The 57671-nt window shown below is 43.1% G+C and carries 58 protein-coding genes and 1 other RNA gene (2 of these 59 running past the window's edge); 10 read left to right on the forward strand and 49 right to left on the reverse strand.

Annotated elements, in window-relative coordinates; genetic code table 11:
• Together G589_RS0101810 and G589_RS0101815 are read right to left on the reverse strand one after the other, a co-directional pair.
• Window positions 1-527, reverse strand: the 5' portion of a protein-coding gene (locus G589_RS0101810) for an alpha/beta hydrolase (RefSeq protein WP_035775076.1). 475 nt of this gene lie to the left of the window's left edge; the window shows 527 of its 1002 coding nt (coding positions 1-527); it begins with the start codon at window positions 525-527; the stop codon falls past the left edge of the window.
• A 20-nt stretch (window positions 528-547) separates the two neighbouring features.
• On the reverse strand, window positions 548-763 hold the full coding sequence (locus tag G589_RS0101815; RefSeq protein ID WP_026512686.1) for a hypothetical protein: 216 nt from the start codon (window positions 761-763) through the stop codon (window positions 548-550).
• Window positions 764-887: 124 nt separating this feature from the next.
• On the opposite strand from G589_RS0101815, the gene G589_RS0101820 reads away from it, so the two are divergent.
• Entirely contained in the window at window positions 888-1766 is an 879-nt protein-coding gene (locus G589_RS0101820) for a LysR family transcriptional regulator (protein WP_026520873.1), read from the forward strand.
• A 10-nt stretch (window positions 1767-1776) separates the two neighbouring features.
• Here the strand turns inward: G589_RS0101820 and G589_RS0101825 are convergent, their stop codons facing one another.
• Together G589_RS0101825 and G589_RS0101830 are read right to left on the reverse strand one after the other, a co-directional pair.
• The gene (locus tag G589_RS0101825) at window positions 1777-2619 is read right to left on the reverse strand and encodes an aldo/keto reductase (RefSeq protein ID WP_026520874.1); all 843 of its coding nucleotides are present in this window, start codon (window positions 2617-2619) and stop codon (window positions 1777-1779) included.
• 88 nt (window positions 2620-2707) lie between these two features.
• A complete protein-coding gene (locus G589_RS0101830; protein ID WP_026520875.1) occupies window positions 2708-3229 on the reverse strand; it encodes a flavodoxin in 522 nt (173 codons plus the stop codon).
• Window positions 3230-3382: 153 nt separating this feature from the next.
• On the opposite strand from G589_RS0101830, the gene G589_RS0101835 reads away from it, so the two are divergent.
• Window positions 3383-4270, forward strand: coding sequence for a LysR family transcriptional regulator (locus tag G589_RS0101835; protein ID WP_026520876.1), 888 nt, complete (start codon window positions 3383-3385; stop codon window positions 4268-4270).
• Here G589_RS0101835 and G589_RS0101840 read toward each other — a convergent pair.
• The 14 genes from G589_RS0101840 to G589_RS0101905 all read right to left on the reverse strand — a co-directional run bounded on the left by G589_RS0101840 (window position 4265) and on the right by G589_RS0101905 (window position 12010).
• On the reverse strand, window positions 4265-4909 hold the full coding sequence (locus G589_RS0101840) for a hypothetical protein (protein ID WP_026520877.1): 645 nt from the start codon (window positions 4907-4909) through the stop codon (window positions 4265-4267). The two genes, G589_RS0101835 and G589_RS0101840, sit on opposite strands and share 6 nt — an antisense overlap.
• Window positions 4910-4918: 9 nt before the next feature.
• Window positions 4919-5431 carry a GNAT family N-acetyltransferase gene (locus G589_RS0101845; protein ID WP_026520878.1) on the reverse strand — a complete coding sequence of 171 codons (513 nt, stop codon included), beginning with the start codon at window positions 5429-5431 and terminating at the stop codon, window positions 4919-4921.
• An 11-nt stretch (window positions 5432-5442) separates the two neighbouring features.
• On the reverse strand, window positions 5443-6276 hold the full coding sequence (locus G589_RS18555; protein ID WP_051192118.1) for an alpha/beta hydrolase: 834 nt from the start codon (window positions 6274-6276) through the stop codon (window positions 5443-5445).
• Window positions 6269-6409 carry a hypothetical protein gene (locus tag G589_RS21810; protein WP_155832484.1) on the reverse strand — a complete coding sequence of 47 codons (141 nt, stop codon included), beginning with the start codon at window positions 6407-6409 and terminating at the stop codon, window positions 6269-6271. The genes G589_RS18555 and G589_RS21810 overlap by 8 nt, the downstream gene beginning before the upstream one ends.
• A gap of 95 nt (window positions 6410-6504) precedes the next feature.
• Window positions 6505-6738: a hypothetical protein gene (locus tag G589_RS0101860; RefSeq protein ID WP_026520879.1), complete on the reverse strand. Its 234-nt coding sequence runs from the start codon at window positions 6736-6738 to the stop codon at window positions 6505-6507.
• A 10-nt stretch (window positions 6739-6748) separates the two neighbouring features.
• A complete protein-coding gene (locus G589_RS0101865) occupies window positions 6749-7657 on the reverse strand; it encodes a fructosamine kinase family protein (protein ID WP_035775078.1) in 909 nt (302 codons plus the stop codon).
• Between the two features lie 54 nt (window positions 7658-7711).
• Window positions 7712-8182, reverse strand: coding sequence for a GNAT family N-acetyltransferase (locus G589_RS0101870; protein ID WP_026520881.1), 471 nt, complete (start codon window positions 8180-8182; stop codon window positions 7712-7714).
• Between the two features lie 49 nt (window positions 8183-8231).
• On the reverse strand, window positions 8232-8552 hold the full coding sequence (locus G589_RS18560) for a kinase (protein WP_051192119.1): 321 nt from the start codon (window positions 8550-8552) through the stop codon (window positions 8232-8234).
• Between the two features lie 144 nt (window positions 8553-8696).
• Window positions 8697-9059: a hypothetical protein gene (locus G589_RS0101880; RefSeq protein ID WP_026520882.1), complete on the reverse strand. Its 363-nt coding sequence runs from the start codon at window positions 9057-9059 to the stop codon at window positions 8697-8699.
• Between the two features lie 22 nt (window positions 9060-9081).
• Complete coding sequence (locus G589_RS0101885) at window positions 9082-9447, reverse strand: ACT domain-containing protein (protein WP_026520883.1); 366 nt, start codon at window positions 9445-9447, stop codon at window positions 9082-9084.
• A 4-nt stretch (window positions 9448-9451) separates the two neighbouring features.
• A complete protein-coding gene (locus G589_RS0101890) occupies window positions 9452-10480 on the reverse strand; it encodes an NAD-dependent epimerase/dehydratase family protein (RefSeq protein WP_026520884.1) in 1029 nt (342 codons plus the stop codon).
• A gap of 24 nt (window positions 10481-10504) precedes the next feature.
• Window positions 10505-10834 carry a branched-chain amino acid transporter permease gene (locus tag G589_RS0101895; protein ID WP_026520885.1) on the reverse strand — a complete coding sequence of 110 codons (330 nt, stop codon included), beginning with the start codon at window positions 10832-10834 and terminating at the stop codon, window positions 10505-10507.
• Complete coding sequence (locus tag G589_RS0101900; protein ID WP_035775080.1) at window positions 10827-11543, reverse strand: AzlC family ABC transporter permease; 717 nt, start codon at window positions 11541-11543, stop codon at window positions 10827-10829. The genes G589_RS0101895 and G589_RS0101900 overlap by 8 nt, the downstream gene beginning before the upstream one ends.
• An 8-nt stretch (window positions 11544-11551) precedes the next feature.
• Window positions 11552-12010: a C-GCAxxG-C-C family protein gene (locus G589_RS0101905; protein WP_026520887.1), complete on the reverse strand. Its 459-nt coding sequence runs from the start codon at window positions 12008-12010 to the stop codon at window positions 11552-11554.
• A 135-nt stretch (window positions 12011-12145) separates the two neighbouring features.
• Between G589_RS0101905 and G589_RS0101910 the strand changes: the two genes are divergently transcribed.
• Together G589_RS0101910 and G589_RS0101915 are read left to right on the forward strand one after the other, a co-directional pair.
• On the forward strand, window positions 12146-13531 hold the full coding sequence (locus G589_RS0101910; protein WP_026520888.1) for a TrkH family potassium uptake protein: 1386 nt from the start codon (window positions 12146-12148) through the stop codon (window positions 13529-13531).
• A gap of 11 nt (window positions 13532-13542) precedes the next feature.
• Entirely contained in the window at window positions 13543-14184 is a 642-nt protein-coding gene (locus G589_RS0101915; protein ID WP_026520889.1) for a potassium channel family protein, read from the forward strand.
• A 23-nt stretch (window positions 14185-14207) separates the two neighbouring features.
• Here the strand turns inward: G589_RS0101915 and G589_RS0101920 are convergent, their stop codons facing one another.
• The 7 genes from G589_RS0101920 to G589_RS0101950 form a co-directional block, all read right to left on the reverse strand.
• Window positions 14208-14645 (reverse strand): hypothetical protein, encoded by a 438-nt coding sequence (locus G589_RS0101920; RefSeq protein WP_026518783.1) that lies wholly within the window; start codon window positions 14643-14645, stop codon window positions 14208-14210.
• Between the two features lie 2 nt (window positions 14646-14647).
• The gene (locus tag G589_RS0101925) at window positions 14648-15082 is read right to left on the reverse strand and encodes a LytTR family DNA-binding domain-containing protein (RefSeq protein ID WP_022767327.1); all 435 of its coding nucleotides are present in this window, start codon (window positions 15080-15082) and stop codon (window positions 14648-14650) included.
• A 12-nt stretch (window positions 15083-15094) separates the two neighbouring features.
• Window positions 15095-16015, reverse strand: coding sequence for an ABC transporter permease (locus tag G589_RS0101930; RefSeq protein WP_026520890.1), 921 nt, complete (start codon window positions 16013-16015; stop codon window positions 15095-15097).
• A complete protein-coding gene (locus tag G589_RS0101935) occupies window positions 16008-16928 on the reverse strand; it encodes an ABC transporter ATP-binding protein (protein WP_026520891.1) in 921 nt (306 codons plus the stop codon). Before G589_RS0101935 ends, G589_RS0101930 begins: the two co-directional genes overlap by 8 nt.
• 119 nt (window positions 16929-17047) lie before the next feature.
• On the reverse strand, window positions 17048-19597 hold the full coding sequence (locus G589_RS18565; protein ID WP_051192120.1) for an alpha-L-rhamnosidase: 2550 nt from the start codon (window positions 19595-19597) through the stop codon (window positions 17048-17050).
• A 9-nt stretch (window positions 19598-19606) separates the two neighbouring features.
• Complete coding sequence (locus G589_RS0101945) at window positions 19607-22042, reverse strand: glycoside hydrolase family 3 protein (RefSeq protein ID WP_026520892.1); 2436 nt, start codon at window positions 22040-22042, stop codon at window positions 19607-19609.
• Between the two features lie 47 nt (window positions 22043-22089).
• Window positions 22090-23481 carry an MFS transporter gene (locus G589_RS0101950; RefSeq protein WP_026520893.1) on the reverse strand — a complete coding sequence of 464 codons (1392 nt, stop codon included), beginning with the start codon at window positions 23479-23481 and terminating at the stop codon, window positions 22090-22092.
• 127 nt (window positions 23482-23608) lie between these two features.
• On the opposite strand from G589_RS0101950, the gene G589_RS18570 reads away from it, so the two are divergent.
• Complete coding sequence (locus G589_RS18570; protein ID WP_051192121.1) at window positions 23609-24808, forward strand: helix-turn-helix domain-containing protein; 1200 nt, start codon at window positions 23609-23611, stop codon at window positions 24806-24808.
• Between the two features lie 14 nt (window positions 24809-24822).
• Here the strand turns inward: G589_RS18570 and G589_RS0101960 are convergent, their stop codons facing one another.
• The 3 genes from G589_RS0101960 to G589_RS0101970 are packed head-to-tail and all read right to left on the reverse strand — an operon-like array spanning window position 24823 to window position 28167.
• Window positions 24823-25740, reverse strand: a complete 918-nt coding sequence (locus tag G589_RS0101960; RefSeq protein ID WP_026520894.1) for a DUF7916 family protein — start codon at window positions 25738-25740, stop codon at window positions 24823-24825.
• A 22-nt stretch (window positions 25741-25762) separates the two neighbouring features.
• Window positions 25763-27103, reverse strand: coding sequence for an MATE family efflux transporter (locus tag G589_RS0101965; RefSeq protein WP_026520895.1), 1341 nt, complete (start codon window positions 27101-27103; stop codon window positions 25763-25765).
• 17 nt (window positions 27104-27120) lie between these two features.
• Window positions 27121-28167, reverse strand: coding sequence for a M42 family metallopeptidase (locus tag G589_RS0101970; protein ID WP_026520896.1), 1047 nt, complete (start codon window positions 28165-28167; stop codon window positions 27121-27123).
• 118 nt (window positions 28168-28285) lie between these two features.
• Here G589_RS0101970 and G589_RS0101975 point away from each other — a divergent pair, with 118 nt between their 5' ends.
• Window positions 28286-29311: a DUF2804 domain-containing protein gene (locus tag G589_RS0101975; RefSeq protein WP_026520897.1), complete on the forward strand. Its 1026-nt coding sequence runs from the start codon at window positions 28286-28288 to the stop codon at window positions 29309-29311.
• A 5-nt stretch (window positions 29312-29316) separates the two neighbouring features.
• Here the strand turns inward: G589_RS0101975 and rsmH are convergent, their stop codons facing one another.
• The 7 genes from rsmH to pheS all read right to left on the reverse strand — a co-directional run bounded on the left by rsmH (window position 29317) and on the right by pheS (window position 38157).
• Window positions 29317-30357: a 16S rRNA (cytosine(1402)-N(4))-methyltransferase RsmH gene (rsmH, locus tag G589_RS0101980; RefSeq protein WP_026520898.1), complete on the reverse strand. Its 1041-nt coding sequence runs from the start codon at window positions 30355-30357 to the stop codon at window positions 29317-29319.
• A 56-nt stretch (window positions 30358-30413) separates the two neighbouring features.
• Window positions 30414-31598, reverse strand: coding sequence for a nucleotide sugar dehydrogenase (locus G589_RS0101985; protein WP_026520899.1), 1185 nt, complete (start codon window positions 31596-31598; stop codon window positions 30414-30416).
• Entirely contained in the window at window positions 31595-31951 is a 357-nt protein-coding gene (locus G589_RS0101990; RefSeq protein WP_026520900.1) for a PilZ domain-containing protein, read from the reverse strand. Before G589_RS0101990 ends, G589_RS0101985 begins: the two co-directional genes overlap by 4 nt.
• A gap of 67 nt (window positions 31952-32018) precedes the next feature.
• Entirely contained in the window at window positions 32019-33080 is a 1062-nt protein-coding gene (gene queA / locus G589_RS0101995) for a tRNA preQ1(34) S-adenosylmethionine ribosyltransferase-isomerase QueA (RefSeq protein WP_196811832.1), read from the reverse strand.
• A gap of 11 nt (window positions 33081-33091) precedes the next feature.
• Window positions 33092-34591, reverse strand: coding sequence for an aminopeptidase (locus tag G589_RS0102000; RefSeq protein ID WP_022767341.1), 1500 nt, complete (start codon window positions 34589-34591; stop codon window positions 33092-33094).
• A gap of 80 nt (window positions 34592-34671) precedes the next feature.
• Complete coding sequence (pheT, locus tag G589_RS0102005) at window positions 34672-37092, reverse strand: phenylalanine--tRNA ligase subunit beta (protein WP_026520902.1); 2421 nt, start codon at window positions 37090-37092, stop codon at window positions 34672-34674.
• 18 nt (window positions 37093-37110) lie between these two features.
• Window positions 37111-38157 carry a phenylalanine--tRNA ligase subunit alpha gene (pheS, locus tag G589_RS0102010; protein WP_026518769.1) on the reverse strand — a complete coding sequence of 349 codons (1047 nt, stop codon included), beginning with the start codon at window positions 38155-38157 and terminating at the stop codon, window positions 37111-37113.
• A 388-nt stretch (window positions 38158-38545) separates the two neighbouring features.
• Here pheS and G589_RS0102015 point away from each other — a divergent pair, with 388 nt between their 5' ends.
• Window positions 38546-39430, forward strand: coding sequence for a DegV family protein (locus G589_RS0102015; protein WP_022767344.1), 885 nt, complete (start codon window positions 38546-38548; stop codon window positions 39428-39430).
• Between the two features lie 49 nt (window positions 39431-39479).
• On the opposite strand, the gene G589_RS0102020 is transcribed toward G589_RS0102015, so the two are convergent.
• The 9 genes from G589_RS0102020 to G589_RS0102055 all read right to left on the reverse strand — a co-directional run bounded on the left by G589_RS0102020 (window position 39480) and on the right by G589_RS0102055 (window position 48640).
• Window positions 39480-41141, reverse strand: coding sequence for a putative bifunctional diguanylate cyclase/phosphodiesterase (locus tag G589_RS0102020; protein ID WP_026520903.1), 1662 nt, complete (start codon window positions 41139-41141; stop codon window positions 39480-39482).
• Window positions 41142-41234: 93 nt separating this feature from the next.
• Window positions 41235-41513: an HU family DNA-binding protein gene (locus tag G589_RS0102025; protein WP_013280467.1), complete on the reverse strand. Its 279-nt coding sequence runs from the start codon at window positions 41511-41513 to the stop codon at window positions 41235-41237.
• A 111-nt stretch (window positions 41514-41624) separates the two neighbouring features.
• Window positions 41625-42884, reverse strand: a complete 1260-nt coding sequence (locus G589_RS0102030; protein ID WP_026520904.1) for a 6-phosphofructokinase — start codon at window positions 42882-42884, stop codon at window positions 41625-41627.
• 84 nt (window positions 42885-42968) lie between these two features.
• Window positions 42969-44051 carry an endonuclease/exonuclease/phosphatase family protein gene (locus G589_RS0102035; protein WP_035775082.1) on the reverse strand — a complete coding sequence of 361 codons (1083 nt, stop codon included), beginning with the start codon at window positions 44049-44051 and terminating at the stop codon, window positions 42969-42971.
• A 62-nt stretch (window positions 44052-44113) separates the two neighbouring features.
• The gene (locus G589_RS0102040) at window positions 44114-44332 is read right to left on the reverse strand and encodes a hypothetical protein (protein ID WP_026520906.1); all 219 of its coding nucleotides are present in this window, start codon (window positions 44330-44332) and stop codon (window positions 44114-44116) included.
• A gap of 50 nt (window positions 44333-44382) precedes the next feature.
• Window positions 44383-45525: an AI-2E family transporter gene (locus G589_RS0102045; RefSeq protein WP_026520907.1), complete on the reverse strand. Its 1143-nt coding sequence runs from the start codon at window positions 45523-45525 to the stop codon at window positions 44383-44385.
• 14 nt (window positions 45526-45539) lie between these two features.
• Complete coding sequence (locus G589_RS0102050) at window positions 45540-46457, reverse strand: YihY/virulence factor BrkB family protein (protein WP_242826401.1); 918 nt, start codon at window positions 46455-46457, stop codon at window positions 45540-45542.
• A gap of 68 nt (window positions 46458-46525) precedes the next feature.
• A non-coding RNA gene (ssrS, locus tag G589_RS21570) (6S RNA) lies at window positions 46526-46734 on the reverse strand.
• Between the two features lie 82 nt (window positions 46735-46816).
• Window positions 46817-48640, reverse strand: coding sequence for an aminopeptidase P family protein (locus tag G589_RS0102055; protein ID WP_035775085.1), 1824 nt, complete (start codon window positions 48638-48640; stop codon window positions 46817-46819).
• A 104-nt stretch (window positions 48641-48744) separates the two neighbouring features.
• Here G589_RS0102055 and deoC point away from each other — a divergent pair, with 104 nt between their 5' ends.
• Window positions 48745-49404: a deoxyribose-phosphate aldolase gene (gene deoC, locus G589_RS0102060; protein WP_026520910.1), complete on the forward strand. Its 660-nt coding sequence runs from the start codon at window positions 48745-48747 to the stop codon at window positions 49402-49404.
• 65 nt (window positions 49405-49469) lie between these two features.
• Here deoC and G589_RS0102065 read toward each other — a convergent pair whose 3' ends face one another.
• Window positions 49470-50840, reverse strand: a complete 1371-nt coding sequence (locus G589_RS0102065; RefSeq protein ID WP_026520911.1) for a citrate/2-methylcitrate synthase — start codon at window positions 50838-50840, stop codon at window positions 49470-49472.
• Between the two features lie 23 nt (window positions 50841-50863).
• Window positions 50864-52357, reverse strand: coding sequence for a threonine synthase (gene thrC / locus G589_RS0102070; protein ID WP_026520912.1), 1494 nt, complete (start codon window positions 52355-52357; stop codon window positions 50864-50866).
• A 107-nt stretch (window positions 52358-52464) separates the two neighbouring features.
• Between thrC and G589_RS0102075 the strand changes: the two genes are divergently transcribed.
• Both G589_RS0102075 and G589_RS0102080 read left to right on the forward strand, forming a co-directional pair.
• Complete coding sequence (locus G589_RS0102075; RefSeq protein WP_026520913.1) at window positions 52465-53262, forward strand: hypothetical protein; 798 nt, start codon at window positions 52465-52467, stop codon at window positions 53260-53262.
• 50 nt (window positions 53263-53312) lie between these two features.
• Complete coding sequence (locus G589_RS0102080) at window positions 53313-54173, forward strand: YitT family protein (protein WP_026512328.1); 861 nt, start codon at window positions 53313-53315, stop codon at window positions 54171-54173.
• A gap of 46 nt (window positions 54174-54219) precedes the next feature.
• Here G589_RS0102080 and G589_RS0102085 read toward each other — a convergent pair whose 3' ends face one another.
• The 3 genes from G589_RS0102085 to G589_RS18575 form a co-directional block, all read right to left on the reverse strand.
• On the reverse strand, window positions 54220-56973 hold the full coding sequence (locus G589_RS0102085; protein WP_026520914.1) for a hypothetical protein: 2754 nt from the start codon (window positions 56971-56973) through the stop codon (window positions 54220-54222).
• Window positions 56974-57001: 28 nt separating this feature from the next.
• Window positions 57002-57328 (reverse strand): hypothetical protein, encoded by a 327-nt coding sequence (locus G589_RS0102090; protein WP_026520915.1) that lies wholly within the window; start codon window positions 57326-57328, stop codon window positions 57002-57004.
• A gap of 87 nt (window positions 57329-57415) precedes the next feature.
• Window positions 57416-57671: the end of a glycoside hydrolase family 3 N-terminal domain-containing protein gene (locus tag G589_RS18575; RefSeq protein ID WP_051192122.1), read on the reverse strand. It continues 1031 nt past the right edge of the window; only the last 256 of its 1287 coding nucleotides appear in the window; its start codon lies beyond the right edge, outside the window; the stop codon is at window positions 57416-57418.

Genomic DNA, 57671 nt, shown 5'->3' on the forward strand with positions numbered 1-57671 from the left:
CTGTCCTCGGAATCGAAATATCCCTTGGCATTTACTCTTGTCATGTCATACATAGTCATAGCTGCCGTAGCTTTGATCCTTGTATCAAGAGCTGCAGTATTAAGCGCCATTCCGCCCCATCCGCAGATGCCTATTATTCCGATTCTCTCAGGGTCAACCTTTTCATTTAATGAGAGGAAATCAACCGCAGCCATGAAATCTTCAGTATTGATATCCGGTGATGCCATGTATCTCACATTGCCTCCGGACTCTCCTGTAAATGAGGGATCGAATGCTATTGTCAAAAAACCTCTCTCCGCCATTGTCTGTGCATAAAGACCTGAACACTGCTCTTTTACCGCGCCAAAAGGTCCTGATACAGCGATGGCAGGAAGCTTTCCTTCAGCATTCTTTGGAATATACATGTCAGCTGCAAGCGTAATACCATATCTGTTTACAAATGTAACTTTGCTGTGGTCTACCTTCTCACTCTTTTTAAAGGTCTTATCCCATACTGTTGCAAGGTTGAGTTCTTCTTTTCTGATCATTTGGTTTTCCTCCTGAAATATCATTTTTCTTTCTGAATCTGTCTTATCAAAAAATCCATATTGTCTACTTTTTTCTGGCTATCATGAAGCTCATCCATCAAATGACATCGGCATTGTCTCAGATTGCGTAGTAAGGTCTCTTTGTCACCTTCTTCATACAGTTTTTTCATAGATGATGTCTGTCTCTCATCACAGCCCATATCTGAAAGGTTTTCAAGAATATTTATTGTTTCCATCTTTAGTGCTCCTTCCAATTTCAATACTAAGGCCTTGACCTGAATTTCGCTAATGAATAAAATAAATATCATGATATTCGTTTTTGGAATATCATTGCATCTTTCTCAATAGAAAGGAGTTTCCATGGAAATAAGAAATCTCAAGTATTTTCTTGCAGTCGCAAGAGAAGAAAACATGTCAAAGGCCGCTGAGCAGCTCCACGTTTCCCAGCCCACTCTTTCAAAGACACTCAAAGCCTTAGAAGAAGAACTGGGAAAAAAGCTTTTCACAAGGCACAGCTTTAGCATCTCCCTCACAGATGAAGGAATGCTACTGCGTGACCGCGCTCAGGATCTTGTCGCTATGTCAGATAAGATAGAGCAGGAATTTAATACTCTGGATGACATAACCGGTGGCGATATTTATTTTGGTCTGGCTGAGAGCTATCAGATCAGATATCTTGCGAGAGAGATCCATAAGTTAAAAGACAAATACCCTAATTTCACGTATCACATAACCAGCGGAGATACTGAGCAGGTAACAGAAAAGCTCGACAAGGGCATTCTTGATTTTGCCGTGCTGTGCGAAACACCTGACAGCAATAAATATGAGTTTGTAAAATTCCCGCAGGCCGATGTATGGGGCGCAATAATATCTGCCTCGCATCCGCTGTCCAAAAAGAAAACCATCAGAGTTTCCGATCTTGTGGGGCAACCTCTTTTTGTATCTGAACAGAGTTGGAATAACGAGATCAAAGCCTGGGCAAAAGACAGATTCTCTGAGCTTAAACTCGAAGGCTCTTTTAGGCTTTCATACAATGCCAGTGTATTTGCCAAAGAGAACCTCGGCATACTTCTAACCTTTAAAGATCTGATCAACACAGAAAAAAGCGACCTGGTATTCAGGCCGCTTTCTCCAAAGCTCTCTTCCGATCTTTATCTTATATGGAACAAGTATCAGACTTTTACTCCTATTGCCGAAAAGTTCCTGGATCAGATCAAGAAAGCATTTGATCAGCATTAAAAGCTCTTACTTAGTTCTTTTCAAATTCAGGCTTCCAGCCTGCAAACTGTACAAGCTGTGCATCCGTTCTGTGATAGTAGCGCTCATTTTTATCAAGCTTTGCAATTTCTGCCATCTCATCGTCTGTCAGCTTAAAATCTAGGATGTTCAGGTTGTCCTTGATATGATCCACATTCTTGCTTCCGGGTATTACAACGAATCCCATCTGTGTATGCCAGCGAAGAATGACCTGTGCCGGACTCTTTCCGTATTTCTTTCCAAGCTCGGCAAATAATGGCTCATTTATAAGAGACTTGTCACCGTGGCCAAGAGGATACCAGCTCATCAGCTTGATATCGTATTTATCCAGTGTTTTTCTGAGTTCCTTCTGGGTAAAGTACGGATGAGCCTCTACCTGTATGAACTGTGGAACAATCTCCCACTTGGTCTGAAGTTCTTCTATATACTTGCCTTCAAAGTTTGAGATGCCTATAGATTTAGCCTTGCCTTCTTTATATGCCTTTTCAAGCTGTCTGTATCCTGCAAGCCAGTTGCCAGCAGGCTGATGGATATAGAGAAGATCCACATAATCTACTCCGAGACGCTCAAGTGTCTCATCTACTGCATTTTCATTCTCATACTCACTGGGCCACAGCTTTGTTGAAAGGAAAATCTCTTTTCTCTCAACGCCGCTGTCTTTCATGCCTCTGCCGACAGCTCTCTCGTTTACATATGCATTGGCTGTATCAATAAGTCTATAGCCCATCTTTAACGCTTCTCTCACACTATTCTCCGCATCTGCAGGTGAAAGCATAAATGTTCCTATTCCAACTACAGGACACTCTAGTTTGTTATTTAAGATTACATTTTCCATTATGAATTTCTCCCTTCTATGATTCATTCCTTCTGTCAAATTGTCTGAAAATGAGCCACTGACTCCGTCCCTAGGGCTCATTTTGGTTTTAGATGAGTCCGTTTGCTGAAAACCACTTCTTTACTGCTTCTTTGGAATCGGCAGCACGGCTTCCGGTGATTGCAAGTCCGCTCTTAACAACCGCTCCCTTGGCTGCTTTCTTAATGTCGCTTTCGCTTGATCCAAGTCCGCTTCCTTCGTTGGTGCAAAGAGGAAGGATTGTCTTGCCTGTGAAATCATATTTTTCAAGGAAGGTGGCAACTGCCATAGGATAAGTTCCCCAGTAGTTTGGATAGCCAAGAACTATAGTGTCGTAATCATCGATGCTATCCAAATAGTTTACAAGTTCAGGTCTCGCATTATTCTGCTTATCCTTCTTGGCTTCCTCGATACAAGTCATATAAACCGGAGAATAAGGATCCTTCATCTCAATCTTGAAGCTGTCTGCATCTATCAGTTCATTCATAATGCCGGCTACAATCTCGGTATTACCGACTTTCACATATCTCATTGCTCCGCCGAAATAGTTTTCATCTGCTCTTGAAAAATAAGCTATAAGTGTCCTGCCCATATTCGTTCCTCCATCTTCATATCAAATGTTTTATTTTCGTTTTCTTGTCTCTTGTTGTTTACATTTTCGCATATGGTGTTATAAAATGTCCAATAGAAATAATTGATATTCTATTTAATTTTTAAATATCCAAAGAGTAGGAGGACTGCCACCATGACAACAAAACAGATTGATTACTGCATAGAACTTGCCCGTACCCAGAGTTTTTCCAGAGGTTCTGAGAATATGTTTGTCAGTCAGCCAACTTTCTCCTATCAGATAAAGCTTCTTGAAGATGAAGTAGGCTTTGCCATATTTGAAAGAAACGGAAAGGGAGCTACGCTAACCCCCGCAGGGACACAGTTCGTGACATACCTGACCAATATGCGTGAAGACTTAAAGCGCGCTATTGAACAGGGGCAAAATTTCAGCGTCAAATACAAAGACAACATCACGGTTAGCCTTATGGTGCGCCAGGCATTGTACTTTTTGCCGGAAGCAATCCGGATCTTTGAAAAAGAGTGCCCCGGTATTCAGATCACTCCTTTGTTTCAATATGCTAATGGTTTAGATTCTTTTCTTAAGAATGAGTCAGACGTATTCTTCGCTCTTAAAGAACAAACAAAACAGCTCGCAGGAGTTACTGTCCACGAGCTGTTTGATAGTCATATTTATTTGATCACAGACAAAGATGATCCGCTTGCCCAAAAGAACCTTATAACCGATGAAGATATCTACGGGCGTACCCTTATGGTTGGAGGCGGATCTCCCACTCTTCTTCGAAGCGTTCAGTCGAAGCTGATATCCTCAGGTAAGATTGAATATTTCAACAGCCCCGATCACGACACTACTCTCACAAACGTAGCCTCAGGTAAGGGGATATGCCTTGCTCCCGGTTTTCTTAACGATCACAGCGGCCAGTTTGCCTGGGTTCCATACGCTTGTAAGGATACCTTCCACTGCGTCCTTGTCACACACAGACAGGATACAAGAGAAAGCCTTGGCGATTTTGTTAAGACGCTTCAGAAGCTCTACAAAGATGCTGTAGCCTTCCCGTTATGATATAGTCTTATTCTTCTTCAAAAATGCAACAATCATCAGTATGTAACAGATTGTCTTTGGAAGCATGAGCATTCCGAGCATAGGAACAAGCCCCGCAAACACTGCTACCGGGATATAGAACAGGAATGACAACAGAATATACAGCCACATCAGGCGAAAGATTCTTTCTTCTGATTTCTTAACAAAGTACAGATAACAAATTACAGCTCCCAGAATCACAAAAGGAATATTCCTGATGATGCCCCAAGTCATGCTGCTTTCGTTTTGGAACCATCCGTTTTGCGGGAACAGACACAGGATTATCCTGACTACAGAAAGCGTCCATATTGCTATGGTCAGTTTTCTGTTCTCATCAATTCCATATACACGTATCCACAGGTAATAAACCAGCACATAAAAGACTGTCATGGTAATTGAAGTTACAAGTTTACCAACGCCAAGAGCCACAGTAAAATCGCTGTTCACAAAGTAATTCAGCACTCTTGGGACAAGGTGAAATGCATCACCACAGCCCAGTATCAGCGCAGCATATCCCATGAGCTTTCCTGTGGCATCTTTAGATCTTTTCAGAATAATGAAGCCACTTATTATCGCGAACAACAGGTAGCAAATATCAAATAATGATTCTCCGTATTTCATCTTTCCTCCTTAATTGGCACTTTGATCCATTTTCTCAAATGCCATCCTTGGGTTATCGTCTTCATCTACATGAATGGTTCCGCGGTGAACGAAACCGTTCTTCTTTAGCATATTCTGCATAACCTTGTTATCTCCGTGGGTATCAATCCGTAGATTTTTGCATTTATCAAATGCCCATTTCAAGCAAAAAGAACCTACGCCTTTTTCAAAACCGTCGGATGCAATCCTGTGCACAACTCCGTATGTACTGCTGCCAGTCCAGTTGCCATCTTCAATATCAATGTAATTTGGCTCAATCTCTTTTCCCTGGTTAAAAAAAAAAGTTCCGATCACGCTGCCGTTATCGTTCTCGCACACGTAACTGCAGCCCTTTTCTATATCTTCCTTAATTAGCCATTCCGGCGGCCAGTTTGTAGGCCCCCACTGATTTGGATTCCCGTGTTCAGCCATGAACTTTCTGGCATAGGCATATATTTCCATTATTCTTGTTAAATCATTGTTAGTCGAATTTCTTATCTTCATTGCCTTTTGAGTTATCTTTCCTCCACCCAGTTAAAGAACTTATCAACACTCTTATTTTCTTCCCGTCTCTTGGCAAATACTCCTGCAGTATACCAGGAATGTGTGTTGAGTTCATCAGTCACTTCATAGAGTTCGCACTGCATGCCAAGCCCCAGCGCCTTATCGCGGAAGTCTTCCGCAAACGAGAAATCCACAAGTCCGTCATGCCTGCTCTGTATCAGCAACATAGGGATATGGTTATTTGTCAAAAGAGCTATCGGCTCAGCCTTCTTTCTGTCATACCCCTTTGGGAACAGCTGATTTTCAAGAATTTTGAGTACAAGCGAAGATTTATCATTGAAACAATAGGGTCCGCCCCAACCGACATAGCCTATAACTCCGGATATATCCACTTTATACTTTTCCTGATTGGCTTTGCTGAAAGTCAGTATTGAAGAAAGATGCGCTCCTGCACTGGGTCCGCAAATAATGATCTTGGACGTATCAATAGCCTTTTGATTCAAGTACTCAATTGCATGATTGTAACCGGCACATACATCCTCAATCTGCGCCGGGTATTTCTTTTGCGTAGAAAGTCTGTAGCCCATCGATATGAAGCGATAGCCTTCATCAGCAAAACGCTGACCCATGTAATCAAAATCCTCGGGTGTACCGGCATTCCAGCCGCCTCCATGGATCCAGACTATGACCTTATCCGACTTCACCTTATCCGGCTCATAATAGTAGTAATACTGATTTTTATCTGAGCCGTAAGAGATTTTCTCGGGAGTCATTATTTTTGGGACTTTCCCTATCTCTTTATAAATCGCTGAATAGCTGAAGCTTTCTCTCAAAAAATCATTCATAGCTAAGATAGTCCTCTTTGGTAATCTCTAAATGAACAATCCCGTCACCCTTAAACGCACGATCCAGAAGCAGGCAAAGGCCCTGTTTTCCATAACCTTTCCCTCTCTCAGGTGCGTAGATTACGATTCCCATATCACACCAATCCTGATTCGGACATCATTTTCACATAGAACCATCCGTCTTCAGGACGGGGTATAAATAACTGTAGATCACTCATTTTGAATTTCTTAGTATTCCTTTTTTATCTCTTCTATTTTGTATGTTTCCTTAAACTTGTCCAAATCCTTAGCATCTCTGATCAGCATTACCTCGGTGAAATGGCCGTCTTCCTTACTCTTAAAGCCTGCCACTTGCTCTCCGGTACAGATACTGCACTTAATTACAGCTATCTGTTTGTCGGAGTCAAAAGGAATGTCTTTGCTAATAGATTTCTGTTTCTTACCAAAATGAATGAGCCCCATTTTCAAATCCTCACTGATATTTTTCTATTGTCCTTACAACAGCTGACAAGTACGTACTTCCGAAAAGGTTAAGATGGTTAGTAAGATGATACAGGTTGTACAAGTCTCTTCTGTCGCTATATCCCGGCACCTGATCGATCACACTGAAATATGACTCGTAAAACCGTCTGTCGAAACCGCCAAAAAGCTCAGTCATGGCGATGTCGGCTTCATTACATCCTACATAAACCGCCGGATCAATCAGCAATGGATCACCTTTTTCATCAGTCATGAAATTTCCCGACCACAGATCCCCATGTAAAAGAGATGGCTTTTCAGGTTCGAACAAGTATCTGTCCAGATTATCAAGAAGCTTGTTTGCAAGCTTTATGGTGTCATTATCAAAATATTTACTTGCCAGCTCAAACTGAGGCCGAAGCCTGCATTCAGAAAAGAACTCTATCCAACCTGATTTTGGAGTGTTCTTCTGCGCTCCTGCTCCGATGTAATTATCTCTTTGAAAGCCATACTTTCCTTCAGGCACAAAGGCGGACGCATCTGCCATGTGCATGTTTGCGAGACAGATTCCAAAGTTTTCCCAAAAGTCAGGCGCATAATAGGCTCTTTCTATATACTCCATCAGAAGAAATGAGTACCCATCATCTGTTCCGACTGCATAGATATCAGGTACACGAACAGCCTTGGTTGACTTTATCGCAGCAATTCCTTCCGCTTCAGCTCTGAAAAAGTCAGCATTTGAAATGCTGTTGGCTTTCAGAAAAAGAGATCCTCCATCCGAAAGTATCAGCCTATATGCTTCATTTGCATCTCCACCATGGACTACCTGCCTGTCCACCACAGTGACGTCTTTTCCCCTGGCTAAATGTACAGCTTCTTTTAATGAACTGAGCACCGGCGTTTTAGAAGTAACTCCCCACATGATTTCCTCTTTACATTATTCGTACACAATGCCTTTTATTCACTATAACACTGATCAAAAATTGTACTGCATGAAATTTCCGTTGTGCTTAAACCCATATGATTCGTATAACTTTACACCCATATTCGATGCTGTAATATAGATTGTTCCGCAGCCATAGTCTTTTGCTTCTTTTACTACTCTGTCCAGTAACTCTGTAGCGATTCCCATCCGCCTATAGCTTGGATCGGTATACATGCTGGACAAGATGCCCAATTTTCCTGAAGGGCATGTGAAATATGGCGGCTTTTCTGCGAAGGACATACCACTTGTTCCGACTATCTTATCACCATCAAATGCAAGCCAGGAAACATAGGTTCCGGCTTCCATGTTCCTTTTATAAAAATCCATCAGAGCCTCTTCAAGATTTACATCATTCGGTACAGTTTTTCCCTCTGATGTGTATTCCTCTGTCAGCTGATCTATTCTCATTTTTATGATCTTGCTCAATTCGTTCTCTGATAATCTTTTATAAACAATGTCCATAAACTTATCCGTCCATTCTGTCATGAATTCTTTTTAAACCGGGAATATGTCATCCTTTACATACTCTGAAATATATTTCGTTTACAATCTCATCCTTGCTCTTGTCTTCAGTGATGTTAGTTTCTTTTATAAGGTCCAGATAATCCTTTTCTTTCCACCACTTGCGCATCTCATCCGCACCAAACTCAGCTGCTTTGGATCTGGTATTATGCCGTCTAACGGTTTCTTCAAAAGAGATATCGAAATAATACGCATATATGTCAGAACCATACAGTTCGATTGCAGCTTCAAACAGCTCTTGATACCAGTCTGCAATAAATATCCCTTCCAATATGACCACTTCGCAGTTTTCACTTCCGTACTCAAGCATCTGCTTTATAAATAACGTACGAGAAAACCCCTTCCGATGAAGTCGGTTGTGGGATGAATCGCCTTTACACAAACATATGTTTGTGCTAGAATAAAAAACATATCGGAACATTGAAAACTGTATATAGAGGGTTGCGCCACGAATCTAACAAATCAAGAACCTGTGGCACGTAAAATATACAAGGTGTTTGTTCCCGGCGCCACAACGCGCATCTAACAACATTTGCAAGTATGCCGAAGGGTTTTTCCCGACGGAGTAGTGGCACTGTGAACGTGCCTTACTATACTGCTTTGGTATTGTAGAAACCATTTCCGATGTTGTCGGTGATGGTAGTTCATCTTCAGCTACAAAAAGCACATCCTCTCCATTTGTCCAATATCGATCCAAATAGCCGTACTCGTAGCCCTCCACATCTTCTGTATGATAAATTGTCTGTAGCATCTCTATAAACAATTCACGAATTCTCTGTTCATCATCCGAAATTGCTTTTCTGATCCTATACCCCATTTCCCCTCCTGCAATCCTTATTTCATATGATAGTATATCCTTCAGCCCCCAATATACTTAAAGCCCTGTCAAAGTTTTCTTCTTTTACCAGAATATAATCGGTGTTGTAAGTTGATACAGCAAAAATGCTAATCTTATGGTCTGCAAGGATCCCGGATATTTTTGCCAGTATACCAACCAGTGAAAAATCCAGTGTTCCCTGAATGCGAAATCCTCTCCATCCATCGTCGCGTTCTATCGTATCTGACGGAGTATTTTCTGTAATGCACACCAGCGACAGTTCTTCATCTGTTTTTCCGATGAAATAAATCTCTGCACCCATATCTATGTCAGAGATCTCTTTCACTTTGCAAACTGTTAATCTATGCGGTATTTTCTTGAGTTCCATTTATTCATCCCTTCACTTCTTTTTTAGCCCTTTCCATGGCCTCTATCACCTTGTCGCAAAAGAGGTCGAATTCAGGGTCTTCCTCATATTCATCAGGATGTGCAAGAACATAGTCAAGAGCCATACGAACGCCCTTGTGGAAAGGAATATTCGTTGTCATCTGAGGTACGAGCCTCTTTAGCTTAGTATTGTCAAAGACAACGGAGACTGCCTTATCACCAAGGAGTCCTCCTCTGAAATCATATCCGTATTTCTCTCCCACATCGCTCAAAAACTCTGAAGACACATGATATGGTTTAAGCTCTACGCCCAGAGCATCAGCAATTGTCTTGTATATCTGATCCCATGTCAGTATCTCATCTCCTGTGATCTGGAATGCTTCACCGATGGCATGTCTGTTACCCATAAGGCCTGTAAAGCCGATGGCAAAGTCGCTATTAAAGGTAAGCGCCCAAAGAGATGATCCGTCGCCCTGAATAATGACAGGTTTTCCTTCCTGCATTCGTCTTATCACCTGATAGAAACCCTTGTTGCCATGCACTCCAAGCGGAATGTGTCTCTCATCATAGGTATGGCTGGGCCTTACTATGGTTACAGGAAAACCTTCTTCTCGATATTTCTTTAAAAGAAATTCCTCACAGGCGATCTTGTTTCTCGAATACTCCCAATATGGATTAGCAAGGGTAGTCCCTTCTGTGATCACATAAGAAGCCGCCGGTTTATTGTATGCGGAGGCTGAACTTATAAAGATATACTGATCTGTCTTTTTATTAAAGAGTCTGTAATCACGCTCCACTGCTGCCACATCAAATGCAATAAAGTCGCTCACAACATCAAATGTCATGCCTTCAAGTTTATTCCTAACATCTTCTTCATCATTTATGTCTGCAGTTATCTGCTTAACCGACGCAGGAACTTCGCTCTTCCTGTTTCCTCTGTTTAAAAGATATACCTCCCACTGAGGATCCTGGGCCAGTCTCTTTACTATTCCCATGCTTATTGTGCCTGTTCCGCCGATAAAAAGAGCTCTCATATTATTCCCTCCGTTTGCTTTCTGCTAAAACACAACCTGAACCAAAAACATGTATAACACTGTTCCGACAACTACACTTAAAATAGAATTTCTTTTCCACAAATACGAACCGATGACAACCGCCATGGCAATGATCTCCGGAATCGCATGTGGCGCTGAGGTAAAAGAAATATCCCTAAGGCAATACACAATAAGAAGCCCCATGGCAGTGTACGGAACAGTCCTTCCAAGATACATGATGTAATCAGGAACCTTCTCACCTCTTCCGAATATAAGCACAGGAACTATCCTTGTAGCCAGGGTAACAAGACCCATGATCACGATAATTATAAAAGCATGTCTGTAATCAATCATTGTGCACCTCCTTTGGCTCAATCTTCCCCCTTGCCAGTGTCAGTGTTCCAATGATTATGATCATCGCCGGAATCAGGAAAATATCTGTTCCAAATATTATCCGGCAAAGAAGTGTAGCCCCAAGTCCCAGTATTGCCGGAATGTGGTTCTTGGCATCAAGCCACTGCTGAACAAATACTGTTGTGAAAAGAGCTGTCATCGAAAAATCAATTCCCGTCGAATCAAAGTTTAAATATGTTCCCATCACTCCGCCAAGGAAAGAACCAATAACCCATGATGACTGATCAAAAAGTGTAACAAGAAGTCTGTGTCCGCTTCTGTTAACGCCTTCAGGACATGCATCGCTGCTAAGCATCGCATAAGTCTCATCGCAGAGCGCATAGTATAAATACCATTTTCTTTTTCCCTCCCTACGGTATCTTCCAATCATAGATATGCTGAAAAAGGCATGTCTTGCGGATACCATAAAAGCTGTTAACGCAGCCATGATAAAAGAGCCTGCGCCAAGCATTGATACGCTTACAAACTGAACGGTTCCACTGAATATAACAATTCCCGACAGCACAGACCACAGAGGTCCGAAGCCGTGCTTTTCCATGAGTATCCCATATCCGCTTCCCAGCACCAGGAAGGTTACCATTATGGGAAAAGAGGTCTTAAGTGCTGCCTTAACTTCCTTCCCCGTTATTCTAAATTCCTCAGTTTCCATGTGATCATTCACTCTCCGATTTCATTCTCTTTTATAAACTGATCAAGGATTTCAGCAGCATCCCCTATTATCTCCGGGCACGGACGTTTCTTGTAATACTCAGCTGTCCTTGCTTCCGGGACTGGTACGTCGTGTCGCACATTAAGCCCCAAAAGTTCTCTGCACACAATCGATCCGTGCTGCTCTTCAAACCTATGAGCGAGCTCCTGTATCCTAGCGTAATGATCTGCCTTCACCTGTCCTGTCTCCGGTCCATCGTACCCATATAAAAGTCCTGCCACCATGAACATTCCGCTGACAGATCCGCAAACCTCTCTCAGTCTTCCCATTCCGCCACCAAAGGATGATGACATTTTTAAAAGACTTTTCTCATCAATATCAAGCATATCTGCAAAAGCCAGAACAATTGACTGCGAGCAGTTATATCCCTTCATGAAATTAGCCATTGCTGCTTCTCTTCTTGTCATACCAAAACCTCCTGAATACCCCTGTATTTACTGCTTTCCATAAAAAAACAGCTTACTTCATTATACACAATCTAAATTGACATTGTACCGCCTATTTGGTACAACAAAGCAATAGGGTATATACAGGAGAAAAGTATGAAAAAACGAAGCGCCAGCTTAAGACGCATACTAATAACCCCGGAACGTTTCATTCCGGTGAGTTTTCTTATAACTATCATCATAGGAACACTTCTTCTCATGCTTCCTATATCAAGTGCTTCCGGCGAAGAGACAGGTGTTTTGACTGCACTGTTTACCGCGACAACATCCGTTTGTGTCACGGGACTTGTAGTTGTTGACACTTACGCGCATTGGAGTTTCTTCGGCCAGCTTGTAATTCTTTTACTTGTTCAGATCGGAGGCCTTGGAGTAGTATCTGTAGGCTCCATGCTTCTTCTTGTAAGTAAAAAGAAATTCTCCCTGGGAGACAGGGTTCTTTTGGGCGATGCTCTCAATGTAGATCTGAATCATGGTCTTTTAGGCTTCCTTATCCGAATATTCAAAGGAGTCTTTACCGTAGAAGGTATCGCTGCAGTTCTTTACGCGATCATGTTCATTCCCAGATACGGTTTTGGAAAAGGTCTCTGGTCCGCAATATTCCAGTCAGTCTCAGCCTTCTGTAACGCAGGTATGGATGTTATCGGTCCAAACAGCATGATAGAATTCAGAGACTCCTACTTCCTTATGAGTCTTACCATGCTGATGATCATACTTGGCGGACTTGGCTTCGTTGTATGGTTTGATGTTATCGACGGCATCAGAAAAGGAATCAAAAATCATCTCGGTCCTATTGTGACCCTAAGACATCTGCCCGAGCACACAAAACTGGTGCTGTGGGCGACCATAATCCTTATACTCACAGGAACTGGCGTCGTTCTTGCAGCTGAGTATAACAATCCGGAAACCATAGGGAACATGAACCTGTCTTACAAGATTTTGAACAGTATGTTCCAGTCGGTCACCTTCAGAACCGCAGGCTTTGCATCCGTGCCACAGGAGAGCCTGACAGAAATCTCCTGCTCCATCGGCTACATCCTCATGTTCATAGGTGGATCACCTGTCGGAACAGCCGGCGGTGTTAAAACTGTTACAGCTTTCCTGGTACTTATGAATGCCTTCTCTTACATAGGCGGTAAAAAGGAAACCATCGTATTCCACAGAAAGGTTTCAACAGAGCTTATGAGAAAGGCTGCTGCCATCGTGACTGTCAGCTTATCCTTTGTAATCCTTATGACGCTGCTGCTCCTTGCAGGCGAAGACATTCCGCTGACTGATGCTCTGTACGAGATCACAAGCGCCCTTGGAACAGTTGGACTTACAAGAGGCTTAACGCCGCGCCTTTGCTCATACTCAAGGATAATCGTTATCATTTCAATGTATCTTGGAAGGATCGGTCCTATCTCAATGGCATTTTTCTTTGCCAGAGAGGCAGGGATCAAAAACAGGATCAGTCATTCCGAAGGAATGTTTTACGTAGGTTAGGAGGAATAATCATGGGAAAATCAGTTGCAGTACTTGGACTTGGAAAATACGGAAAGAGCCTTGCAGAAAATCTTTATATGATGGGCGCCGATGTGCTTGCCGTTGATAAAGATAAAGAGCTTATCAATGAATTTGCAGGAAAATGCACTTCCGCAGTGTGTGCAAACCTTGAGAACGAAGACGAGGTGGAAGCCCTTGGCCTTAAGAACATGGATATTGTAGTTTGTGCCACAGGTAACCTTGCTGCTGCCATCATGAGCGTTGCAGTTGCAAAAGAAAAAGGCGTTCCCCTTATAGTTGCAAAAACCTCCTCAGACAGAATGTCATCTATTCTACTGAAGATCGGTGTAGATAAGATTCTTGATCCCGAGGGAGAAGGTGGTATGCGCTCTGCTCGTATCCTGCTTTCAAAGTCCTTTAAGGATTTCCTTGAAATCGACAGCAACATGTATATTGTTGAGATGTATGTAAAAGATGAGTGGGTTGGTAAAAACCTGATTGAACTGGGACTTCGCCAAAAGCACAGGATGAATGTCATTGCTGTTCGCAAAAAGGACCAGAAATGGGGCTTCAGCTCACCCAACGAACCACTTGAAAGAGATATGGTTCTCCTTATCGCCATGGAGAAAAAGGATGTAAATAAGTGGCACTGATCATATCAGTTGCCACTTTTTTCTTACTCTTCATCCCTGATCTTATCAAGTGCATCGCCTATAATCTTATCGTCATGTAAAAAAACAAGCCTTGTTCCCACCCATGTACCGGCATAGATAATGACATAGATCACAGAAGTTAAGATAAATCCGAAGGTTCCGCGATACCAGTAAAAGAGATATCCAAATCCCATAATAAGCGCATATAGCAAGATGAAATGCGCTATGAGCTTAATATAGTATTTAACCGGTGACTCATCTTTGTCATCACCTGCATCAGACAAAAGAAATACTGTTACCAGGCTGCAAAAGAAGCTCGCAAGCACGATAGATCCCGGAATGTACCATGGAAATCCCGTATCTGTACCTCTGAAGGCCAAAAGCCCCAGAACACTTATATAACACAGGACCATGAAGCTGACCATCATTGTCTGTTCAAAAATAAGCTTTAGTTTATTCATACTTATAACCCCAATTTCTTCTTAAGCTCTTTTACATAACTCCTTGAGATGACCACCACTTCTCCGTTTAAGAGCTCGGCTCGCATCCTGGCGTTACTCTCCGTCTTAACGCTTCTTATCTTACGAAGATTGCAGATCATTGACTTGGAGCACCGAAAGAACCTGAAGTCAAGATTCTGCTCGATCTCATAGAGTCTGCACCTCATATCAAGGCACGCATCCTTGGTATAGGCAAAGCACTTATCATCAACGCTTTCAAAATAATAGATCTGGGATAATCTGCAAGGAACTTTCTCACCATCCCGGTAGCCTACTAATATCTGTTCCCCGTTTTCCAGAAGTCCTATTGCAGTGTCGATGGAAGATGTGCGCTCGTATGCATTTATTACTGCACCTTCGCTCTCCTCCTGCGAAATCTTATTGAATGTGACCCTCAAAACTTTTCCCCTTTACTTTCTGCCGAAAACAGCAGGATATACCACTCTCAAAACTCCGATAAATATGACTGTACTAATTATCACGTAAATCCAGGTCAGATTCAATGTCCAAATTTCACCACCTACTACAGTGTTATAAGAAAATACATCAAGCATTGCTTTCATGAAAGCGCCGTTATCAAGACCACCGATGCACTCGTCCATGTGACGAAGGATTCCACCTGTAAGGTAGTTTCTGATAAGTACTGTGATTCCTGTTGCAGGAACAAGATTGCATACATTCTGAATTTCCTTGTTAAACTGTGAAAGAGGCATGTAAGCTCCGATCACAAAACCTGATACTGCTGATAAGATTCCCATGAAAGCACCGCAGGTACCCATGCTCTTAAAGAACATCATAACTACCATGAATACAGATGTTGATGATACTGTTCCAAGGAATACTGCGCCTACGAGCTTAACAATATCAAGTGCTGTCAGATACATATCTCCGCTCATGTTAAGGATTCCGATCCCAACTGCCAAAACTACCATTGCCTGCATGAAAGCTGAAATAACTGCTGCAAAGAAGTAAGAAAGAATGATCTCAAATCTCTTAACAGGTGTTGAAAGCATATCCAGATCAACTCTGTCTTCTCTGTCCCTGACTATGATCTCAAGCGCGTTGTAAGGAATAGTTATAAGCGCTGAACTGATGATACCTGTAAGAAGGAGCCCGTTTACAAACTGAGCCATGTCTTTTGCTGCTACCAGGTTCTCAAGCCCTGTTGCTGCATCCTGCAGAGATGACAGAAGGCTGTTCTTCAGGAAAAGAATGTAGAGAAGAAGTATGATCATTGGTGTGAGCATTGAGAAAAAGAGTGTACCTTTATCTGTAAAAAATACCAGCATATTTCTTTTTGTAAGTCCGATAAATCCTCTGAGTTTAGCCATTTACGTTCACCATTTCCTTTCCTGTAAGTGTTAAGAACACGTCGTCCATTGTACCTTTTATAATTTCAAAATCCTTGATAATTCCTTTGTTCTTCCAGATAAATTCTGTAATGCCTTCATTCATGGAGATGTTGTAGTGATCAACTTCATATCTGAACTTTGAGCTTCCTGCATGCTGTATCAGCTTACTGCTTTCTTCACTCTCATCGGTGTACCAGATAAGCTTTTTGCTTGTGTATCTGCTCTTAAGCTCTGCCGGTGTTCCTTCAGCTATTATGTTTCCTTTGTCCATGATCACCACATTTTCTGCTTCCGCTGTCTCCTCCATGTAATGTGTTGTGAGGAAGATTGTGAGGTTATCATGTTTTCTCAGGTAATTGATGTAGTCCCAAACCATCTTGCGTGACATCGGATCCAGTCCGGTAGTGGGCTCATCCAGAAACAGAATGCTCGGTTTGTGTAAAAGAGCTCTCGCAATATCTATTCGTCTCTTCTGACCACCTGAGAGCTTCTCGTATTTTCTGTTCCAGATATCTCCAAGACTGAACTCTTCCCAAAGACCTTCAAGCCTTTTCATGATCTCTTTCTTGTCGTATCCGTAATATGCTCCTCTGGTCATGAGATTCTGTTTAACTGTGAGCTTTCCGTCGAGTACCGAGTTCTGAAATACGATTCCGATCTCTTTCCTTATATTGTCATCATCCTTACCAAGTTCATGTCCCATCACGTATGCGTTTCCGCTTGTCTTTGGAAGGATGGTGCTCAGCATATTTATTGTTGTTGACTTTCCTGCTCCGTTTTCTCCCAGGAATGCGAAGAGCTCGCCCTGATTAACTGAGAATGATATATTATTTACTGCTGTGAATTCTCCGTATTTCTTTTGGAGGTTATTTACTTCGATTGCCTTTTTCATTTCGTTCCCCTTTTCTTTATTTGTTGTTTCCTTGCTTCTGAACTGATAATACATGATTTTTCGCACAAAAAAAGCGCAACTGCGGTGAGTTGCACTTTTCGTTCGGTGAAATGCAAAAACTATTCAATTTTTATATCAGCCGTAGTATTTGGTGGAACGACTATGTCATATTTGTACTTGCCATCTTCCTGAAGGCTCCATGCGCATGACACAGTTCCATATATGCTGTCATAGCTAAAGGACGCTCGTGTGAAATGTCCTCCGGGCTTAGGCGCGATGATAAAATGATTTTCTCCATCCACCTTAATGCCACACATCTCAGAGAATATCCATTCACAGACAGCTCCCTTTGAATAATGGTTGAGGGAGGCTATTCCGCCGCCAAGTCCATTGTCAGATGTGGGTCCGTTCCAGTCTTCCCAGATAGTGGTTGCTCCGATCTTCGGCATATATAGCCATCCCGGTTTTTCTTCATTTTCCAGAAGCTTATATGCGAGGCTTAAATCAATCTTCTGAAGGACATACAGAATAAGGGGCGTTGATAAAAAGCCTGTTCCGACTCTCCAACCGTATTCATCAAGGGCCTTTATGAGTCTTCTCTCTGCATACCCTTTCTGGGTCTCATTCAAAAGATCAAAGTACAGCGGGCGAACAAGGCGAGCCTGTCTGTTTGTATCAAGAGAAAACTCACTGTTTTCAATCAGCTCCTGATAAGCTCTCTTGCAGCCTTCAGAATACTCCTGATATTCCTTTGCATCCTGCTCTTTTCCAAGAGCCTTTGCAATCTCGCTCATAAGCCCTAAAACATAGCTTGTATATGCTGTAGCTTCTTCAGGTTTGGATTTTGAAAAGTCTTTAAAAGACGATTTGTGAACATCGGAAGGCTCTGCCCATTCGCCGTAATGTTGTCCTACATTGTAGAGATATTTACTGTTTTCCTTTGATATCTTGACTTTCTCAGACATAAGAGCTGAGCGCTTACCAAGGCGTCCGATAGCGAATGATGCGTACTTTTTCATGTTGTCATAGTACTTTTCAATAAAAGAAATATCGCCGTATTTCTTCCACAGTCTATAAGGGATCATGATTCCTGCATCAGCCCACCCTACAGAACCGTCCATGGATTTCATGTAAAAGTCAGTCCCACCCTCAGGTGCTATCTGTGTAAAAGCGCCATTCTTACGCTGAAGGTCACAAAGATCTTTTTCATACTTATCAGCAAAAGGTGCATAGTTCACCATATAGCTTGCTGTATTTACAAATATCTGTGCATCTCCGGACCATCCATGACGTTCCCTTGTCGGGCAGTCTGTAGGAAGATCGGCAGAGTTGTTCTTAAGAGACCAAAGTGTATTCTCAACGAACTTATTAAGAAGTTCATTTGAACTGTCAAAAGAGAATGTGGTCTCAAAATCGGAATAAACAGCAATAGCTGTAATGTCCTCCGGATGTATTTCCACATCACTTTCAACAAGGACATATTGGAATCCGAAAATCGCAAATCTGGTCTTGTAATAGTTATCTCCATCTTTACAGAAATACTCTATCTGCTGAAGCGGAGTTGCAAAATCCTTTTTTACGCACTGGATATTAGCCTGTGTAAACTCTCCGTTCTCATCGAGCTTTTCTCCAAATCTCATAAAGATTCTCTGACCGGCTTTTGCTCTTACCTTAAACTCGATATATCCTGCTATATTCTGTCCGAAGCCAAAGACCTTTTTACCGCCGGGAGTAATGATCAGTTTTGGATCTGTTAATCTTTCATGTTCTGTAAGCGCGAAGTTATCTGATGCAGTAGGGATCACGTTATGCTTTGTAGCCTTTGCTTTTTTCCACATCGCTTTCGAAAAGTCTTCTCTTGTGGCATCGAAAATCTCACCGTCTTTGTTGTCGGCAAATCTGATGGAGCCCTCATTTGTCCATTCAAATTTATCGTTAGAACAGAGTCTCTTTTTGCTTCCATCAGAAAAATAGACCTCAATCTGTACAAGAAGTTTTGTCTCATTGCCATAGAAGTTTTTAAGTCCCCAAGCTCCGACACTTCCTCTGTACCATCCATCAGCCAGCATAAAAAACAGATCATTGATGCCGGTCCTTATCATAGAGGTAATATCAACTGTCTGGTACTGAACTCTTTTTCTGTAATCCGTGTGTCCCGGTGCAAGGCAGAAGTTTCCGATCTTTTTACCATTTAACTGACCTTCATACAGGCCACAGGCAGACATATACGCTCTGGCCTTTTTTACCTCTTTTCCGGATTCCACATTAAAGCTCATTCTGAAGCAGTCTACAGGGTATCTCATCTTTCTTTTTACTGAATAATTACCTGTAATCCATGTAGCCTTCCAGTCGCTTTCATCTATAAGCCCAAGCTCAAAAGTAGCTTCTTCGCTTGGCTCTCCCTTATTGCCTTCTTCATCCCAAAGCTCAACGCTCCAGTTTATTCTCTGTCTGCTCTTTAAGTCTTCTCCACCCCAGGGAATCAGGTGCATTTTGGAGGAATTAGTCTTCTCTGAGTCCCATACAACATTTCCGTTATCATCTTTGGCTATGATCTGATAGGCAGTCTGTGTTTTGCCACCTTCACAGACCCAGCTGAGTCTTGGCTTTGTGTAATCTATTCCGATAGGGTTTGTTAAGTACTCTGTTTTTAGTCTGATTGCTTTCATATCTTACCTTCACTCTGCATTGTAAAATTCGTCAATAGCTCTAATCAGCCGGCTTACATTGACTTCAAGCTGCTTTCTTGAAAGTGTACCATCCTTAAGTGCCGCAAGAACTCTCTCATAATCTTTCTTTGTTCCCGGCATGAACAGTTCTCCACCAGCCTTAGCTACTTCATTAGAAAGAGCGTTGCGATAAACAGACCTTTTACTTGTCATAACCTCCATTACCCAGTCTGTCATCACTATTCCCTTAAATTCAAATTCAGTTCTCAGAATATCCTCAATAAGACCTCTGTGCTCGGAAGTATGCGTACCATTGAGCAAGTTGTAGCTGGTCATGACTGCCTTAGGCTGGGATTTCTTCACGCAGATATCAAAGCCTCTAAGGTAAATCTCTCTCATTGCTCTTTCGCTTACCTGAGAGTTATTGCAATAGCGGTTGGTTTCCGCATTATTGGCAGCGTAGTGCTTAATCGTAGTTCCGCAACCCCTATGCTTTTGCACGCCTCTTGTGATGGCTGCTGCCACTTCTCCTGACACAAGCGGATCTTCTGAATAGTATTCAAAGTTTCTTCCGCAGAGGATACTTCTGTGGATGTTAAGAGCAGGTGCAAGCCAGAGATGTACTCCAAACCTCTCCATCTCCTCTCCGACAATATCTCCAAGTGCCTCTGCCAGTTCTGTATTAAAGCTCTGAGCGATAGCTGTACCGATAGGGATCATGGTTGCCGAATGCTCTTTAATAACGGCATTCTTTGGAACTTTCTTTCCGCCCACGATCAGCTTAGCTATAAAAGCTGTTACCGGCCCCATCATCTCAAGCATGCTCTCAGGCATCAAACCGTTATTTCCGACAGAATACTGATTTCCGCCATCTTCGTAATACTTTAGTGAAATCCTGATTCCCGCAGGGCCATCAGCCATGATAAGAGGTCTGATACCTTTATTTACAAGCTGTGAAGTTGTTTCTCCCGCAGCGCCTGCAAGATGTGTCGCAGCATTGCCGATAATACTGAGTCCTTTTACATTCGGATCAAAGTTTCCAATCTGCATGTAAGAAAGCTCTTCATCCGTCAGGTTCTTTATCCTTGGGTCTACAGGTGCCTCGTTGTCAAAAGAGACTTCTCTTTTCTCAAAGTCATCGGCAGTAAGTGTGATGGCTGTGATACCTTCAGGAATTGATTCCGGCTTAAAATGCTCAGACTTTATGTCTGTAAAGTCAGGCTTTCCAAGACAATTCCTGGTCTTTAGAGTTGTAACCGTTTCTTCCAAAGTAGCAACTGCAGCAATTTTTGTATCCACTGAGCTGTTGCCTACCCTGATCACATATCTGCCCTTCTCAAGAACATAGCTTTCAGATTCCTCATCATAGGAAGCAAAATCAGAAAGCCTGAATGATATCTCAAGCTTACATTCTGATCCGCTATCAAGAAGCGAAGTCTTAGCATAGCCTACTAGCTGCTGATATGGCTGATCAAGCTTATCCTCAGGGACTGAGAGATAAAGCTGCACAACCTCTTTTCCGGCACAGCTTCCTGTATTCTTGACAAGCACCTCACATGTAAAGGTATCCTTCTTAGCCTTTACGCCCAATACCTTAGTCTCAAATGTTGTATAAGACAGCCCAAATCCAAACGGGAACAGAGATGTCTTTTTAAAGGTATCAAAGTAGCGATAGCCCACATAAATACCCTCTTTGTAGCGATTATCATTCCAGTCGCCAAAGGTTCCCTCCGCCGAATACTCTTTAAATTCCGCCCAGGTTGTTGTGAGCTTACCTGAAGGATTCTGTTTTCCCAGAAGAATATCTGCCAGTATAGCCCCGCAGTCGGTTCCAAGCTGTGATAAAAGGAGAATGTCTTTTACCTCCATCACAGGTGAAAGATCAACTACGCCTCCGACATTTAAGACCAGCATGAATCTGTCGTACATTTTATTGAGAAGAAGGATGTCGCGAATCTCAGACTTTGCAAGCTTTACATCGCCCTCTATGACCTCTCTGTCACTACCCTCTCCGGAATTTCTGCTAATAACATAAATAGCTGTATCGCAGACCTTAGTGATCTCAAGATTGTGGTCAGGCTCCTTCATGGTCTTACCCATGGAATACATGATCGCATTCTCATGCTTTGCCTTTGCCTGTGCCTTAAGTTCATTAAAGAACTGCTTTTTTGCCTGCTTTCTTACCTCATCATAGGCATCAAGCCAGCTCTTTGAAGCGATAATGAATCCTGCCCGTTCAAGTCCCTGCTCTATTGTGAAAGTTTCTTTTGAATTAACCTCTCCCGAACCTGTACCGCCCTTTATCGTATAGCGAAGTCCACTGCCGTAAGCTGCAACCTTGTCAGCCTTTTTTAGCGGAAACTGTCCGCTCTTTTTAAGAAGAACTGTGCACTCAGCTGCATTGCTAAGTACAAATGATAAATTATCCGCGTCTTTTCTTTCCATATTGATCTCCTTAGAAATAAGGGGAACAGAATCTGCTCCCCTCAACATTACTTTCTTGCAGCAATCTGTTTATGAATTTCAGGAAGTCTCTTTTCAAGATCAAATCGCAAAGCAAAAACAAACAATACGATGAACAGAATAAGAGGAATATAGATGCTGAATGTGTAAATTGCCTGAATAACAGCAGGTGATACAGTTGTTGCCAGTCCGTCATAAGCTGCAAGGCCAAGGCACCATCCGATTATCGAAGCTCCGATACCGGATCCGACCTTATTGCCAAAGCTACATGCGCTCTGAGCTGTAGCAACCATTCTTCTGCCATACTTATATTCATTATAATCAATCGCCATAGCAGACATAACCCCCATGAGACACATCATAGGAATGTTTGCGAAAGTAGCAAAACATGAAAGAGTGGTGTTGTAAACAAAGTGTGTCGGATTAAAGAGTCTTAAAGCTGTGCCGATGGCTCCGATCATGAATGAAACTCTGAGTGTCTTTGTAACTCCAAGCTTTTTAGACATCGGTCCAACTGCTATAAATCCAAGAAGTGTAGGTATCATACCGATTGCGCCCTGAATGGCAACAAGGTTGTCATCTCCATATATCCACTTGCAGTAATATGTTCCTGATGCGCCACTGATTCCATAAGAGATATTAGCGCAGAAATTCATGATCAGGATCATTACCCAGTACTTGTTACCAAACAAAGACTTAAGTGCTTCTCCAAAGGGAACAGGCTCTTCATCGTCAGCTGCATCTTGTGACTGAACACCTTCTCCTGTTGCAGTCTCCTTTGCCTTTAAATAACAGATAAACAATGCAAGAGCAATAAGCAGTCCAAATATAGCTCCCATCTTGATCCATGCACTCTGGTTACCGCCAAGTGCATTGGTGATCGGAATAACAGCTACTGCTATGATCATACCTGATACATATCCGGCTGCTGCTCTCCAAATACCCATGTTTCCTCGCTCTTCCTGGCTGTCAGTTCTCACAACCTGAATAGAAGCATAAGGAATACATATTGCTGTATAAATAACTGCAGATAACAAAACATTAGTTATAAGCAGATATCCAATCTGCATTGTCTCTCCCCAGCCCTTGGGAACTGTGAACAGAGATACAATTACTATAGCTGCAGGTATCGCCATTCTAAGCAGCCATGGTCTGTACTTCTCTTTTCCGGGAGCTGTATGATCAACTATATGTCCCATGAATATGTCTGTGAAAGCATCAATTATCTTACAGATAAGAAGCATTGTTGCTATTGCTGCAGCAGCTATTCCTACTTTATCTGTGTAAAAGTAAGTTAACTGTCCAACTAGACCCGAAATTACATTAAGTGAAAACTGACCCAATGAATCTGCGAAATAATCGCCTGTTCGCATAACTTTTTGGACTCCATCTTTGTCCAGCCCTAATGGTTTCTTTGACATAACTTTTCCTCCGTTAAACATTAATAGCTTTTATGTTGACATTATATGTTGGACGCGGATAGAATTATTGTAATTATGTGAATATTATTGTAATTATGTTGCTATTTTATTTCATGGGGAATAACATATGAAAGATTATACAAAAGAACTTATAAGCACCTTACAGATCATCTATAACTCCACATTCATGCCTATTCACTTATTTGATAACAATAAGTGTATATGCTCAATACCAAATAATGAATTGCCTGAAGATTTTATAATCGCATATAGAAACAATATTGTTTTCAAAGATGCTTCGCTTAACTATTTTTCTACAAAAGAATTTTTGCATGTGGGTATTATAAAGAGCAATACAAAAGATATGGACATCATAATAGGACCCGTATCCACAACAACTCTTTCAGAAGCAGATATAGACTCACTGATTGCCAGCTATTCTCTGCCAATAGAATACAAAGAGCAGATATGGGACTTTTACGACAAAACTCCCAGTTTTACCGTCTCTCAGCTGCTAAACATAATGGCTCTTTTAAATAAAGAATTAAATGGGGATATTGTAGATATATTTGAATACTTCGGCTTTACAGATAAGACAAAAGAACAACGCGTTGGAAAACATCATGCAGACGCTCTGGTCGAAAACAAAGAACAGTCGCAGTTCCACGACACCTATTTTTTTGAGCAGCAATACTATGGCTACATAGAAAGAGGAGACCTTGACGGTCTTCAGCATTTCATTCAGCAAGTACCCTCTTTTACAGAAGGACGTACCTCAAACGATTCACTGCGTCAGGCAAAAAACATTTTCATTTCGACCACTGCAATAATAACCCGTCGGGCAATAGCCGGCGGCCTTGATATCGAAACAGCTTATCAGCTCTCCGATTCCTATATCCAGGAGGCTGAAAAAATGTCCGATCAGGCTTCAATCCTGGCTCTAAACGCAACTGCTGCAATTGACTTTACAAGCCGCGTGGCAGAAGCCAGGATACCAAAAGGCATGCCCGAGGACATCTATCTCGCAATCCAGTTTATTGCAAACCACGTTAATCAAAATATTCAAGTTGAAGACATTGCTAAGCATTTAAACATGGACAGAACCACCCTGTCCAAGAAGTTTAAGAGAGCACTCGGTTTTAATATCAGCTCTTACATTATGCGTCGCAAACTTGAAGAAGCAAAGAGTCTTCTCACCTACACCGACAAGACCATCAGTGAGATCAGTGAGTACCTTTGCTTCTCAACTCAGAGTTACTTCCAGAACGTTTTTAAAGCCAAATACGGAATGACACCAAAGGAATACAGGAAGAATCAGAAGAAGTGATCCCCCATAGCAACTTATCTCCTTGCGCTGGCAGCCATACGGTGATAGGTATGACGTATGCCACGGATACTGATGCTGTAGGCCATGATGTTCTTAGGCGCAGCAATACCGGGATGACCGCTGTCTCCAATGTGGTGAATATCGGTTCCTGTTTGTTTGCACATAAGAGCAATCTGTTTGATGGTCTCCTCGTCAGTGCCCTCCTGGCTGGTTCCGATGGCAGTCATGGAGAGTCTCCCCTTTTTGTGGATGTAGCTTACTCTCTCCCTTGCCCATTCCACAGTGATTCCCGGAACAGTCCCCGGCGCAGGAAGAAGAATGATATCCGCACCTGCCTCTGCAAAGGCATCGATGTCTTCCATAGTCAGGATTGCATCGGCACCCTCTGTGATGATGCCTGCTGCATGCATCTTACCAGAGGCGATGATCATATCATCTCCGACAGCTTCTTTTATCTCTCTGATTGCATTAAGAATACCTTCGTTGGTTACACCGATACCCGGATTTCCGGTTATGAGGATCATGTTGACTCCCATGTCTCTGGCGCGAACAGCATTCTCAGCGTTTGCTATGCGTCCCTTTGTAAGAGCCCAGGGATTATCTGAGCCCTCAACAATCTTGCCCGGTTCAAGATTTATAGCCAGTGGCAGTCCCGTTAGCTTTCTGATCAGACGAGCAGTATCCTCTGCCTTATGCTCAGGAAGTCCCTTAACATCAGGATTCCATACGTCAAATATATTACAGAGAATAAAGTCTGAACCAAATGCTGCACATAGCTCGGCATTGGATACGTCCTCGCACTGAGGTGTAAACATACCGATACACTCGGTCATAAGAGTCCTTCCCTCGCTCTCAGCTATAGCGCTAAGGAGATCTTTTTTACCCATCTTCTCAAAATCACTTGCAAAGCTGTTTAAGATTCTTTTACCCATAATCCATACCCTCACGAATCGCTTATCTGGTCAGATCTTTGACCCATTTATATTTCCTGACTCTTATCATAACCCACGGAATCTTGCCTACTTCATCCAGACAGGTGCAGGCGTATACCGCCAGGGGCGACCAGTGAAATACAAAAGCTCCGCATAGTGCCAACGGAATTGCAATCATCCACATGCACACAATCAGACTGTAGAGGTCAAATATCGTATCTCCTCCGCCATCAAGAACTCCGTTGATAGTAACTGTGTTGACACATCTTCCGATCATGTAAAAAGACATGATGACCATCATCCAGACAAGATATCCACGGGCTTTGTCAGTAAGAATAACCCCGTTAACAACAAGAGGTGTTACGGCCAGTACTATTCCCATGGAAATAAAGCCTATAACAAAAGAAATCTTCGTGAGCCTGATTCCGTATTTTTTGCCCTGTTCAAGGCGACCGGCGCCAAGCTCGTTACCTACAATGATCCCCGCTGCGCTTCCTATACCGTTGCACATGCAGCACACAAGGTCTCTTACTACTGCAGCCACAGAATTGGCAGCTGCTGCGTCAACTCCCATGTGTCCCATGATTGCCGTATATGATGTAAAGCCTACTCCCCAGCACAGGCCACCACCCATAAGAGGCAGACACTGCCTAAAGAAGTCCTTCACAAGCCCACTCGATATACTGAACATACGGCCAAGTGCCGGCCTTATATAGGTACTCTTCGTAGATACTAAAAGACATATAGCAAGCTCTATCACTCTGGCTATTGTGGTCGCAAGCGCTGCTCCCTTGGCTTCCATTGCAGGAATGCCAAAGAGTCCAAAGATGAGAATTGCATTAAATATGATGTTAATTACAACTGCTGCAGAACTGATAAGTGCTCCGGCCTTTACATTCTCGGTGACCTTCATGATAGTAAGATAGCACTGGGAAACTCCGGTTATAAGGTACGACCAGCCGGCTATCCTAAGATATGAACTACCGATGGCAATAAGTTCCTTATCTCCTGCAAATATTGACATCAGCGTCCCGGGACAAAACTCGCAAAAGGCAAAGAACAGAACTGATACCATTCCACAGAAGATCAGCATCAGGTCAAATATATCTTCCAGTGTCCTCTTATCGCCCTTGCCCCAGTACTGCGCACCAAGGATTGCTCCTGCTGCCGTTGCTGCTGAGAGGAACATGTTCTGCACAAACTGGATCTGCGTCGCAAGAGAAACTGCTGTCATCTGCGCCTGGGCAACCCGTCCAAGCATAAGGGCATCACAAGCTGCAACCAGCGCCAGCATCAGACTCTGCAGAGCTATAGGCAGTGATATTCTCAGAAGATTTCTGTAAAACTGTTTATTGTCATTCATATCCGCTTATATTCCAATCAAAGTGCATATCCGATGAGAAGGCGAAGCACGTTCTCAGCACCGTCCCTGTGGCTTCTCTCATAGCCGTGAGATGCATAAACACCTGCTCCGATAAGACCGTGCTTAAGATCAACACCGGATCTTAAGGTTGCCTCAACGTCACTTCCGTAGTGAGGGTAGATATCAACCGCATAATCGGCACCGCTCTCTTTGGCAGCTGTCACAAGCCCCTTTACGATATCATAGCTGTAAGGGCCACCACTGTCCTTGGCGCAGATTGATACCTGCTTCTCGGTACATGTAAGTCCATCACCTACACATCCCATATCCACTGAGATTGCCTCAGTGCAGCCTTCCGGAACGCTTCCGCTTCCGCCGTGTCCAACCTCTTCAAACACAGTGATATGAGCATAAAGAGCTCTCTTAGGAGTTACCTTTTTATCCTTGATATATTTGGCAAGTCCCAGAAGAATACCTACACTGAGCTTGTCATCCAGGAATCTTGACTTGATATATCCTGACTTAGTTACTCTCACATTTGGCTCAAAGCATACGATATCGCCAACAGAGATTCCAAGCTTCTCCGTATCCTCTTTCTTCTTCACATCTTCATCAAGAACTACCTCACAGTTCTCCCAGCTTCTCTTGGTGTCGTCATATTCACCGTTTACATGGATAGACGCATTGTTGAGCTGGAATGTACCCTCGTAGATTCCGTCAAACTTGGTAACAACCCTGACATTCTCTGTCTCTGCATTGTTGGGGTTCATTCCGCCAAGATTGGTAAGCTGAAGCCTTCCATTATCTTTAATGGTGGCAACCATTCCGCCAAGGGTATCTGTGTGAGCCTCAAGAAGAAGACCGTTCTTTTTATCCTTACCTGTAAGGTCAACAATAATGCCGCCCTTATTTGTAGTCTTTGTCTTAAATCCAAGGCTCTCGAATTCCTTTTTTACCCAGGCTGCAGCCTCCTTAGTGTACCCTGTAGGTGAGTCGATATTTAACAGCTCTGTTGTCTTGTCAACAATAAAATCCGTGTATTTATTAAGCACTATCTTTTTCATTTAAATTCTCCGTTTCATTTATACTTTGATCAAATGTTTGATCATACGTCACGTACATACATTCTACACCAGTTTGGTGTTAATATAGAAGTAAGAATATTACATTTAGGAGGGGCATATGGGAAGAAATCACGAAGTCGTTACAAGTCATCCGCTTTTGGACTCTCAGGGCGAGTTATCCGAACCCGGCTGGTCCAGATCTCTTTTGCAAAAATATGACAGATCGGCTATAAAAGCCCCTAAGTGGCGCATCAAAGAATGGGACTACTATCTTGTTCTATCAGAAAAATTTGCCGGTGCGTTTACCATCTCGGACGACGGATACATTGGGCTTCAATCCGTATCTCTCCTAACATTTGGCGATCAACCTAAGGAACATACTGAAACAGTCCTTAATGCATTTCCAATGGGCAAGCTCTCTCTCCCTTCATCTTCCGAAAGCGGCGTTACAGAGTATAAAGATGACCGTCTTCAGATGAAGTTTGAAGTACTTGACGGCAAAAGACATATCACCTGTCACTTCGATAATTTCTACAAAGGAAACGCCTTTGAGTGCGATATATATCTCGAGCAGCCAAAGATGGATTCAATGGTAATCGCAACTCCCTGGGATAAAAAGCACTGTTTTTACTACAATCAGAAGATCAATTGCATGAGAGCCTCGGGCTATATGAGCTATGGCGGCCATAGATATACCTTCAACCCGGCCACGGATTTTGGAACTCTGGACTGGGGTCGTGGTGTTTGGACCTATGACAACACCTGGAACTGGGGTTCAGGTAACTGCGATGTTAACGGAAAAGCTTTTGGTTTTAATATAGGTTATGGTTTCGGCAACACAAAAGCCGCCACAGAAAACATCATTTTCTATGACGGCGTTGCTCATAAACTGGATGATATCACTTTCCATATCCCTGAAAACTCATATATGGATCCCTGGAAGTTCACTTCTTCCGACGGTCGTTTTGAGATGGATTTCGTTCCCGTTCTGGACAGGGCTGCATGTCTTGACTATAAGGTAATAGTCTCAGACCAGCATCAGGTATTCGGAAGACTGACCGGTACAGCAATCCTTGATAGCGGCGAAAAGATTCATGTAAAAGACATGATGTGCTTCGCAGAGAGAGTCCACAACAGATATTAATACTCTCACGCCTTAACAGCCCATCTGAGCTTGGTGGATTTACTCCTGGGGTTTATCCTCTGCTCCTCGGCTGAAGGTCTTGTGACATCCTCTGAGATTTCACTATATATACCTTCCTTGTAGAGTGCTTTAAAAGACTTCTTAACAAGCCTGTCCTCTCCTGAATGGAAGGTCAGAATTGCAACTCTGGCTCCCGAATTTAAAACATTCGGGAGTTTTTCAAGGAATGAATATAATACTTCAAACTCGCTGTTAACATCTATTCTTAGTGCCTGGAATACTCTTGCACAGCTCTTTTTTATTGCTTCCTTTTTCTCTTCCTTCGGTACTTTCCAAAGGGCAGATTCTATAGCTCCTCTAAGGGCTGTTGTCGTATCCATGGCATCACCCTTTTTCATGAGGGAAAAGACCTTGTCCGCGATTTCTTCAGCATAGGGCTCGTCAGAGTTTTCTATAAGCATTCCAGCAAACTCATCCCTGGTGATATTGTGAAGCCTCTCTGCAGCAGACTCTCCGTGCTCAGGGTCAAGACGAAGATCAAGAGGACCATCAATCTTGTAAGAGAATCCTCTCTTAGGGTCATCTATCTGCATGGAAGATACTCCGAGGTCAGCCAGTACAAAGTCAAACTTACCTGCTTCTTCGCAGACTTTATCTATATTGGCGAAATTGATGAGCCTGAATTTAAATCTCTCCTCATCAAAGCCTGCTTCCCTTAGCCTCTCAACAGTCTTTTTAGACTCTATCGGATCCACGTCAAGGCCGTATACACAACCGCTCCCCTTAAGCTCTTCAAGCATCTTTCTGGTATGTCCGCCATAACCAAGAGTACAGTCAAGTCCCTGCTCTCCGGGCTTAATCTTAAGGACCTCCAGGATCTCTTTTACCATAATGGAAATGTGCATTCCTGCAGGAGTTGAGCCCTTGGAGATAACGTGTGCCACAGTGTCGGCATACTTCTCAGGGTTCTGCTCTTTATACTTTTCTTCAAATTTCTTCGGGTACTTGCCCGAGTAGTGAACTCTTCTCTTGTGCTTCTCTTCCATAGTCCCTTTTACCAAAAAGCCTCCTTGGTTATCTGCCAAGGAGGCCAATCAATTCTTTATTCATTACCGAACAGATCTCTTGTATAAACTTTGTCCACAACATCCTTAAGCTCATCTGTGAGGCGGTTTGCGATGATGAAGTCACACTCTTTCTTGAACTTATCGAGGTCTCTTTCTACTCTTGAATTGAAGAAATCGTCATCCTTAAGAGTTGGCTCATAAACCACGCACTCGATGCCTCTTGACTTGATTCTTTTCATGATGCCCTGGATGGCTGACTGCCTGAAGTTATCAGAGCCGGCCTTCATAGTAAGTCTGTATACTCCAACCTTCTTGGGGTGAAGGGCCCAGACTCTGTCGGCGATGAAGTCCTTCCTTGTCCTGTTGGCATCAACGATAGCTGTAATGAGGTTGTTGGGAACATCCTCATAGTTGGCAAGCAGCTGCTTGGTATCCTTGGGCAGGCAATATCCGCCATAGCCAAAGGATGGGTTGTTATAAAAGTCTCCTACTCTCGGATCAAGGCATACACCCTGTATGATGTTCCTGGTGTTAAGGCCTCTGACCTCAGCGTAGGTATCAAGCTCATTAAAGAAGGATACGCGGAGCGCTAAATAAGTATTGGCAAAGAGCTTAACGGACTCAGCCTCAGTGCTGTTCATAAAAAGAACATCCACCTTCTCTTTGAGTGCTCCCTGCTTTAGAAGATCCGCAAACATGTGAGCCCTCTCATCAGCTTCCTCACTCTCTGTGTCATATCCAACAATTATCCTTGACGGATAAAGGTTATCATACAGCGCATGTCCCTCTCTCAAAAACTCGGGAGAGAACATGATGTGGTCGGTGTGATAGGTCTCTGCGAGCTCCTCTGTATATCCTACAGGTATCGTAGACTTTATTATGATGAAAGCATCAGGATTCTCTTTTCTAACCTGATCAACTACGCTTAAAACCGAAGAGGTATCGAAGTAGTTGAGCTTCTCATCGTAGTTGGTTGGAGTTGAAATGATTACAAAGTCTGCATCCTCATAAGCTTCTGAAGCATTGAGTGTTGCACGGAGTCTCAAATCCTTGGTTGAGAGATACTCCTCAATCTCCTTATCTACGATCGGAGAAATCCTTTTGTTGATCATGTCTACCTTCTCAGGCACGACATCTACTGCAGTTACATCATTGAACTGCGATAAAAGAACCGAATTGGACATTCCTACATATCCGGTTCCCACTACTGCTATTTTCATGAATCCTGTTCCTGTTCCTTTAACTGGTCTTCTACGGTCTCATAGACCTCTATTCTCATCTTGTCTGAATCAGGCATTCCGATAAAGATTCCGCCATACTGGAAAACGTCTCCAACCTTGGCAGCTCTGACAATCTGAACAAATACATGAAGAACTTCCTTAGTCCAAAGCGTAAGGTTAGCTTCATAGTTATTGCCTATGGTAAGCTGGGCTTCAGTCGAAAATCCCAGACCGTCTCTTGAACAGTCATGGATCTCAATCTGCGCTGTCTGTGCTTCGCCGTCTCCGCCGAGCTTTTTAAGAATGATCTCACCTGTAAGTTGACGTCTTCTGTGTTTTCTCTTTTCTTCCATTGTGCACCCCCGTGGTTTGAAGAATTGATAGTAACCTAGCTTCTTTTATTTTATCACAATTATGGCTCTAATGCTCTTTATCATAGAAAAAGCATGCGTCACCAAAGGAAAAGAATCTGTATCTCTCCTTTATTGCTTCCTCATAAGCGGAAAGTACATGCTCTCTGCCTGCAAGTGCTGAAACCAGCATAACAAGAGTCGACTCCGGAAGATGGAAATTGGTGATAAGGCAGTCTGTAACCTTAAACTTATATCCCGGGTAGATAAAAATTGAGGTATCATCAGACTTTTCTGTGAGTTTTCCGTTTTCATCCGCAGCACTCTCAATGGTTCTGCAGCTGGTGGTGCCAACACAGATAACTCTGTGACCGGACTCTTTTGCCCTGTTGATCTTTTCTGCAGCTTCTGCTGTAACCTGATACCACTCTGAATGCATTATGTGCTCTTTGACGTTGGTAACCTTAACGGGTCTGAAGGTGCCAAGACCTACGTGAAGGGTTACAAAAGCAAGGTCAACGCCCTTATCCTGAATCCTCTGAAGGAGCTCATTTGTAAAGTGAAGTCCTGCTGTAGGAGCTGCTGCCGAGCCGTCATACTTGGCATAGACAGTCTGGTACATGTTCTTGTCCTGAAGCTTGTGTGTGATATAGGGAGGAAGTGGCATCTCGCCAAGCTTATCCAAAACCTCTTCCCATATTCCTTCGTAAAAGAACTTTACTAGTCTGTTACCGTCTTCCACAACCTCAGTTATCTCAGCTGTGAGGATACCGTCTCCAAAGGAGACTCTTGCTCCCGGGCGAAGTTTCTTGCCAGGCTTAACAAGGCACTCCCAGAGATCTGCTCCCCTTCTCTTAAGAAGCAATATCTCTACTGCAGCGCCCGTCTCTTCCTTTACACCAAGGAGCCTTGCAGGGATAACCTTGGTGTTATTAAGTACAAGGCAGTCCCCGGGCTCTAAATAGTTTATTATCTCACTGAACACATGGTGCTCTACTTCTCCGGTCTTTTTGTCCACTGTAAGAAGCCTGCACTCATCTCTTCTTAAAAGAGGATCCTGTGCTATAAGCTCCTGTGGAAGGTCAAAGTAGTAATCCGCTGTGCTCAGTCCAATTTCTTTGTTTTCACTCATTATTTTCTATATTACTCGTTTCTAAAATCAATATTCTGAAGGAATGATACATATCCTCTGTATGCTTCGTAAAGGTCAGCCTTGCTGATAGCCTCCCATGGTGCGTGCATATTAAGAACTGCAACACCGGCATCAATAACGTTCATGCCATAGAGAGCAAGGATGTAAGCGATAGTTCCGCCGCCTCCGACATCAACCTTACCAAGCTCAGCTGTCTGATAAACGATCTTGTCCTTCTCGTAAGCCTTTCTGATCTCTGCGATGAACTCAGCGTTTGCATCGTTTGAACCTGACTTACCGCGTGATCCTGTGAACTTACTAAATACCAGACCGCCTCCAAGGTAGGAAGCATTCTTTTTCTCAAAGCATGATGCGTAGCTTGGATCAAAGCCTGCGTTAACATCAGATGAAAGCATGCATGAGTTTGCAAGACATCTTCTGAGTGCAAGGTCATTGTAACCTTCTTTTGTAAGGTTCATAAGCTCAGCAACAGCATTCTCAAAGAATCTTGATCTCATACCTGTTGCGCCGACAGAACCGATCTCCTCTTTGTCAACAAGGATGCAGCAGGAAGTTCTCTTTACATTCTTAACATCGAGAATAGCTCTCATTGAAGGATAAGCACATACTCTATCATCATGGCCATAGCCAAGGATCATTGATCTGTCAAAGCCTGCATCTCTTGCCTTACCTGCAGGAACGATCTCGAGCTCTGCTGAGATGAAATCATCCTCTGTGATTCCGTAGAGGTCATTGAGGATTGCTACGATTCCGCGCTTAACTGCGCCTGAAACCTTACCGCTCTCTTCCTTTTCAGCCTTCTCTGCATCGATTGCATACTGCTCGCCTGCTGAGAGCTTGGTGTTCTTCTTGGCAGCCTTTTCCTTCTCGTCCTTCTCAATAACAAATGGTCTGTTACCTACGATAAGGTCAAGAGCTTCACCTTCGATAACATTGGAAGCCTTCTTGGCCATCTGGTCCTGTGCAAGGTGAATAAGAAGATCTGATACGAAGAATACAGGATCATCCTCATCCTCACCGACATTAAGCTGAACGGTTGTACCGTCAGTCTTAACGATAACGCCGTGGATAGCAAGAGGCATTGCAACATACTGATACTTCTTGATGCCACCGTAGTAGTGTGTATCAAGGTAAGCAATACTGCTGTCCTCATAAAGAGGGTTCTGCTTAACATCAAGTCTTGGTGAATCGATGTGAGCACCAAGGATGTTCATACCTGCTTCCATTGGATCTGATCCGATCTGGAACATGGCGATTGACTTGTTCATCCATACGGAGTAAACCTTATCGCCCTTCTTGAGCTTGGTCTTGCCTCCGATCAAAGTATTAAGTTCTCTGTAGCCTGCTGCCTCGATCTCGTTAACGATGGTATCGATAGCTTCTCTCTCAGTCTTGGAATTATCAAGGAATACCTTGTACTGGTCGGCAAACTTATCAACAGCCTTGAGCTGAGTAGCATTATAAGTTGTCCATGCGTTTATTCTATTCATAAAAACTCCTTTCGAATTAAAAATAGTCATTGCTAACTAGAGCAATGACTATTTTAACACCTGTTTTAGTTTCAATCAAATCAGGTTCTGATTTCAATTCCCATTGTGAATGAAAGCTTTCTGAGCATCTTGTCTACATAACCGTTAATAGCCTCATCTGTAAGCTCTTCATCCTTAGGAGTGAAGGTAATTGTGAAGGCCATACTCTTCTTGGTAGGAGGAATCGGAAGTCCCTCATATACGTCAAAGAGCTTAACGTCTGTCACATACTTGCATGAGCCGTAGATAGCATCCTCAACCTCTCCGCAGGTAACTGTCTTATCCATGATAAGAGCAAGGTCACGCTTAACGGTAGCAAACTTTGAAAGTGGCTCAAATACAGGGGTCTTGCCATAATACTTATCAAGGAGTGAAAGATCAATCTCACAGATATAAGCAGGAATTCTCATATCAGTCTCATCCTGGATCTCGTAAGTGATCTGGCCAAGGTATCCAACCTCTTCTCCCTCACAAAGGATCCTGGCAGTTCTGTATGGGTGAAGAAATGTCTTTGTAGCCTGCTCATACTTAAAGCTTATGTGAAGAGCATCAGCAACATTCTCAGCCAGTCCCTTAAGTGTGAAGATGTCCTCTCCCTCACCGAAGATACCAATGCAAAGTGTAGCCTTTTCATCGGGATATTCTGTAAGAGGAAGTGACTTTGGAACAAATCTGTTACCAAGCTCAAAAAGTCTTCCCTCAAGAGTACCCTTCTTCTGGTTTCTTGCAATAGCGTGGATCATCTGAGCTGCAAGAGTTGTTCTCATGATTGAGAGATCTTCATTTATAGGATTAAGGATCCTGATGGCATTTCTCTCAGGTGCATTTTCTTCAAATCCAAGAAGATCAAGATCGCTTGGTGAGAAGAATGAGTAGTGCATGCATTCATATGCTCCCTGAGCACAAAGAGCTCTCTTGATCCTGAGCTCAGTCTTCTGTCTTAAGTTTCTGCCACCTACGGTAACGTTGCAATCCTTAAGGAATGTAGCCTTAACGTGATCATATCCATACATACGGATAAGCTCTTCTGCGATATCAGGATAATCTTCCATATCCTCACGATATGCAGGAATCTTGATGGTGAGCTCATCTCCGTTAATAACTGGCTCAAAGCTTAAGTTTGTAAGGATTCTCTTGATCTCATCTGTTGGAACTTCAATACCGAGAACTCCGTTCACTTTTGCAATGGAAGCCTTCATCTCTTTTTTCTCAAGGCTGTTTCCGGTATTGATATCAACATGAGTCTTTGATACCTTACCTGCGCCAAGCTGTTCAATAAGATGAAGTGCTCTCTTCATGGCGATAACAGTTGTATATTCGTAAACACCCTTTGCAAAAGCAGCTGATGAATCTGAAGACTGTCCAAGTGCTCTTGAGCTCTTACGGATATTGTCACGCATGAACTTGGCAGCCTCAAAAGTAACAGTTGTTGTTGTATCACGGATCTCAGAATTAAGACCACCCATGATACCTGCAAGAGCTACAGGCTTAGCACCGTCGCAGATCACAAGATTGTCAGTTGTGAGCTCAAACTCGTTCTCATCAAGAGTTACGATCTTCTCACCCTGCTTAGCACGTCTTACAACAATCTTGTTTCCCTCAAGGAAGTTACCGTCAAAAGCATGCATAGGCTGTCCGAGCTCTCTCATAATATAGTTTGTGATATCAACGATATTATTGATCGCATTATTGCCTACCATAGCAAGTCTTCTCTTCATCCAAAGAGGGCTCTCGCCGAGTTTTACATCATATACATAGTGTCCGATATATCTTGGGCAAAGATCGGGATCTTCTACTGTTACGCTAAATCCTTCATTTTCAACGTCTGTCTCTGTGTAGGATAAGTCAATCTCTTTTAATGGCTTATCAAGCGCAGCAGCAACTTCTCTTGCAAGACCGTAGATACTCTGACAGTCAGGTCTGTTTGCTGTGATCGAAACATCAAAGATCCAGTCATCAAGTCCAAGGATAGGCTTAACATCAGCGCCAACCTCTGTATCCTCAGGGAAAACAAGAAGTCCGTTGTAGCCGGCTCCGGGATACATATCCTCGTTAACACCGAGCTCAACGCCTGAGCAGAGCATACCTTCTGAATCGTAGCCGCGAAGTTTGCCCTTCTTGATTGTAGCAACACCGATAACTGTCACATGGTCTCTCTCAGTCTCAATAACTGTAGCGCCAACAAGAGCCAGAGGATACTTTCCTCCTGCCTGAACGTTGTCTGCTCCGCAGCATACCTGGAAAGTTCCATGCTCACCTGCATTTACTCTGCATACATGAAGATGAGTCTCGGGAATAGGCTCGCAGGTCTCTACCTGTCCAACTACAACCTTGGATATGTCTTTTCCCACTTCCCAGCACTCTTCAACCTCGAATCCACAGTCGAAAAGCTTCTTCTCAAGTTCTTTTGGTTCAATATCTATATCAACAAAATCTTTAAGCCAACTTAAAGGTACTAACATTTTCGGTTTCCTCCTAAATTATTCGTAGTGATCAATCTGCTTAAGGACATCAAGGTCTGACTCATATAAAAGCTTGATGTTGTTGATGCCGTATTTGAGCATTGTTGCACGCTCGATACCGATACCAAAAGCAAATCCGCTGTACTCTTCTGAATCAATTCCGCAGTTCTCCAAAACCTTCTTGTTAACTACGCCGGCTCCGAGAACCTCGATCCAGCCTGTACCCTTACAGAGGTTACATCCCTTACCGCCACATGCAAAGCAGCTGCAGTCAACCTCAACAGACGGCTCTGTAAATGGGAAGTATGAAGGACGAAGTCTTGTTGTTGTTCCCTCACCGAAGATCTTCTGAGCAAAGGTCTCCAAAGCACCCTTAAGGTCGCAGAGTGTAACATTCTTGTCAACTACAAGGCCTTCCATCTGTGAGAACATAGGTGAATGAGTTGCATCATCATCTGAACGGAAAACCTTACCGGGAGATAATATCTTGATCGGAGGCTTCTTGTTCTCCATAACATGGATCTGACCTGATGAAGTCTGTGTTCTTAAGAGGAACTCAGGGCTTAAGTAGAATGTATCCTGCATATCTCTTGCAGGGTGATCGGCAGGTGTATTAAGAGCAGTGAAATTGTAATAGTCGTTCTCAATCTCAGTACCCTCATAAATCTCAAAGCCCATTCCTGCGAATATGTCGATAAGAGTCTCTCTCATCTGTGTTACAGGATGAAGATTGCCCTGATAACGCATCTTGGCAGGCATTGTTACGTCCTGCTTTTCTCTCTCATATCTTGCCTTAAGCTCTTTCTCTTTCATCTTCTTGTCAAGCTCATCGAACTGAGCAAGAGCCCACTGCTTGAGTTCATTAACGTTTTTGCCGTATTCTGCACGATCTTCTGCGGCAATATTCTTCATCTCCTTCATAAGAGCTGAAATCTTGCCGGTCTTGTTGTCCAAAAAGCTCTTTCTAAGCTCGTATACAAGCTTGGAGCTGTCCAGCTTTTCGGAATTAGCCTTGATTTCTTCACGAATCGCTTCAATTTGCTGATGTAATGCGCTGTTTTCCAAATTTCCTTCCTCCTGAAAAAATAATGTACACTCTACACAAAAGAAAATCCCTTGTGTAGCGTAAATCTACACAAGGGACGAATTGATCGCGGTACCACCCTTATTCCTGACCTAAAGTCAGACACTCATTTAAAAGGTATGCTCCGGTGCGAAATTTCCAATATATCCTGATCTTATGGAGCTTCCAGCCGATGACTCCAATTCTCTGTAAGAAGAATATATCTTCTCGGGCTATCGCCCACACCTTCATTGCATTTAAATATTTAACTTAAACTATTTTATTTTGCAAAAGAGTTTTTGTCAATCCTTCTTACTTTTCTTGCTAGATATCCCACAATGATGTTATTATAAGCTAGATGTTAACATTCATTCGGAGGAGTAACTTACTATGGATTACGTTTTAAGCTGTTGTTCTACTGCTGATCTTACAGCAGAGCATTTTAAAGAAAGAGATATCAGCTACGTCTGCTTCCATTTCAATATCGACGGAAAAGATTATCCTGATGACCTGGGCGTATCTTATCCCTTCAAGGATTTCTATGATGCCATGGCAAAGGGTGCTATGACCAAGACTTCACAGGTTAGTGTCGGCGAGTATGTAGACTACTTCGAGGAAATCCTCAAGCAGGGAAAAGACATACTTCACCTTACCTTAAGCTCCGGAATATCCGGGACTCTTAACTCAGCAACTATTGCAAGAGACCAGCTCAGAGAAAAGTATCCCGATAGAAAGCTCTACGTTGTGGATTCTCTCGCAGCATCAGCAGGATACGGACTTGTAATGAACAAGCTCGCAGACCTTCGTGATAGCGGAATGAACATCGATGAACTCTATGAGTGGATCATCGAGCACAGACTTGAATGCCAGCACTGGTTCTTTGTTACAGATCTTACCTACCTCGTAAGAGGCGGTCGTGTTTCCAAGGCAGCCGGCCTTATCGGCGGAGCCCTTAAGATATGTCCTCTTCTCAACGTTGATTATCAGGGAAGACTTATCGTTCGTTCCAAGCTTCGTGGAATCAACGCAGTTATGAAGGCTCAGGTAGCCAAGATGGAAGAGCTTGCCGAGAACGGCCTTGACTACGATGGAGACTGCTACATTTCAAACTCAGATTGCTACGAAGAAGCAAGAGCTGTTGCAGACCTTATTGAATCCAAGTTCCACAACTTAAAGGGCAAGGTTAAGATCGTAAGCATCGGAACCACAATCGGAAGCCATACAGGTCCCGGAACAGTCGCACTGTTCTTCTGGGGCAGCAAGAGAGTCGACTGACAAATTGCAAAACAAAACGCTGACTGAAATCTATCAGTCAGCGTTATTTTTATTCATCATATACGCCCTTTTGAAGTCTCTTTTCAAAGTCCTTTTTGGGCATCGGGTTGTCATATAAGAATCCCTGAACCACATGGCAGCCTATGTTCTTAAGGAGCTGAGTCTGATCAGGTCTCTCCACTCCCTCCGTCACCACATCTATTCCAAGTTCATTGGCCATGGTAACGATATTCCTAAGGACTATCTCGTCACTGGAATTAAGCTCTTCATTGTTGATAAAAGACCTGTCGATCTTAATTACAGATACAGGAAAATCCCTCAGAGTCGACAGAGATGAATAGCCTGTTCCGAAATCATCGATAGCAGTTGCTATTTCGCCTTCTTTGAGTCTTGAGAGGAAGTTTGTCATAAGGACACGCTCATCCTCGCTGGCAGTCTCTGTGACCTCAATTTCGATATATTTCCTGTCTATACCATAGCTGTCAATGGTATCCATGATTTCTTTTGCCAGATCCTTAAAGCCAAGGTCTCTTCTGGAGAAATTAACAGAGATCGGTACCGGTGTTATTCCATTGTCCTGCCACTCTTTAATGTACTCACACGTCTTTTTCAGAACGTAGAGATCAAGAGATGCTACCATGCCCTCCTGTTCCAAAATAGGCACAAATTCTGTCGGATAAAGAACTATTCCGTTGCAGAACCATCTCGCCAAAGACTCAGCTCCCACAATCCTGCCGGTCTCTGTATCTACCTTGGGCTGAAGGTAGATTCTGAACTCATCGTTGGCAAGAGCCTCCTCATATCTGTCCTCAATCTGCTTCTGACGGTATATTCTGGTACTCATGGCCTTATTTACAAATACATAAGGCTTATTGGCCACATTCTTGGCATAATTGCAGGCCATACTGGCTCTTGATATTACCTGGCCGGGACCTTTCATTGACTCATCAATGGCGTATACTCCGGTCACTGCAGAGATGTTGATCTCATCTTCTCTGTCATTTTTTATTCCAATAACAGGAATTGAAGATACATACTTCAAAAAGCTCTTAGTTCTCTCTTTCTTAATAAGAGCAGTGAAATTATCTCCGCCGAAATGTGCAATTATCTCACCGGGCTCGATAAACTCATTAAGCTTCTTCGCATAGCGCTTCATGATCTCATCGCCCTCTTGTATGCCGTATCTCCTGCTTATAAGGCCAAAGCTCTTAAGGTTAAGGAAAAATGCGTCATACTTAAGGATCTCGCCTGAAGCAAACTTCTCGCCGACAAAGGCAAGAAAACCTCCGGAATTGGGTAGCCCTGTCAGGTACTGAGTAAATGCGCTGTTCTTAACAATGTTTATTAAAAGAAATCTCTCCATGTGGAAGGATAAGACGTCCATTATCAGCGAAAAATTCTTGTATTCCGCGTCATTAAGTCTCCTTCCGCCTGAAAGATAGACGTAATAAGTAACAGTCCTATCTCCTGCCATATTGCTCTTGAACATATAGTCAGGCTCATCTTTTTCAATTGTAGGGCCAAATAACGGGATGACAGTATCAGGCTCTCCGGCCTTATCCGAAGTGGGCTTAAAAGAAACAACGGAAACAATAGAACGAAGTGAGTATTCCTTAGATAAATCAGCCAGCGCGCTGGGAGTTATTTCAGGAGTCACTTCTTCCTCAGATAGTATTTGAACAAAATTTTCAAAGCTTTTTTCAAACGACATCAGATTGTCCCGCCCAATAGAGAATATATAAACATAATAACACAATAAAAAAAGACTGTGCAATAATGCACAGCCTTTTTCGTATAGTAAAAATTATTTCTTGTTAACAAGATCCTTAAGAGCCTTACCAGCCTTGAACTTAGGTGCTACAGAAGCAGGAATCTTGATAGCAGCGCCAGTCTGAGGATTCTTACCTGTTCTAGCAGCTCTCTTAGTTGTCTCGAATGTACCGAAGCCAACAAGCTGAACCTTACCCTTTTTCTTGAGCTCCTTTGTTACAGTGTCTGTGAAAGCGTTCAGTGCTGCAGCCGCATCCTTCTTAGAAAGTCCAGCTTCCTTTGCGATTGCATCGATAAGTTCTGTCTTATTCATTTGGTTTCCCTCCAAAAAAGAAATTATTTACTACATTGCCTATTCTACTATAGTTTTGTACACATAACAAGTTTTTATGTGATTTTGTTCAGAAAAATCAAGTAATTCAGCTTACAGAATGTCCTGGAAGCCAGGTCTGTAGAGGTGTCTCGGGATACCATCAACCATGATAGGTCCTACATCACCCTGAATAAGCGGTCTTACATAGGTAATAAACTCGTTAGTTACATATGTGCCGTCCTTGTTGATCCAATCTCTCGGAACTGTTCTCTCGTCGTTAGCGATCTTGTGAACATCCTTAACCTCAGTTCCAGCCTGATAAGGATCATCTGAAAGTCTCTCGATAACAACCATCTTGCCGCTGTCGCCTTCGTCAGCTGCCTTCATAGCTGCACCACCAACCTCATAAGCTTCAAGGATATCTACACGTGATGCACAGTGGCTTGCTGCTCTCTGAAGTGTTGAAAGCTCGATAGGACGAGTCTTGCATCCGCACTCCTTGGAAACAACTTCGCAGAGATATCTTGCTGTACCTGTAAGCTGCTTGTGTCCGAAAGCATCAACATAATCAATGCTGTTTCCGAGCTCACTTACATACTTGCCGTCCTTAGTTCTGATACCCTCAGAAACTGCTACAACAACAGATGCCTTGCTCTTTAAGAGAGCTTTAATCTTCTTGATGAACGCATCCATATCAAATGGAAGCTCAGGAAGATAGATTGCATCAGGTCCGTCACAGTCCTCACCCTTTGCAAGAGCTGTAGCGCCTGTAAGCCATCCGGCGTTTCTTCCCATAACCTCAACGATGATAACCTGTCCGCTGGTTGTCTCAAGTGACCAGCTGTCTCTGATGATCTCTTTTACAGAAGTACCGATGTACTTAGCTGCTGAGCCGTATCCCGGTGTATGGTCTGTAAGAGCCAGATCGTTATCAATTGTCTTAGGGCAGCCTACAAATCTGATGTTTGATCCGGAAATGATGGCATAATCTGAAAGCTTCTTGATGGTATCCATTGAGTCGTTACCACCGATGTAGATGAAGCAGTCAATCTGAAGCTTATCGAGAATCTCAAATATCTTCTCGTAGATCTCTTTGCTCTCAAAAATCTCAGGAAGCTTAAATCTGCATGATCCGAGATAAGCTGAAGGTGTTCTCTTCAAAAGCTCAATATCAAGACCTGACTGAATATGATCAGAAAGATCAACATATCTGCCTTCCATAAGCCCCTGAACACCGTGGATCATTCCATATACCTTCTTGTATCCACGGTCAATCGCAGTCCTGTATACTCCTGCCAGCGAAGAATTGATTGCCGCTGTAGGGCCTCCCGACTGTCCAACGATTACGTTACGTTTTGCCTTGTGTACCATTAACTCCTGTCCCCTTTCAAAATATAGTTGCTAAAAAACCTTATCTAATATTATATTCGATTAAACGTTTACTGTCACGAAAAATCAGCGAAGTTTGAAGTCCATTATCACAGGATTATGATCACTGCATACAAATCCGAGATCATCTGTGTAAACCTGCTCCACTTCAATGTTTTTCGAGACGATATAACCGTCAATCACATAATATTGGAAAGCACTGTAATCCTTGCTCTGTGCATCAGCAAGTACCTTGTCCAGCGATCTGCATGTAGGCACGCCGGAATCGGTCAAAAACTTAAAATCATCCCCATACTCTGAAACATCTATATATCCGGCCTGCCAGACTCCATCAAGAGCAGCATATTTGCTGATATCCACATCTGAAAAAGTCTGATTAAAGTCTCCGCCGGCTACAACGTAATTACCCTTCTCCAATTCATCCATAAGTACCTGTTTAAGACGCTTTGTCTGAGCGATTTTGCCTTCTCCCGAGTCATAGGCCTCCAGATGAAGATTTATCAAAACCAGTTCCTTATCACTCCCCTCCACCGGGAATCTCGTAACCTCAAGGCCTCTCTTCAAATTAAAGGTCCTGAGCGGCCACTTGAACGGGCAAGGAAGCGCAAGGCGATCAGCCTCAGCCATCTGGAACTTGCTAAATGCCACAAGTCCGCTGTGAACCTTGCCAATAGGAGGCATTGGAAGCGGAACAAAACTAACCTTAAAGTTGTAGGCAAAAATATTATTACCGCCAAACACATCCGCTGATGAGTGTTCCAGCAAATACTCCGGCTCATTTATAAAATACGATCTGGCTGCGCTAAGGTCAGTTTCCTGGGTTATTAGGATATCAGGTGCTATCTTATCCACTTCAGCTGCGATATCATCCAGATTCTTTTCTACTCTCTCCTTGTCGGCAGTATATACCATCTTACCGCCATCCATAAAGAAGTCCGCATTGTCTCCAAGAGCTCCGTACCCCACATTCCAGCTCATGATTCGAATGCTCTTACCCTTTGTAGGATGCGATGTTGTTTCTCCGGCTATTTCCAGAGGTTCTACCTCTTGTGGTTTGTATTCATCTACAGTAAGATAAGCCACCACTGTAACTGCAACAAGCACTACCAGCAAAAGAATTACACCAATGGCCTTTAGTACTTTCTTCATAATCTTCTCCATACATAAAAGGAGCTTCTGATCGAAGCTCCCGGTTCTTTAGTAACTCTTATTTAGAAATCCTCTTCTTCGATAGCAAGTTTCTTGCCCTGGGACTTGCCAATGCTGTATGCGATTGAAGCTATTACTATAACCGATACTGTAGCCACAACGCAGCCGATGAAGAGTTTTCTCTTGTCATCATCAAGGCCTTCCCAGAAGTCCATCACTTTGTCTATCTTTTCCTTGGCAAATTCAATTGCACCGTCGATAAAATTCATTACAAATTCCATAATATACCCCCTTTTATTGATTCAATATGTAGTAATCCCATATACATTCTCTACAAATTATTGTACCGCTTTGCCTGTCTCTCCTCAAGTTTTTTTATAACAAAATCTTTCCAGGTAAAATCAATAATTGCTGCAAAAGGAATGGCTAAAAGAATACCGCCGACACCAAAGAGTCTTCCGCCAAGTACAATGGCTATAAGTATCATAAGAGCAGATACGCCGAGGCTTCCGCCAAAGAGCTTGGGCTTTATAATGTATCCGTCCAGTGTCTGAAGGATCACGGTAAATATCAAAAACCACAGGGCATACCAAGGCTCTACAAGTACCAGAACAAAGGCTCCTATAAGAGCTCCGACAATAGGACCAAAGGTTGGTGCCAGATTTGTAACTCCTACGATTACAGAAATAAGAGCTGCATAAGGCATTCTCATTATCACCATGAATAGGAAATTTACGATTCCAACGATAAGACCGTCTATAACATCAACACTGATATATCTGATAAGGATAACGTTACACCTATCCAAAAACTCCGTAGCCTTGGTAAAGGATTCCGGCTTCATGATCAGAGCCATAAACTTTCCAACACCTCCTGTGATCCTGCGCTTATCCAAAAGGAAATAAACAGCAAGGATAAAGGCGATCACCAGATCAAATACACCTCTTCCGACATTTGCCGTACCACCTACAAAGGATTCCATGTTGTCCGAGAAGTATGAGCTTATCTTTTCAAGGATGCGATCACCAAAATTAGCCAGAGATGCAAAGTCGAGGCCGAAATATCCCTTGGATCCTGACTCAAACCTTCTTAAGAACTCCTGAAGCGTGCTCACATAGGTATCCATATTTGAAACCAGCGTTGCAACACTGTCCACAAGCTGAGGAATAAGTGCCACAAACAAAAGAACTATGCAGAGCACAAGAACTATCAGCGCACAGATACAAGACAGTGACCATCTTGTCTTCTCTCCCTTTAACTTATGGAAAACCTTTCTGTCAAAAAAGTTAGCCAAGGGGTTAATGACATACGCAACGATAATTCCCGAGATAATAGGTCTAAGGAAAGAAAAGAAAGACCCCAGTGCGCTAAACAGATCTCCCAGATGCGCAAGTATCATAAACAGAATTACCGCACTACAGGTAGCAACCGTGTATGCAAACCACTTTTTCTTTTTCCACTTTCCAAATTTCATTATGCTTTCTCCTTTTAGCCAAACTCGTTGTATTTTCTGGGTTTACGAAGCTGTCTTGTACTCTTTTTCTTGGCCTTCTCCCTGACTTTCCTCTGGTGATGATCATCATATAAAACCTTCACCGCCGGATGGAAGAATCTGTTTATAAAGGCTCCTATAAGAAAGATCGAGATACAGAAGTACAGCCAGATCATCATGATCAGCGGAGTTGCAATACTCCCGTAAACCGAAAAATATCCGGACATATTTACATATATTGAGAAGAGCCATGAAAAGAGATACCACACCACTGCGGAAAATATAGCTCCCGGAAGCTGATAAACAAAAGTCATCTTGGCACTGGGAACAAAGGTGTAGATCAGGGCAAAGAAAAAGGTCGACACTGCGATCACCACTAAAAATTTGAGATACGACGATAATGAAATAACAAACATTATGCTTGGGAAGTGGCTTACTGCAATGTTTCTCACAACTCTCTCAAATACCATTATAAGCAGCATAACAAGCATGATTGCTATCATTGCCAGTGTATAAAGTGCTGCGATAAATCTGAGGTGGAAATAGTTTCTGCGCTCTTCTACATCGTAGATACAGTTAAGCCCCCTTATGATGGAGAGCATTCCAAGTGCACCTGACCAGATGGTAGCAAGAGCTGATATGGAAAATACTGCCACTGACTGTTCATAGGCTTCATCAATGAGCTTAAGAATAATACTATCCGCAAAATCAGGAGTTATATCTGTCAGTGCCTTGACAAGATCCGCCTCTGTAACAGCAGTATATGGCAGTGTGGAAGAAATCAGAATGAGCAGGGGAACGATGGAGATAATAAAGAAATATGCACAGCTTCCGGCGAAGGCAGCGATATTCTTTTTTTGCATCTTGTACGCAAAATCTTTTACCAAAGATATAAGCGCAGCCTTTACATCCATACACTTTCCCTCGCGATAGTACCCACATTGAAAAAGCAGCCACCGAAATGACTGCTTTTATAGTCTAAAGCATTCCCAAAATGCCGTTTCCTGTTATTTGACTCCTAGCTAACGCCAGGTGGGTTACCGCAACCTGAATTCCTGCCTTCCTCTCCCGTAGCTTGTCTGCGTATACGCAGGGCCGAAGGCGTGGCAATCAAACAGGTAATGTAGGAGTCCCGTTTAAAGTAACTGTAGGTTCAAATTACACAGGAGGTGTCGGACATCCCAGGAGAGCTTATAGCTTTGCTCTAACTTTATTATACGCCCAAGGCGCTTATTTTCAAGGGATTTGGCGTTTTTTTACACTCTTTTTACAATTAAATTTCCCTTGTTGCTTCCCTGAGCCAGTTAAGGATTTTAGGGTCTTTTATAAGAGGACTTACTCGTTTGTAAACCTCTGCATGATAGTCATTAAAGGCCTTGATATCCCTTGGTTCCATGTACTTTTTATCAATGGCTTCGCGGTCGATCGGCACGTAAGTCAAGTGCGCAAAGTGAAGGAACTGTCCATACTCATTTGCTTCTCCCTTTACCACTTCCAGAATGTTCTCAATTCTGATGCCGTACTCGCCTTCAATATAAACGCCGGGCTCGTCGGATACGATCATTCCCGGAAGAAGTGGTGCCTCGTTCTGTCCAGGTGTAAATCTCCATCTGATGTTCTGAGGACCTTCATGTACATTTAAGATATATCCGATTCCATGGCCTGTGCCGTGCTTGTAATCAATTCCCATATCCCAGAGGCACTGACGGGCAAGAATATCAACGTTCTTACCTGAGCATCCTTCCAGGAAGTTTGCATTTGCAAGTCTGAGCATTCCAACTACTGTTGCAGTGTAGGTGCGCTTTATCTCATCGCTGATCTCTCCTACAACAATGGTCCTTGTTACATCGGTTGTTCCTCCCATGTAGGTTCCGCCTGAATCAACAAGGAGCATTCCTTCAGGATTTACTACAGCATAATTGTCCTCTGTAGCCTCGTAGTGAGCCATTGCTGCATTTGCATTGTATGCACTGATAGTAGGGAAAGAGAGCTCAATAAAGCCCGGAAGCTCTGCTCTCATGGAATCGAGCTTCATAGCTACTGAGTACTCGGTTATTTCTTCTTTTCCTACATTAGCCTTTACCCAGTAGATGAACTCAGTGAGTTTTGCGCTGTCGCGAACATAAACTTCTCTGATATTCTTTATCTCTGTATCGTTCTTGCAGGCCTTTAAAAGCTCTGTCGGATCCTTCTCATTTTTCAGAGCAACATTGGCTTCTTTTGCCTTCTTGACCAGGGTCTTATAGGTCAGGAAGTTGGTATTTCTTTTATCAAACAATACGTTTCCCGGCATAGAAGTCTTGCCAACTTCGTCGATAAGGCTGTGGTAGTCCTTGAGGATAATACCTTCCTTGTCGCAGTAAGCCTTTACGCTGTCTGTGATCTCTTTTTCCTGAACAAAAAGTGTAAACTCATCCTCTGTAATGATTGCGTAGGAAAGAGCCACAGGATTGCACTCCACGTCATTGCCGCGGAGATTTGCAAGCCACATGATATCATCGAGCTTACTGAGCAGATAGAACTTGCAGCCTTTCTCCGCCATCTGCTCTCTGACGATAGCAAGTTTCTCCTTAAAGCTCATTCCGCAGAGCTCGTCCGGGAGCACGTACATATCATGGCAGGGAAGAGCAGGTCTTTCGGTCCATACATCCTCAGCCAGGTCCTTATCAAACTTAAGGGTTACGTTCTTTTCAGAGAGCTTTTTCTCAAGGCTCTCACCGATACTGGTTGATACCACTCTTCCATCAAAGCCAAGGACCTGTCCCTCTTTCATATTCTCTAAAAGATACTCTGTAATGGTTGGCACACCGGGCTCAAGCATCTTGAAAAGAACTACTCCGGTTCCCTTCATCTGATTCTCAGCCTGGATAAAGTATCTTCCGTCGGTCCACATTCCTGCCTCATCCTCACTTACAAGAAGTGTTCCGTTTGATCCGTCAAATCCGCAGAAATACTCTCTCACCTTGAAAAAGTCTGCGCTGTACTCTGAGTTGTGAAAGTCAGAGGTCGGCATCATGTAGTAGTCGATTCCCTCTTCTTTCATTTTATTTCGAAGGCGAAGGAGCCTGTCTTTTATCACTGTATTCTCAGCTGGCATTGTTGTTTCCTCCTAACATGTTTCTTTTTAACACAGTATAGTTTATAATATTTGTGCTACAAAAAGCAATTTTCATTTTAATTGACAAGGAGATAATTCTAACTATGGAAGAAAAGGATATTCTTAAACTCATTGATCACACACAGCTTCAGCCCAATGCAACATGGGAAGATATTGTTTCACTTTGTGACGAGGCAGTTAAGTACGGTACAGCAACCGTTTGTATCCCTGCCACATATCTTAAGAGAGTACATGATAAGTACGGTGATAACTTAAAGCTCTGCACAGTTATCGGATTCCCTCTTGGTTACAACAGCGCAAACTCCAAGGTTACAGAAGCCAAGGACGCTATTGCTGATGGTGCTTCAGAGATCGATACAGTTGTAAACATCAGTGATGTTAAGAATCACAGATATGACGAGGTTAAGAAAGAGCTTGAGATGATAAGAGCAGCTTGCGGAGACAAGCTCCTTAAGGTTATCATCGAGACCTGCTACCTCACAGAGGACGAGAAGGTAGAGCTCTGCAAGATCGTTACAGATGTTAAGGCTGATTACATCAAGACATCTACAGGCTTTGGAACAGCAGGTGCTACTCTTGCAGACATCGAGCTCTTTAAGAAGAACATCGGTCCTGACGTTAAGATCAAGGCAGCCGGCGGAATCCGCACAATCGAGGATGCTCTTGCTTATGCAGAGGCAGGATGCAGCCGTATCGGTTCATCCAAGGTTGCTCCTCTTATCGCAGCCAAGTATGGACTTTAATCCGTAAATATAGCATTTAAAAGCCCCCGACCACATGGCCGGGGGCTTATTTTGACTAAAATGAATTATCTGTCATCCATCTTTACATATTCTTTTCTCGGTTCTATTGCCATGTATGCAGGACGGATGATCTTACCATTGTTGGCAAGCTCTTCCATTCTGTGAGCACTCCATCCGACTATCCTTGCGATGGCAAAGATTGTAGGATAAAGCTCTTCAGGAAGGTCAAGCATTCTGTAAACAAAGCCCGAATAGAAGTCGACGTTGGCGGATACGCCCTTGTACATGGTGCGCTCGCCGGCAATAAGCTCAGGTGCAAGTCTCTCAACCAGCTCGTAAAGAGCAAGCTCATCTTCCATTCCCTTCTCAACTGCAAGCTTTTGTACAAAACTCTTAAGGATAACAGCTCTCGGATCAGACTTTGAATAGATGGCATGTCCGATACCGTAGATAAGTCCTGCCTTATCAAAGGCCTGCTTATTCAGGATCTTATCAAGGTATGCCTTAACCTCTTCCTCATCCTTCCAGTCCTTAACATTAGCCTCAATGTCGTCAAACATATGAACAACCTTGATGTTGGCGCCACCGTGTCTTGGTCCCTTTAAGGATCCGATGGCCGCAGCGATAACAGAATAGGTGTCGGTCATACTCGAGCTCACAACATGAGTTGTGAAGGATGAATTGTTACCACCGCCATGCTCCATGTGAAGCACAAGGCATATATCAAGAAGCTTGGCCTCAAGCTCAGTATACTGGCTATCGGGACGCAGCAGATAAAGGATAGTCTCTGCTGTAGAAAGCTCCTCCTTGGGCGGGTGGATAATGAGGGAATTGCCCTCGTGGTAATGGTTGTATGCATGATACCCGTAAATAGCCAGAAGCGGGAACATACTTATAAGCTGCAGCGACTGTCTCAGAACATTAGGAAGCGAAACATCATCTGCAAGATCATCGTAGGAATAAAGAGTCAGCACACTCCTTGCCAGAGTGTTCATCATGTCACGGCTCGGAGCCTTCATGATAACATCTCTTACAAAGCTGGGTGGAAGTGACTTATAGATTCCAAGGAGCTTCTCGAACTCAAAAAGCTCTTTTCCCGTAGGAAGCTTATCAAACAGGAGAAGATAAGCACATTCCTCGAAGGCAAACCTGTTCTCCTTAACAGCTGATTCCACCAGCTTGTGTACATCATATCCTCTGAAATATATCTCACCGTCTGCAGGAACTTCCTTGCCATCTACTGTCTTTTTGGCAATGATCTCTGAAATTCTGGTGAGTCCGGTAAGTACGCCCTTACCGTTAAGGTCTCTTAAACCTCTTTTAACATCGTATTTAACAAATAGCTCGTTTTCAATGAGATCTGCTTCCCTTGAAAGCTTGGAAAGCTCAATAATCTCGGGTGTGTTTTCTGAGTAATACCCCTTGCCTAGATCCATACGCACCTCCGTTATTTATTAAATCAGATTCCAAGAAAGGCCTTAACTGCTCCCTCCATTTCTGTTCTGTCGACAACAGTCTTGTGTCTTATCTCAGCATTTCTGATGCTTGATACTGCTGCAGGAATTTCTACTCCTGAAACTTCTGAAAGCTCATCAGCAAGTTCAAAATCATCCTTGCTCTCGTCGTTCCTTCCAAGAGCTGTCATTACGCTTCTTGTAAACTTGTATGGGCTTGCTGTTGAAGCAATGACTGTAACAGTCTTATCTCCTGTTTCACTCTTGTATTTATTATACACCGAAGCAGCTACTGCTGTGTGTGTATCAATGAGATATCCTGATTTTTCAAAAAGATCTTTTATTGTAGCGAATGTCTCTTCTTCTGTTGCAAATCCGCCGTAGAAGTCAGAGAGCTTTTCTTTCATAGCATCTGTTATCTCATACTTGCCTTCTTTGGTGAGTTTCTCCATGTATGCAGCATCTGCTTCAGAGTTATCACCTGCGATGTGGTAGATAAGTCTCTCAAGGTTTGATGAGATAAGAATGTCCATTGAAGGTGAGCTTGTAAGTACAAACTCACGGTTTCTGTCGTACTCACCTGTCTGGAAGAAGTCGAACAGAACCTTGTTTGAGTTTGATGCGCAGATCAGCTTGGCGATCGGCACACCCATCTTGCTCGCATAGTAAGCAGCAAGAATGTTACCGAAGTTACCTGTTGGAACAACTACATTTATAGCGTCATCGTCTGCTATTCTGCCCTCCTTAAGGAGTCTTGAATATGCATATACGTAGTAAACGATCTGAGGAACCAGTCTTCCAATGTTGATGGAATTGGCTGATGAGAACTGGAAGCCCTTTGAATCCATAACACTTCTGAGTTCTGCGTCTGTAAAGATCTTCTTAACACCGTTCTGGGCGTCATCGAAGTTACCTTCAATACCGATTACACAGGTGTTGTCACCCTTCTGAGTAACCATCTGCTGTTCCTGGATGGGGCTTACGCCGTGTTTAGGATAAAAGACAATGATCCTTGTGCCGGGTACATCTGCAAATCCTGCAAGTGCTGCCTTACCTGTATCTCCACTGGTCGCTGTCAAAATAACGATCTCATTCTTAACTGCATTCTTCTTGGCAGCTGTTGTCATGAGATATGGAAGGATTGAAAGAGCCATATCCTTGAAAGCGATTGTTGATCCGTGATAGAGCTCTAAGAAGTATGCTCCGCCTGCCTCTGATAAAGGAGCAATCTCCTCTGTATCAAACTTAGAATCATAGGCGTGAGAAATGCAGTACTTAAGCTCTTCTTCAGTGTAATCAGTAAGAAGCAGTTTCATTACTTCATAAGCTGTTTCCTGATATGAAAGGGATGCAATCTCCCTGAGTGATTTCTCAAGATGTGGGATGTGATTTGGAACGTAGAGTCCACCGTCAGGCGCAAGACCGCGCAGAATAGCCTCTGATGCCTTTATACTCCACTTATCTCCTCTGGTGCTTGAATACAAAACTTCCTTGGGCATTGGTTCTCCTCCATTTTGACACGTAGATATAAATTCATATAAAATGAATGTATAAAAACAAATTTTCACTAAAGTATACCATAATACTGCATCATTTGGGGAGTAAAATGAGCAAAAAAAATTATATTGGTGTATATTCGACTTTTCTAAAAGACGGAACTCCTTCCTACAGAGCTTCCATAACGTATTTCGGCAAGCATATCTCCCTCGGAAGCTACAGCAAGATCACAAAAGCTTCAAGAGCTTATAAGGAGGCTGCTGCCGTTCTTGAAAACAGCGCCCTTGATATCTCCTCCTATAAAAAAGATATGGCACTTGGCTTTGACAAATTCGTATCCCTTATAAACTACAGAGATAAGGGCATGTATATATCTAATCCCATTTACCTTGAAAAGAAATATTTCCTGTATTACTTGTCACCAACACAGGTTCTTAAGTTTGATATTGACGACCTCTTCTACTACTCATCCCACAAGATCATGCAAAGAGGGACTCACCTGTTTGTGGCAGACTACGGAAGTCAGTTGTCAATCCGTGAGCGCTACGGCATAAAGAGCTATGCAGTGGAAGGCAGAGACTACCGCTTCGCAAACGACGACCCTTGTGATTTCCGTTACGAGAACATCATCATCTTGAACAGGTATCGTGGAGTCAGACAGTTTGCGGAAAAAGGCTTTTTAAAGTACAAAGCAGTAATTCATGTTAAGAGCAACTACGTTGTCGGCAAGTACAATACTGAGTCTGAGGCAGCAATTGCCTATAATAAAGCTGCAGATATCCTGATAAAAAACGGTGTCAAAAAAGCTTTTCAGCTAAACTACGTGGAGGATTTATCCCCCTCACAGTACGCAGATATCTATATGAACACAAAGATTTCTCCAAAGATATACGAAATAAAGCGTTAAAGACGTAAAAGTTGTATACTTATATTATGAAAAAAACAGATACCGGGAAACTGAAAATGATGCTCAGAAAAGATGCTGTAAGGCTCGTTGTAGTCCTTTTAGCTGCTTTTCTTATGGCCATGAATATCAATTCCTTTGTAAACGCCGGAGGACTTTACCCCGGAGGAGCTACGGGAATTGCTATTATCATTCAACGTATTGCTCTTAAATACTGGGGCTTATCTATTCCATACACCCCTGTAACAGTTCTTTTAAACGCGATTCCCGTGTACATTGGTTTTAAGTATATCGGAAAGAGGTTCACCCTCTTCTCTCTGGTCATGGTAGTAACAAACGGTTTCTTCGTCGATTTACTACCGGATTACGCTGTAACTCAGGATCCGCTTCTCGTCGCAGTATTCGGAGGACTTTTAAACGCCATCGCAATAACCATGTGCCTCGAGGTTGATGCAACCAGCGGCGGAACAGACTTTATTTCCATATTCCTGTCGCAGAAAAAGGGCGTCGATGCTTTTCCCTACATACTGGCCGGAAACGTTGTGATCCTCAGTATCGCAGGTGTTCTGTTCGGTCTTGATAAAGCTCTTTATTCAATGATATTCCAGTATGTTACAACCACAGCTCTCCATGCGCTGTACAGAACTTATCAGCAAAGGACACTTTTTATCATCACCGATATGCCCGACAGAGTCTGTTCAATGATCTATTCCGTCTGCGGACACGGAGCGACGCTGATTGACGGCGAAGGCTCTTTTGCCCACAAGAATAAAAAGATCGTGTACTCCATCGTAAGTGCAGCGGACACCAGAAAAATAATCCCAAAGATACGCGAAATTGATCCGAATGCTTTTATCAATTCCATAAGGACCGAGGAGATCACCGGTAACTTCTATATGAGACCGAGAGACTAATAAAAAAGAGATGCTTCCATCACGGAAACATCTCTTTTATTATGGATTATTTGTTCAGTTTTTCTTCCTGTTTCTTTTTATGCTTAGCATACATCTCTCTTCCGGCTTCACCAAAAAGTGCTATGAGAAGCAGCCACCACAGTCCCATCTTTTCTTCCTTGACATTATCTTCAAGAACGCCCTTGGCTGATGCTTCATCCTCAATATTTACATACGCCTGATTCTCATCCTCTGTGAACTCTCCGGTCTCAGTTTCTACCGTTTCTGCAAGCGCCACTCCACCATCCTCGATGGTAGTGGTCTCACCCGTTGCGGATTCTTGTGCAATTCCTTCAGCAACATCTCCGGTTACTGTCTCTTCTGCGCCTGCTGCCAATGCATTCTCGGAAGCCTGGCGTGCTGCACGTCTCTGATCAACTGCCGCAGGTGCTGCTTCCTGTACAGGGGTTTCTGCTGTAGCTTCTGCTACAGTGGCTGCAGGTGCTGTAGGTGCTGCAGGTGTTCTACTTGCAGCTGCGCTCGTTATCACAGCTTCAGCTACCGCTCCGGCTACTCCGTCTGAAATCGTGACAGACACTGGGCGTCTCGGGTTGAGACGAAGAAGTGTATTATCAAGATCCGTCTTGGCCTGGCCAAAACCTTCTTTAAGCTTATCGAGGTTCTTCTGAGCAGTCTCAACCTTCGCATTGGACTCTTCGAGCATACCATCCAGCTCGGTAAGTACCTCTCTCACGGTCATCTTATTGAGCTCATTTGCCTTCTCCGCGCTGACTTCAATTCCAAAGTATGATGCTACATCATCAACTCCAAGAGCCTTGGTCGCAAGTACAGACCTCTTCTTCTGGCTCTTCAAATCGTTTATCGCTTCGCTTAAGGTATCAGCCTCATACTGAGCTATCTGTACAGCCTGCTGGGCTTTTGCTGTCGCATTCTCAAATCCGGCATACTTACCTGCAAGTTCTGCCGCATTGCCGGCAGCGGTGGCATTTCCATTTATAAATGCATTGAGTGCCCGGCTTTCCTCAACGAGATGTTCTACCTTCTCGCTTCCAAGTCGATTCATTGTTGCCTTTGCATAATTGTTCTTGTCATTTGTCGTATAGTTAACAACATTATGATCAGCACCGACAACCAGGCAGTTAGCATTATGGAAAAGATTGTTCTGGTTCTGGGAAATCTTATCCACTGCTGCTCCGGAATCCTTCAAAGTCATGGTTCCATCGGCATTTACTACAACTTCGCCGGATGCGATCATCTCATTTATTTCAGCTGTAACCTTATAGACTCGCTCTCCATCCACATTAAATGCATAGACATCAAGGATGCCATCTTTGGTTTTCTCTTTTATTTCATTTGTTTTGCCTATCAAGCCAGGATATTTTTGTGTGAGATACTTGTTGGCTGCAATCTCATCTTCGGTCTTTTCATATACGACGATTACATTTCCGTTACTAGCTCTTGCACCATCCTGCCAGTTATCATTAACAAATGTTTTCTCAGCACTATCCCAGTTAAAGTACTTTTTGCCCTGAACTATCTCACCGTCATCATTTCTGTAGTAGAATGTAACCTTAGCTGCATTACATTCCTGTTTATCAAAGGACTTGATCTTTTCATCATTATCATTTCCGTCCTTCATGTACTGCCACTTGATCTCGTATCCTTCACCCCTTACCACATCAATTCCAAGTCTCTGTGTAAGGAAATAGTTCTCAACAACCTGCTCCATTACAGCACGGTTCTTCTTGATGTCACCACCTATCTTGCCAGCCCAGTTATCGCCACTTGCCTGTTTAAGAGCATCGGCATCAATTGCATCATCAAGCTTATCTCCCACAAGTTCAAGAGCTCCTGCCAGATTATCGACTTTCTGCTGTGCAGCATCGATATCTTTCTGAGCCTCAGCAGTCTTATCTTCGGCGCTCTTAATCTTATCGCCGAATTCCTTCTCAGCCTGCTCCATTTTCTCTTCAGCGGCCTTAAGGTTTGCTGATGCAGCTTCGTACTGCTTGGTGAGGTTATCATAGAACTCTTTCATTGCATCAAGAGTTGACTTGGTATCCTGCACAAGCTTGTCGAGATCTTCATACGCCTTATTTGCTTCTTCAGGTGTCTGAGCTTCTTTAATGGATTCAATGAGAGCATCTGCTTTTTCCTGTGTCTCTATGGAATCCTGAACCATATGCTCAGCCTTCTCTGTAGCATACTTTACATCTTCGAATGCAGCCTTAGCTTCATTCTCCATATCCTGCTCATAAACAGAAGCCTGCTTGTCAGCTGCGCCGGCATCATTAAGATCCTGCTTAACCTCTGTGGCTTTTTCAGATGCAGCATCAAGAGAAGACAGTGCCGAGGGATCATTCTCACCATCGTTGACTACTGCATTTGCAGCTTCTATAACCTTGTCTATTGCTTTATCTGCTTCAGTTTTCTTAGTCGCATCTAATCCGGCTGCTTCTCCGGCAACAGCTGCGTTTTCAGAAGAAAGGATCTCTTCTACTGCAGCACCGGCTTCTACCTTAGCACTCTGAAGTTCGCCTTCAGATGCATCTGTAGTTTCTCCTGCAGCTGCATCAGCAACAACCTGAGCCTGCTCTTCTGCTTCCTGCGTAACTGCAGGAGCTTCGGCCTCAGTCGCACCTACTTCACTCTCAGTTGTTGTATCCGGGAATTCTTCAGGTGGAGCTGTAGCCTCGCCGTTTGCATACGCAGTAACCGGCGTTGCAAGAGCCATCATCGCCGAGATTCCGACTGTAAGAGCAGAAACCAACTTTTTGTTTTTGAGATCTTTCTTCATCATAGTAATTTACCTCACCCCTAAAAAACTGTTATGCCTCTGAATCCGCATCAACTCCGATTTGCTCAAACAAATACTCAAGTACATCAGATGTGAACTTTTTAGCCTTGAAGGCAACAGACTTTTTGCTTCCTACTTCCTGATCTTCTCTGACTGCCTCTGAGTACATGATCATTGTCTCTGTAACTACGATCATGTCTCTTCCTACAAGATTGGGTACTCGCTTATCGATTGTGATAGCGATTCCCAGAGGACTGACGTTCTTAACCTGTCCGTAAAACTTCTCCAGAGTCTGTCTGTCAACGATAACACTGTTTGCCAAAAATTCAATTCTGTTGATACTTCTGCGTTCTTCCATGTTTACCCCCTGTTATCCAGTATTATTTTTATTTGTCTTTGGTGAAATAAAAAAGGGACGCATATGCATCCCTTAATTTTTGAATTATCAGCCCCCCGAAGATATGCGCCCCACTTTGTCGGCGTATTTGATACTGTAAATTCTTCTGAGGGATTCATTGATTCTCTCTTCGCTGATGTTACCGTCCTGAACCTCTGCCAGTAAGCCAGCGTATGCCTCTTCAAAATTTTCAGGAATGTATATCATATCTGCTCCAGCCTTAATGGCTGCTATAGCAGCATCTTTCGATGTGTAATACTCAGTAACTGCTTTTTCATTCAAAGGAGCTGTTATAACTATTCCG

Source organism: Butyrivibrio sp. VCB2001 (assembly GCF_000423965.1).
In the GTDB taxonomy this organism is placed as follows: domain Bacteria; phylum Bacillota; class Clostridia; order Lachnospirales; family Lachnospiraceae; genus Butyrivibrio.

Bases quoted from the DNA above. Each gene is read 5' to 3' on its own strand.
- G589_RS0101815 (WP_026512686.1), bottom strand. From the start codon at position 763: ATGGAAACAATAAATATTCTTGAAAACCTTTCAGATATGGGCTGTGAT.
- G589_RS0101820 (WP_026520873.1), top strand. From the start codon at position 888: ATGGAAATAAGAAATCTCAAGTATTTTCTTGCAGTCGCAAGAGAAGAA.
- G589_RS0101825 (WP_026520874.1), bottom strand. From the start codon at position 2,619: ATGGAAAATGTAATCTTAAATAACAAACTAGAGTGTCCTGTAGTTGGA.
- G589_RS0101830 (WP_026520875.1), bottom strand. From the start codon at position 3,229: ATGGGCAGGACACTTATAGCTTATTTTTCAAGAGCAGATGAAAACTAT.
- G589_RS0101835 (WP_026520876.1), top strand. From the start codon at position 3,383: ATGACAACAAAACAGATTGATTACTGCATAGAACTTGCCCGTACCCAG.
- G589_RS0101840 (WP_026520877.1), bottom strand. From the start codon at position 4,909: ATGAAATACGGAGAATCATTATTTGATATTTGCTACCTGTTGTTCGCG.
- G589_RS0101845 (WP_026520878.1), bottom strand. From the start codon at position 5,431: ATGAAGATAAGAAATTCGACTAACAATGATTTAACAAGAATAATGGAA.
- G589_RS18555 (WP_051192118.1), bottom strand. From the start codon at position 6,276: ATGAATGATTTTTTGAGAGAAAGCTTCAGCTATTCAGCGATTTATAAA.
- G589_RS21810 (WP_155832484.1), bottom strand. From the start codon at position 6,409: ATGGGAATCGTAATCTACGCACCTGAGAGAGGGAAAGGTTATGGAAAA.
- G589_RS0101860 (WP_026520879.1), bottom strand. From the start codon at position 6,738: ATGGGGCTCATTCATTTTGGTAAGAAACAGAAATCTATTAGCAAAGAC.
- G589_RS0101865 (WP_035775078.1), bottom strand. From the start codon at position 7,657: ATGTGGGGAGTTACTTCTAAAACGCCGGTGCTCAGTTCATTAAAAGAA.
- G589_RS0101870 (WP_026520881.1), bottom strand. From the start codon at position 8,182: ATGGACATTGTTTATAAAAGATTATCAGAGAACGAATTGAGCAAGATC.
- G589_RS18560 (WP_051192119.1), bottom strand. From the start codon at position 8,552: ATGCTTGAGTACGGAAGTGAAAACTGCGAAGTGGTCATATTGGAAGGG.
- G589_RS0101880 (WP_026520882.1), bottom strand. From the start codon at position 9,059: ATGGGGTATAGGATCAGAAAAGCAATTTCGGATGATGAACAGAGAATT.
- G589_RS0101885 (WP_026520883.1), bottom strand. From the start codon at position 9,447: ATGGAACTCAAGAAAATACCGCATAGATTAACAGTTTGCAAAGTGAAA.
- G589_RS0101890 (WP_026520884.1), bottom strand. From the start codon at position 10,480: ATGAGAGCTCTTTTTATCGGCGGAACAGGCACAATAAGCATGGGAATA.
- G589_RS0101895 (WP_026520885.1), bottom strand. From the start codon at position 10,834: ATGATTGATTACAGACATGCTTTTATAATTATCGTGATCATGGGTCTT.
- G589_RS0101900 (WP_035775080.1), bottom strand. From the start codon at position 11,543: ATGGAAACTGAGGAATTTAGAATAACGGGGAAGGAAGTTAAGGCAGCA.
- G589_RS0101905 (WP_026520887.1), bottom strand. From the start codon at position 12,010: ATGACAAGAAGAGAAGCAGCAATGGCTAATTTCATGAAGGGATATAAC.
- G589_RS0101910 (WP_026520888.1), top strand. From the start codon at position 12,146: ATGAAAAAACGAAGCGCCAGCTTAAGACGCATACTAATAACCCCGGAA.
- G589_RS0101915 (WP_026520889.1), top strand. From the start codon at position 13,543: ATGGGAAAATCAGTTGCAGTACTTGGACTTGGAAAATACGGAAAGAGC.
- G589_RS0101920 (WP_026518783.1), bottom strand. From the start codon at position 14,645: ATGAATAAACTAAAGCTTATTTTTGAACAGACAATGATGGTCAGCTTC.
- G589_RS0101930 (WP_026520890.1), bottom strand. From the start codon at position 16,015: ATGGCTAAACTCAGAGGATTTATCGGACTTACAAAAAGAAATATGCTG.
- G589_RS0101935 (WP_026520891.1), bottom strand. From the start codon at position 16,928: ATGAAAAAGGCAATCGAAGTAAATAACCTCCAAAAGAAATACGGAGAA.
- G589_RS18565 (WP_051192120.1), bottom strand. From the start codon at position 19,597: ATGAAAGCAATCAGACTAAAAACAGAGTACTTAACAAACCCTATCGGA.
- G589_RS0101945 (WP_026520892.1), bottom strand. From the start codon at position 22,042: ATGGAAAGAAAAGACGCGGATAATTTATCATTTGTACTTAGCAATGCA.
- G589_RS0101950 (WP_026520893.1), bottom strand. From the start codon at position 23,481: ATGTCAAAGAAACCATTAGGGCTGGACAAAGATGGAGTCCAAAAAGTT.
- G589_RS18570 (WP_051192121.1), top strand. From the start codon at position 23,609: ATGAAAGATTATACAAAAGAACTTATAAGCACCTTACAGATCATCTAT.
- G589_RS0101960 (WP_026520894.1), bottom strand. From the start codon at position 25,740: ATGGGTAAAAGAATCTTAAACAGCTTTGCAAGTGATTTTGAGAAGATG.
- G589_RS0101965 (WP_026520895.1), bottom strand. From the start codon at position 27,103: ATGAATGACAATAAACAGTTTTACAGAAATCTTCTGAGAATATCACTG.
- G589_RS0101970 (WP_026520896.1), bottom strand. From the start codon at position 28,167: ATGAAAAAGATAGTGCTTAATAAATACACGGATTTTATTGTTGACAAG.
- G589_RS0101975 (WP_026520897.1), top strand. From the start codon at position 28,286: ATGGGAAGAAATCACGAAGTCGTTACAAGTCATCCGCTTTTGGACTCT.
- rsmH (WP_026520898.1), bottom strand. From the start codon at position 30,357: ATGGAAGAGAAGCACAAGAGAAGAGTTCACTACTCGGGCAAGTACCCG.
- G589_RS0101985 (WP_026520899.1), bottom strand. From the start codon at position 31,598: ATGAAAATAGCAGTAGTGGGAACCGGATATGTAGGAATGTCCAATTCG.
- G589_RS0101990 (WP_026520900.1), bottom strand. From the start codon at position 31,951: ATGGAAGAAAAGAGAAAACACAGAAGACGTCAACTTACAGGTGAGATC.
- queA (WP_196811832.1), bottom strand. From the start codon at position 33,080: ATGAGTGAAAACAAAGAAATTGGACTGAGCACAGCGGATTACTACTTT.
- G589_RS0102000 (WP_022767341.1), bottom strand. From the start codon at position 34,591: ATGAATAGAATAAACGCATGGACAACTTATAATGCTACTCAGCTCAAG.
- pheT (WP_026520902.1), bottom strand. From the start codon at position 37,092: ATGTTAGTACCTTTAAGTTGGCTTAAAGATTTTGTTGATATAGATATT.
- G589_RS0102015 (WP_022767344.1), top strand. From the start codon at position 38,546: ATGGATTACGTTTTAAGCTGTTGTTCTACTGCTGATCTTACAGCAGAG.
- G589_RS0102020 (WP_026520903.1), bottom strand. From the start codon at position 41,141: ATGTCGTTTGAAAAAAGCTTTGAAAATTTTGTTCAAATACTATCTGAG.
- G589_RS0102025 (WP_013280467.1), bottom strand. From the start codon at position 41,513: ATGAATAAGACAGAACTTATCGATGCAATCGCAAAGGAAGCTGGACTT.
- G589_RS0102030 (WP_026520904.1), bottom strand. From the start codon at position 42,884: ATGGTACACAAGGCAAAACGTAACGTAATCGTTGGACAGTCGGGAGGC.
- G589_RS0102035 (WP_035775082.1), bottom strand. From the start codon at position 44,051: ATGAAGAAAGTACTAAAGGCCATTGGTGTAATTCTTTTGCTGGTAGTG.
- G589_RS0102040 (WP_026520906.1), bottom strand. From the start codon at position 44,332: ATGGAATTTGTAATGAATTTTATCGACGGTGCAATTGAATTTGCCAAG.
- G589_RS0102045 (WP_026520907.1), bottom strand. From the start codon at position 45,525: ATGAAATTTGGAAAGTGGAAAAAGAAAAAGTGGTTTGCATACACGGTT.
- G589_RS0102050 (WP_242826401.1), bottom strand. From the start codon at position 46,457: ATGGATGTAAAGGCTGCGCTTATATCTTTGGTAAAAGATTTTGCGTAC.
- G589_RS0102055 (WP_035775085.1), bottom strand. From the start codon at position 48,640: ATGCCAGCTGAGAATACAGTGATAAAAGACAGGCTCCTTCGCCTTCGA.
- deoC (WP_026520910.1), top strand. From the start codon at position 48,745: ATGGAAGAAAAGGATATTCTTAAACTCATTGATCACACACAGCTTCAG.
- G589_RS0102065 (WP_026520911.1), bottom strand. From the start codon at position 50,840: ATGGATCTAGGCAAGGGGTATTACTCAGAAAACACACCCGAGATTATT.
- thrC (WP_026520912.1), bottom strand. From the start codon at position 52,357: ATGCCCAAGGAAGTTTTGTATTCAAGCACCAGAGGAGATAAGTGGAGT.
- G589_RS0102075 (WP_026520913.1), top strand. From the start codon at position 52,465: ATGAGCAAAAAAAATTATATTGGTGTATATTCGACTTTTCTAAAAGAC.
- G589_RS0102085 (WP_026520914.1), bottom strand. From the start codon at position 56,973: ATGATGAAGAAAGATCTCAAAAACAAAAAGTTGGTTTCTGCTCTTACA.
- G589_RS0102090 (WP_026520915.1), bottom strand. From the start codon at position 57,328: ATGGAAGAACGCAGAAGTATCAACAGAATTGAATTTTTGGCAAACAGT.